Genomic DNA, 41093 nt, shown 5'->3' with positions numbered 1-41093 from the left:
TACAGCGGCATAAATCCCGCTGAACGCGCATAAATTCCGCTGAACGCGCATAAATTCCGCTGAACGCGCATAAACGCATACAAAAAAACCGTCAGGCCGGAACAATTCCGGCCTGGCGGTTTTTCACTAGCGGAGATGAGAGGATTTGAACCCCCGCGGCGCTTGCACGCCCTAGCTGATTTCGAGTCAGCCCCCTTCAGCCTCTTGGGTACATCTCCACGATGACGATGTAAAGAATAGCATACACAGCTGAAAATTTCAATCGTTTATTGCTGGAAAGCGGTGTTCCGGAGGTGTCATCGGTCCCTCTGAGAAAGAAAACCTGTATAATTAGTCGAATGCGAATGAAGGAGGGATTCCCATGGCTGAAAATGGCTCTTCAGTCTATGATGAGCAGGCGTTTTTCGAGAATTTTCTGGAACGGCGGAATCGGGATGGAAGTCCGAATAATGCGATGGAAGAGCCGGTGCTCCGCGAACTGATCGGGCAAGTCCGCAATAAGCGGGTACTCGACCTCGGCTGCGGGGATGCCCGATTCGGAAAGTCGCTGCTCGATGAAGGATGCGCGCATTTCGATGGCATCGACGGTTCCGCGAATATGGTGGAGGCGGCCGTCCGGACCCTGTACGGCACGAGAAGTTCGGTGCAGCATCTCGGCCTTGAGGAGTGGCGGGCATCGGATGAGCCGTACGATGTGATTTTATCGCGCATGGTGTTCCATTACTTGCCGGATATCCGCGGATTGTTCCAGGAAGTCTACACGTCTTTGGCTGCAGCCGGCCAGTTCGTGTTCAGTGTCCAGCACCCGGTGCTAACGTCTTCTCCTGAGAGCGCGAAAGAAGCCGGCGGCCGGACTTCCTGGCTCGTCGATGATTACTTCCGGACGGGCAGTCGGGAGGAACCTTGGATCGGCGAGCGGGTCACCAAGTACCACCGCACGGTCGAAGACTACTTTACCGCGGCGGCAGAAGCTGGTTTCACTGTCGAAGCACTCAAAGAATGTGCGCCGCGGCCGGAACATTTCGCCACAAAAGAAGAATTCCGGCGCCGGCAGCGCATTCCGCTGTTCCTCGTCCTATCCTGCCGAAAATAACGAAAGAGCGCCGTCCCCTAAAGGACCGGCGCTCTTTCGTTTTATTCTGCTGCCGCCTGACCTGCTTCCAAGCCGCAGAATGCGTGGATCTGCTCCAGCATCGATTTCCGCAGCCGGCCCGGTGAAGGCGAAACGAGCGCGGCCCGTGCTGTAAGTCCGTCGATGACAAGCTGCTCTTCAGCATCCTCGTGCCACCCGTGCTCCTCCAGCAAAAACGCCATCAGGCTGATCGCTTCAAGGGATTCCGCTTCATTTTCCGGTTCACGGCCGGCGAGGCCCATGATGAGCCGGCAGGAAAGGTCGTCTTCTTCCATCTCTTCCGGTGACGGTACATAGCGCCGTACGGCTTCCTTCAGTTCGCTGTACAATTTCCATACATCTTCGGGCCTTCCGGTTTGCTCTGTCTGTCCAGTAAGAAGCATATTGTTTCCTCCAGTTATGCAGTACGGAAGACCCGCCTGCACTTTTTTCTATTGTACCATGTTTCCGGCTAATTTTACAGAAAATTTATGAAATTGGTGCCAGGCACTAGTTGATCGAAAATTGCAACAACCGGTGCCTGGCACTCCTTTAACACTCCCTGATAAAGCATGCTTCTGTATACCCGAATGCCGCCCCAGTCAATCCCCTTTAATTTCGACGGCGCCGCTGATGTCGATGCCGTTGAGTGCCTGAGTGGCCAGCTGGTCGGCTTCGAGGTTCTTCTTGCGGGAAACTTGGGCGTATTCCGGTTCGATGCCGAGGGATTCCATCTTCTGCTCGATGCGGTCCGCCCAGCGGTTCAGCTCTGGTTCCAGTACCGGCCAGTCGCCCGCCAGCTGGCTGATGACGACTTGGGAGTCACCGATGAATTCGACCGGCAAATGATGGACACCGAGCAGATCCAGCTCCTGCAGCGCGAAAAAGAACGCCGCGTATTCCGCTTCGTTGTTCGAATCGATGCCGTCCGCCGGCGCATTGCGCCGCAATCGGTATTTTTTGCCGTTCTGCTCATAGTAGATCGCACAGCCTAGCCCCGCCCGCTTCGTCTCCCGGTTGAAGCCGCCGTCGAAAAAGACGCGGACGTTATGCGGGTCGGTCTCCACGCCCTTCACATAGCCTTTCAGTTCTTTCATCGTCCACGAGCTGTCGTGCCGGTCGATGAATTCCACATCCTTCGCCCGGCCGGTCTTATCCAGATCCCCGGCGAACAGAATCGCGTCTTCCGCGCTCAGTTCCGCCGATGTGAACACGAGGCGCCGCTTCTTCGGCGTTTCGTATGTAAATGAAAGCTTCCCCTTCATTCCGCCACCGCCCTTCACTTTTCCTGTACCCAAAAAAGCCTCCTGTATCACAGGAGGCCCGAAATTATTTTTTCCACAGCCGGCCCGGCCAAAACGCATAGCGGCCGAGGACCGTCGTGATCGCCGGCACGAGAAGCGGCCGGACGATGAACGTATCGAGCAGAATGCCGACCGCAGTGACGATTCCGAACTGGACGAGCACCTGCAGCGGCAGGACGGCGAGCACCGCGAACGTGCCGGCGAGGATGAGGCCGGCGGATGTGATGACGCTGCTCGTCTCGCTCACCCCTTCCGCGATGGCCTGCTTCAGCGGCATCTTCTCCCGGTTTTTCCAGATGCTCGAAATCATGAAGATGTTGTAATCCCCGCCGAGGGCGACGAGGAAGACGAACGCGTACAAAGGGATGAGCCCCTGCATCGCCGGTTCGCCCAAACCGTAATGGATGATGAGCCAGCCGAGGCCGAGCGCCGAGAAGTACGACAGCACCACCGTCGCCAGTAAATACGTCATCGCCACGGCGGAGCGCAAGTACACGAGCAGCAGCACCGCAATGATGGCGAGTACGACCGGGATGATGACGGCCTGGTCGCGGCTCGTGATTTCCTGGGTATCGTACAGCACCGCTGTTTCCCCGCCGATCCACACTTTTTCCGAAGCGTCCACGACGCCCGCTTCTTCCAAGGCTTCCGCGGCGGCCGCTTTCAGTTCAGGGATGCGCGCCACCGTTTCATCGGCATACGGATCTTCTTCGAACGTGACCTGCACGCGCTGGATGTCCGGATTTCCCTCTCCCGGCACCGGTTCGCTGACACTGGCGATGTACCCCGCTTCCGCGAGCGTTTCAGCCAATAAAACCGGTTCCCCCTCCGTGTCTGCAATCACGTCGGCCGGCGCAATTTCTCCGGCGGGGTAGTGCTCGGCGATAATGGCGAATCCTTCGCGTGACGGCATCTCTTCCGGGAACGAGTCCAGCAGGCCATATGTCGTTTCGATCCGCGGCGCAATCAAGGCGAGACCCCCGAGCAGGATGAGGCACGCAATGATGATCGGCCACGGCTTCTCCGTCACCGCCTTGCCGGCCGCAAGACTGAAGCGGCTCCGGGTTTTCAGGCGGCGGATCTTCTTCCCTTTCTTTTCCTCTTTTTCGCGGATCATTTCTTCCGTCCTCGGAACGAACGGGAAGAATGCGGCGCGCCCGAAAATGGCGAGCAGGGCCGGCAGCAGCGTCAGCACGGCGATACCCATGATGATGATCGCGGTCGAGAATGGCACCGCAAACCGGTCATAGGACGCATAATACGCAAGTCCGAGCGTAAGAAGCCCCGCGGCCGTCGTCAGCGCGCTGACCGCGATGGCGCCGCCCGAATTGGCGATGGCCAGTTTCAGCGCGCTGAACTTATCGCGTTCCGTCTGAAGCTCGTCCCGGTAGCGCGACACGAGGAACAGGCAGTAATCCGTCCCGGCCCCGAACAAGAGCACCGTCATGATCGAAACGGCCTGTGCATCGACCGTAATCCAGCCATTGTCGGCGAGGAATCCGAGAAACGGCGAAATGACGCCGTACGCGAACCCGACACCGATCAGCGGCACAAGCGCCAAAATCGGCGAGCGGTACAGCAGGACGAGCAGGACGAGGACGAGCGCGACCGTCGCGAGCAAGAGCGTCACATCCGCCTGGCTGAACAGTTCCGTCGCGTCCGTCTGGATGCCGACCGGTCCGGTGAACCGGACGCGGAGCCCTTCTTCCCCAACAGCCTCCGAAAAGGCCGCTTCCCCGGTGAGTGCCGAAATCCGGGACTCCAGCTCCTCCAGTGCCGGCTGAAATTCTTCCGTCAGCGCTTCCTCATTGAAAAACACCGGCGTCGTCAGCGCTTCCGCATCTTCTGATGCCTGCTGAAGCAATGCGGGCGGCGGAAGCTCCGCAAGCGGCGGCACGAGCGACTGCTCGGCCACTGGGTCCTCGGACAGACCGGCATACAGTTCCTGGACGGCGGTGAAATCCGCCTGTTCCAGTCCGCCTTCGCGGTTCCAGACGATCAGCAGCGGCACACCGGCCGTGTTCGGGAACTGCTCTTCCAGGATCGCGGCCGCTTCCGACGACATGGCGCTTGCCGGAAGCAGATCGCTTCCCCCCGCCTCTTCTTCATTCACCTGCGGCCACACCGCCGACAGAATGCCGACGATGAGCACCCAGACGATTACCGTCAGCCAGCGCGTTTTCGGGCCGGCGACCGCGCCGCCCCATTTTGTCAAAAAATCCCCCATCATTCATTCTCCTTTACCGTTCAGCAATAAATTAATTATATATACTCTACAGTTAATATTCAATAAAACGATGATGGTATGCTATAATTTATTTACCTTACCCCTGACAATCCAGCGGCAGGAACTTTATGGAATAAAACAATCGATCGACCGATAAGGAGCGAATGAATGTGAGCGCCAGAAAAAAACGGGCGCCGGGCCGGCCCCGCGCTGATGAACAGAAAGAACCGACACAGGGACAGATCCTCCGCGCGGCAGCGGATCTTTTCTTCGCTCATGGCTATAAGAACGTCTCAGTCGATGACGTGGCGGCGAAATGCCATGTCACGAAAGCGACGGTTTACTACTATTACGGCAGTAAAGCCGAACTTTTCACGGAGACGATGCTGCAGCTGATGGTCCGCATCCGGGAATACATGGAAGCCATGCTGCAGGAAGACACGCCGCTCCGGGAGCGGCTGGAAAATGTCGCTGTCGCCCATTTGCGGGCAACGGTCGATATCGATATGGACGCCTACATGCGGGAAACGCGGAACATTTTGACGGCCGAGCAGATGAAGGAGATGCAGGAGGCGGAGAACCAGCTGTTCAGCGTGCTGGAACGGGCCTTCGAAGAGGCTGCGGCAAGCGGCGAAATCGCGGAAGGAAATACGAAATTCTACGCGCACGCCTACAACTCGCTGCTCCGCATCGGCAATTACCGGAATTCAGCGAATGAAGGCATCTTCCCTTCCGTCGAAGCCGCGGCCGGAGAGATGATCGACTTCTTCTGGCGGGGAATTGCGAAATAAGGAAAAGCCGGCTCTTGGGGGAGCCGGCTTTTTCGTCGTGTCCGTATGGAGTTGTGCGAATTTCACTAGTTGGCCAGGAATCCTTGCAGCTCCGCTTCGTTTATTCCTCGAACGGGCCTTCGACGACGAGTTTTCCAATGGTGCGGCCGGTCAGCAGGTTAGCGTAAGCTTCTTTCAGCGTGACCGGGCTGATCGGTGTGAAATGCTCGGTCTTCGTCGTTTCGATTTTGCCTTCATCCGCCCAGTCCGCCAGCTTATCGAGAAACTTGTGCTGCTCGATCATATCCTTCGTCTGGTAGACCGAGCGGGTATACATGAGCTCGTAAGCGAACGTCACGCTTTTCATGAACAGCTGGCGGTCGAGCGCCTGGAACACCGGAAGGATGGAACAGATCCTGCCCTGCGGTGCAATCACTTCCGCCATGTTCGCCATATGTTCATCCGGCGCGGAGAGGCAGAAGATGAAATCGACGGAATCGAATCCGATTTCCTTGAGCTGCGGCGCGAACCGGACTTTGTGGTTGATGACGTGGTCGGCGCCATGCTCATTCGCCCATTCCGTCGTCTGCAGGCGGGAAGCTGTGCCGATGACTGTGAGACCCGCCAGTTTCGCGATTTGCGTGGCAATCGAACCGACACCGCCCGCCGCACCGATGATCAGCACGGTTTTTCCTTTATTCGCTTCCGGATCTTCCGGCAGGCCGAGCCGTTCAAAGAACGCTTCGTACGCGGTCAGACTCGTCAGCGGCAAGGCGGCCGCCTGAGCGAAATCCAGGTTTTTCGGCTTCCTGCCGACAATGCGCTCGTCGACCAGGTGGTATTCGCTCTGCGAACCCGGCCGGTTGCTCGTGCCCGCATACCATACTTCATCGCCCGGTCTGAACAGCGTGCAGTCTCCGCCGGTCTCCACCACGATTCCGGCCGCATCCCGTCCGACAATCGTGAACGAATCATCCTCTTTCTTCTTCGCATCGCGCGTGCGCAGATCCGTCGGGTTGACGGACACCGCCTTCACCTGGACGAGCAAATCGCGGCCTTCCGGTTTCGGCCGTTCCACTTCGATCATTTCAAGGTCCATCGGTTCCTCGATGCTGCCCGGTTTCCGGAATCCGATGGCTTTCATCATTTCGCTGCTCATGGTATCACCCTCCTGGTGTTTATTATAAAATTCTCGGAGGCCGGATTCCAAAAGAAGGGATTCCGTATTTGCCGAATTCCACTAAACTGACCTCGAGTTCCACTAATCTCCCTCTGAATTCCACTAACCTTCCACCAACGGCATGAATCGTGCATCGAATTACGCGAATCACCACCTGAGTTACACGAATGATCCCCTGAATTACGCGAATCCCCTCTTGAATTACGCAAATCACCACCTGAATTACGCGAATCCTCTGCCGATATCCGGTAAAATAAAAAAAACACCCGAAAGGGAGCGTTTCCCATGAACCCACCCGAATCCATCCTCCACACTTGGCGAAAATTCGACCGATTCCCGATGGAAACACTGACGAAAGCGTGGCATTTCAATAAAACAAGCGGCCCGAAGCAGCGTTCCGTCTCCCTAATGCGGGAACACCATGAACAATTCGGCGTCACCGGCAACTGTTTCGACCTCGCCCTCTGGCTGCTGGACGAGTTCCGGCAGGACGGAATCGAAGCGTACCCCATCGGCGATGACCCCGATCCCGATCACATGCACGCAGCTGTCATTGCGCTTGACGACAAAGGAAACCGTTACTTGTGCGATCTCGGGGATCAGTGGCTGAAGCCGGTTCTGCTTAAAACATCCGGTGAGCTCCTTGACGGATTCTTTCCGGCTGCACGAGTGGGGGTCACGTCGAATAAAACACATGCCACCGTCCGCTACCACCGTCCGAACGGCAAAACTTCTTCCCAGACATACAGCCTGCAGCCGGTGGACATGGCCGATTTCCTGGCAGCGGCCGAATATTCCCAGAACCACATCCGCCCCCAGCCGCTCGTCGAGTGCCGGGTGCCGCATGAAGGCGGCATCGCCCATTGGGAATTCGATGACTGGATAAGCTTTCTGAGTACGGATGAAGGGCTGCAGCCCGAACCTGACGCCGGTTCGCTCGAAGAATGGACAGAGCGGATCTGCATGCGGACAGGGTTCAGTAAAGAAATTGTATTCACGGCGCTCCAGCACTTTGATTCCATCCATAAAAAAGAGTCCCGCTGATGCCTGCGGGACTCTTGTTACTTCGGCTGTTTATGAATCACGTATGTACCGGCAATTTTATCGTGGAGCCCTTGTTTCCTTTCATCGAGCGCTATCATCAAGTAGCCGAACCCAAGAAGCAGCCCGGCCGGTATATAGCCGAAATAGCGTAAGACTGAACGGAAAAACCCGATTCTCCCGCCATCTTTTCCGACGACCTTGATGCCGACCGCCAGTTTACCGAAGGTCCCCTGCCAGCGGGATGCCGTCAGTAAGCCGAAGTAGAGGATCCCGATAACTGCCGTGCCGATGTAACTGTAAATGACTACTTCGTCGGGAACGGTGATATCTTCCGGGAATACTCCCGCGTTCAGCTGCGCCGCCCGATATTCCCCTTCCCTCATTCCAGTGATTTGGTAAAACAGGACGGCGTCCAATATGTAGAAAGGCGCGTATAGGATAATGCTGTCGATGATTGCTGCCAATACGCGGATCCAGAAACCGGCGTACCGGTCGTATTCAAAAAGCATGCAGCCTCCCCCTTTTTTCTCAATTTTACAGGGATATGCCAATTCATACCAGTAAATGCGCAATAAAAAACCCTTCCGGCCACGGAAAACCGGAAGGCTCTTACGGAAAACTGATCGGTTTCAGTTCCTTCTTCAAATAAAGCGGGTGTCTCGGATGGCCGTGTTTCGTCTTCCCGATGCAGCGGAGGGGAAACGCCTCCAGCATATCCGCTACTTTTCGGTCACGCCCCAGCAGATCGCCGTACTTCGCACCCCAGGCGAAGACGACGGCATCCGAGGCAGCTGCCGCCCGCCGGATATGCGCATCATTTTCCGGACCGACGGGGTCTTCCGTTTCAAGGAGCCCCGGCGGCTTCACCGAAATATAAGAAAACAAATTCACGACATGCATGCTCCGGTAGCCCCAGCTTCTCGCGAAATCGGCGCACCGCTTCATCGTCGGGTTACAGGACCGCTCATCCCCGATGCTCGGATTGAGCATGACGAACGTCACGACCCCTTCACCCTGCTCCCAGCTGCATGTCAATAAATACCGGTACTTTCCGGATCCATCGAATACCGCTTCAACTGTTTCATCCTCCCGCCAGCCGACTTTCGCCAATGTCCGTGTCCCCCTTCCGCCAAACAGGATACGTCATTTATTCGGATAAATGAATTCTTCCGCCTCACACAGGCCGCTGTTTTTTCAGGACCTGCATATTGAGCAGCACGAACGCGCCGACGAATCCGGCGAGCACCGCAGCATCGAGCCAAATATCCGTGAACGCTGCGCCGCGAATCATGATGTTCTGCAGCGCATGCGCCGCATAAGTGAGCGGCATAATTCCGCTGATGAATTCCACCCACACCGGCGCGTCCGACAAGTCGAAGATGCCGCTGAAAAACACTTGCGGCACGATGACGATCGGGATGAACTGGAACAGCTGGAACTCAGTCCGCGCAAAGCTCGACAGGAGCAGACCGAGCGCGAGCGCGACACTGGCCGTCACCAGATTCACCACAAGCAGGAGGAAGTAATTCCCCGACTGCGGCACATCGAGCACATTGACGATGAACAGCTGGATGAGCACGGTCTGGATCGTGACGAATAGGAAAAAGCCGATAAAGTAACCGAACACGATGCTTGAGCGTTTCAACGGCGTGGCAAGCGTCCGTTCAAGCGTGCCGGTCGACCGTTCCCGGAGGAAACTGACGCCCGCGATGATGAACACGAAAAAGAAAATGAAAAAGCCCATCAGCGCCGGCGCAAGCTGGTCGAACTGTTCCGCGTCCTCCCCGCCGTACAGAAAACTGATTTCCGGTTCACCGATGACGGCCGGTTCCGGAAGTTCCATTTCCGCTTCTTCCCATGTCAGCTGTGCAGCCCGCTCCTGCAGCCGGCTGACGGCCGCCATGAGCTCCTCATTCACCGCGGTGCTCCGCAGCACCGCAAACTCCGTAAACGCACCGCGAATCACCCGCAGCGCCTGACCGCTCTTCGACACATCCCCGCCTTCGATCAGGATTTCCGGCGAATCCCCAGTGAAATCGACAATTGCGTGGACTTCCAAGTCCTTCAGCGCTTCTTCCGCTTCCGCCGATGAACCGAACTCCACGGTTTCCGCCGAGCGCGCCAGTACCTCTCCGAAGTTTTCGGGCGGTTCCACGAGCCCGACTGCCGCCTCATCAGATGCCGACCCGAGGATGACATACATGAGGAACAGGACGAACAGCGGCGCGACCAGCATGAGCCCGATCGTCCGCTTGTCTTTCACCACCTGCGCAATGACCCGCTCCGCCACGATGAACGCCTGCATCACACGCCCTCCTTCCGCATGAACGCGCCTTCGATCGATCCGAATTCATCCTTCAGTTCCTGTGGCGTCCCGCCATCCAGCAGCCTGCCGTCCTGGATGAGGAGCAGGCGGTCGCAGCGTTCCGCTTCGTCCATAATATGGGTCGTCACAACGATCGTGACGCCTTTCGCACGCAGTTCCTCGAATTCCTGCCAGAACACCCGCTTCAGTTTCGGGTCGATCCCGACCGTCGGTTCATCCAATAAAAGAAGCGGCGGCTCATGGATCAGCGCAATGGCCAGGCTCAGGCGGCGTTTCATGCCGCCCGAAAAGAGATGCACCGGCCGGCTGGCATCCGCAGTCAGATCCGTAAATCGGAGCACTTCCTCCACGCGTTCGGCCAGTTCCTTTTTCTTCAGCCCGTACAGCTTGCCGAAATAGCGCAGATTGCCTCTGGCGCTGAGGTCGCCGTAAAGCGCGTCCGCCTGCGCCATATAGCCGATGCTTTTGGATACGGCGAGCGTCGGCTGCGTTTCGCCCATCACGCTGATCGTCCCGCCCGTCGGCCGCTGCATGCCGATGATTGATTTGATGAGCGTGGTCTTGCCGGAACCGCTCGGGCCGAGCAGTCCGACGATTTCGCCTTTGTGGATCGTGAACGACACGTCCCGGAGCACTTCCTTTTTGCCGAACGACTGCGAGTAATCCGCCACTTCAATCATTTCCGAGACTCCTTTCCAACCCTTCCCGCCTTAATAGAAGCGGACCGGCTTATCGAACACTGTGTTCCAGGTGCTCCGTGCAGCTGAACAGCTCGCACTTCCATTCATTGCCGTGCCTTTTCAGCACGGTCAGCGACGTATTCCCGATCTCCCCTTCCGGAAGTTCCGGCAGCATGGCGCGCAGTAAGTGACGGATCAGTCCGCCGTGGCTGACGAGGAGCACATTCCCGCCGCTGTGCGTTTCCATGAGTTCATGGATGAATTCCATTCCGCGCGCCGTCGCGCTTTCCCGGGTTTCGATGCCCCGGTCTTCATCGCGCCAGTCAGGTCCCCATTTGGCGATCCGTTCCTCTTCGGTCGTGCCTTCAATCTGCCCGCCGCTCACTTCACGGATGCGCGGATCGATGCGCACTTCAAGCCCGGAAGCCGCCGCAACGGCTTCCGCCGTCTGATTGGCGCGGCTCAGATCACTAGAATAAATGATGTCCCAATCTCCGTCCTTCAGCCGCTCCGCCAGCAGTGCGGCGCCTGCCTGCCCTTCCGCATCGAGCGGGATATCCGAGCTTCCCTGCGCCCGCCGCTCCAGGTTCCATGCCGTCCGCCCGTGACGGACGATGCCGATTCTATCCATCCTTCCATCTCTCCCTTGTCCGGTTTCTCTGTCGCTCTCCACTTAATTTACCACTAATTCCTGCCGCGTTGGAAAGAAATATCGGGTTCAAAATGGACATGATTTACTGAATATTCTATATTAATATCAACCAAAAGAAAGGATGTGTACATACGTGGACAAAACGCTCAAGCTGCTTGCCGTCCTGCTCATCGCCGGTTCCATGCTGTCTCCCGCCGCCTTCGCCAAAAACGAGAATGCCCGGGATTCCCTCGTCGCCCTCGGCGATTCCATTCCGTTCGGCTACAATTTAGGCATGAATAATCAGCATCCATCGAAGGAAGCCTATCCGTTCGAAATCGGTGAGGAAGCCGACGTGCGTGTACGGAATCTGGCGGTGCCCGGCGCTCAGACGGAAGGATTGCTCGATGCGCTGCAGCATAGCCAAAAATACCGCCAGGCTATCCAGCATGCGGATTATGTGACGGTATCGATCATCAGCAATGACCTGCTGACGATATTAAGAGCCGCTGTCGCCGAGAGTGAGGGTGATTCCGTCCGGTTCCAGGAGCTGCTTGCTGCGAAATTGGCCGAAGACGATGCGTTTGCGAGTCTGGCTGCCATCCTCCAGGAAATCCGGACACTGACTGACGCGCCGATCGTGCTGTTTAACGTCTATAACCCGTTCCAGGTAAATGATTCGTTCCATCAGGTCGCTGACAGCGTGCTTCCGCTCATCAACGGCCGGATTGCCCAGCTGTCGACAGCTTTCTCGGATGTTTACATTGCGGATGCCTACTCTGAATTCGGCAACAACCAGGCTGAATATGTCATCATGGGGGACATCCATCCGACCGAAGAAGGCCAGGAAGTTTTGGCGGAACTCGCCCTGGAAGCGCTCGGTTTCGAGTAACCCGCTTCATTTTGATTGTCCGGACAGACAGCCGCAAAAAAGCGGCTGTCTTTTTACTTGATCTTCCGCATTTTCACGACGCCGATCACGATCGGCAGAAAGGTGCCGGTGAGCAGAGCCGGCAGCAGCCAGACCCCAAAACCCTCACTCCAGCCGAATGCGATGGAAACCGATTCAAGCAAGATGACAGCGAAAATGACGAGCGAAACATTCTTCACCTGATTCATCAGTTTCCGGCTGATCAAATAAAATTCGCCGGCATTCGACCCGTCCAGTCTCGCCGGATAATTGTGAAGCTCGGGATGGCGCTCGAAAAACCCCATCAGTACGATGAAAGACGCACCGATAGCCGGAAAAATGAGCAAATGATACTTCGCCCCCCATTCGTCCACTTCCCCCAGCGAGTTGAAATGCACCGGCACTTCATCCGGCAGCTGATTCCACACAGTAGCCAGCAGGACGAGCGAGCCGAAATACAGCGAAAACCCGACTGCGTCCCACAGCCATTCGCTTTTAGTTTTCGGGATAGTCAGTTTCGGTCGTTCCGGGGCGTCGAACATTCGAATTCCCTCCAATGTGTCCGCATGTTGTGGAAATGTATGCGGTTCTCCTGCTATTTTTTACGGATTTAAGCCCGGACGGTTTCTTTTTCCAGGGGGCTGGCTCCGGTTTTTTAGGAACAGGATATTTAGTGGAACTTCCTTTATTTGTATTGTACACTTTAGCCAGGAAGGTTTACCCGCACGGAAAAGAAGCGGAGGTGAAGCAAGCAATGCCTGCATGCCAGCACTGTCATTACAAGTGGACATGGCGGGAAACCGCAGGAATCGGATTCAAGGGACACCGCAACTGCCCGAACTGTGGGAACCGGCAATATCTTGTCCCACAATTCGGTAAAGGGACGGCGGCACTCTATCTCATTCCCTTGTTCCTCATCCTGTTCTCCCGGCCGCTGTTCGGAGCCAGCGACTTTGTGTTCTTTGCACTCGTCGCCCTCTTGCTTACTGCACAGATCATCTTGTTCCCTTTCACAGTCCGGCTTTCCAACAAACAGGAGCCGCTCTGGTAGCCGAAATAAATTATAGATCCATAAAACAGCGCCTGTCCGAGTAGACAGGCGCTGTTTTTATGGATGCGCATCCTTATTTGCCGCGCCGCTTTTTAAAAGTTCCGTCATTGCGCCGACAGCGCGTTCCGGGTCATTCTGGCCCTGATCCCCCATGAACGCGAGCTGCACCCAATTTCGTCCGAGCAAGTACCCGCTCTCATAGCTGATGAGAATGCCGCGCGCTTTCAGGCGGTCGCCAAACGCTTTGGAACTGACCGCTTCCGGCAAGGCGCACGTCACGACACCCGGAGAAAATGAAGCGCCGCCGATGACATCGAATCCGGCTGCCGCGAGCTGTTCCCGGACTTCCGCTGTTTTTCGGAAATCGGGAAACGTGTGGATATCCAGCGCAGCATGCAGCGCGCGGATGCCGTTGGCGGAATGGGTGAATGGCACGCTGTGCGCTTCCGCATACGTTCCGAGGTCGAGGTAGGCGGGCAGCCGGCTGTCCGGCTGCACCGGTTCCTCGTGCAGCACAATCGCGAGTCCTGGATAGGAACCGAACCCCTTCCCGCTCCCCGTGCTCACAAAATGAACGCCGGAATAATCCGCAGGGACGACACCTGCGCTGCTGCAGGCATCCACGCACAGCAAGGCGTCATGCCGGCGGCAAACAGCTTTCAGTTCATCAAGCAGATACAAATACCCCGAAGACGTTTCACAGTGGACTGTCCAGAGCCAGCGGATATCGGGTTCCCGGGACAATGCCGCTTCGACCTCAGACAGGGCCACGTCAGCAGCCCATGGTTTCCGGATTACTGAAAACGGCAGCTGCCAGCGCTCCGCCTGGCGGATGAGCCGTTCACCGAACTCGCCGTTCGCGAGAATCAGCCCTTTTCCTCCTATCCGGGAGAGCTGGCCGGCCACCAGATCGTTTGCCAGCGTGCCGGTTCCGACCGCCACTTGGACGTGGTTCACTTTTGTCAGCGAAGCGATTTTTTGCTGCACGCTTTTTAATTCGTCCATAAATGCAGCCGACCTGTGGGAAATGGCAGGGCTCGCCCATGCCTTCCGCACCGATTCGTGGATCGGCACCGGTCCCGGCAGAAACTGGCCGTTGACCGCCGGCTTTCTTTTTTCAACGAGCTGGCGGAACAGACCGCCGGCGGATGTGAAATCGGATTCCGTCAGCAGCATCGGCTGGAACCGGGCACGGTCGGTTCCGACAGCCGGACCGAACGGCCGGAATCCCATATGCCGGTAGAGCCGCGTCTGCCGGTCCGTCCCGGAGATCAGTACGGTGTCGAACCCTTCATGCAGACAGTGTGACACGAGCTGATCGCACAGCATGAAAAACGTCCGGCTGCCCCGGTATTCGGATTTCAGCGACAGCAGCCGGATTTCACAAGGCTTCGCTTCCGGCGGCAAGTACGTATCCACGGTGCCGAGCTTCTGATCGAGCGAAAACGGGCGGCTGCCGCGGATCGCCGCCATTCCAATCACTTCATCGTCCCGTTTAACGATCATATACGTGTTTTCCGCATGGAACCGGTCGACGAGCCGCCGCTCTCCGTTTTGCGCGTGCTGTGGAATTTCCTCTGCGAACGTTTCATAATTCAGCCGGTGGATCTGCTCCATTTCATCCGGTGTATCGGCGATTTTGACCGTCAGCGAATCGGTCTGAATCATCTTCCGTCTCCTCCCCGGTGTTTCAGAATAACAATGCCAAGCATGACAGCGGTAATCCCGGCAAGCTTCAGTTCCCCTTGTAAAAGCAGAAGGATCGGCAGCGCGCCGAGGGCCGGGAGACCGCCTTTCGTGAAACTTTTTGTTACGGACAGGCCTGCTGCCGCACCCACAGCAATGACCGGAAGCGCGGCCGGCGCCAGCATCAAGGTCGCGGCCAAATAGACAACGACCCCCTTGCCGCCCCGGCCCCTCAGCTGCAGCGGCCAAATATGTCCCGCCAGCACAGCGAACGCCATGAGTCCAAGCAGGACATCCGGCTGTCCGAACGTCATGGCAGCCCACAGCGGCAGGATGGTTTTTCCCGCGTCGAGCAGCACGGTGAAGAAAAATGCGGACTTACCGAAAATCCGCCCGGCATTCCTCGCGCCGGCGTTTGTGCTCCCGAGCGTACGGATATCCTGTCCGGTCTTCACTTTCGTTACGTAATACGCCCCGTTGAAACTGCCGCATAAATACGCCGCAGCGATAAGCAGGATCTCCAAGTGAACCGCCACCTTCAATTTCCTGTCTCTTACTTATACAATACGACAAAGCCGCTGTGAGGTTCCTGTCCGTGGCTGGACGAAGCGGCTGCCGGCCATGTTTATCTTTTCCTTTCCGATCAATCAGTCTTTTTTGTGTCCGTTGTTTCAGCCGGCACCTCTGACGGGAATCATATAGTTATTCAAATAATCAAAAAGGCGGTAGAATAAGATGAACTTACTGCGTATTAGTCCGTTCCTTCTTTTATTGGCAGTGAGCGGTTGTGCTGAAGAGGAAGCGGCACCTGATGTTCCGGAGGATTCCCCGCCCGCTGTGACGGTGGCGGCCGGACCTGATGAACCGGCTCCGGCAGCGGAATCCGTTCCGGCGACGCTGCCGGCAAAACCGGCGGTACCGGAACAGGACGCCGCTTCATCAGCCATCGAAATCGATCCGGCCCTCTATCCCCGGCCGGTGATGCGGAAATTAAAGAAATGCTGACGGAACGGCAGTATTACGTCACGATGCTGGACGGCACGGAGCCTCCGTTCGAAAATGAATACTGGGACAATAAAGCCGCCGGCATCTATGTGGATATCGTGACCGGCGAACCGCTGTTTTCTTCCGCGGACAAGTTCCACTCCGGCACCGGCTGGCCGAGTTTTACGAAGCCGATTGCGCCGGACGTCGTGACAGAGCAGCCGGATCCCGGCCTGTTCGGCGTCCAGACGGAAATTCGGAGCCGGGCCGGTGATCTCCATCTCGGCCATGTGTTCGAGGACGGCCCCGAAGACCGCGGCGGCCTGCGTTACTGCATCAACAGCGCGGCTCTGAAATTCGTTCCGGAAGCGGAAATGGAGGCGGAAGGCTACGGGCACTTGCTGGAGGCCCTCTGAACCCGAACACGGCGGCCGCTTGCGCCGGACATTCAAAACTAATGAAGGATGATGCCTATGAAACTCTTTGCGAAACTCGGCGCCCTGCTTGCAGGGCTCCTGCTCCTCGCCGCCTGTTCGAACGCGCCGGAGACGGCGGCGGACGGCAACCTGAATGCCGGCGCCCCTGCCCCGACTTTTGAGCTGGCCGACTTGGACGGGGACGTACACAGCCTCGCTGACTATGAAGGTGAAAAAGTCTATATCAAGTACTGGGCGTCCTGGTGCACCATCTGCCTGTCCGGTATGGACGAACTGAATCGGCTGGCCGGCCAGGATACCGACTTCAAGGTGCTGACCATCGTCTCCCCCGGTGCCAAGGGGGAAAAAGGGACGGAAGCGTTCAAGAAATGGTACAGCGGACTTGAAAATACGGAAAATATCGAAGTCCTGCTCGACGAGGGCGGTGAAATCGCCGAAGCTTATGGAATCATCGGGTTTCCGACTTCGGCATTCATCGGATCGGACGGCGTGCTCGTCAAGACCGCGGCCGGCCATAAGAGCAACGACCTGATCAAGGAGGAATTCGATGCCATTTACTGATGAAGGGGCGGAAGATGGAATGATGAAACGACTGATCCTCCTTGTGCTTTTCCTGTTGCCTGTTCTCGCGGGATGCGGCATGGCTGCGGACGGCAGCGCCGCACCGACTGTGTCTTCGGAGAACGAAACCGCCGGAGAGACGACGTCCCGGTTCCCGGAGAATCCGAATAAGGACCTTGAGTTCGATACGGAAAACCTTGAAGAGATCTATTTGGCGGGCGGCTGTTTCTGGGGTGTGGAAGCGTTCATGTCCCGCGTCTATGGCGTCTATGACGTTACGTCGGGCTATGCGAACGGCAATACGGAAAATCCCACGTATCAAGACGTACTCGGCGGCAGCGGTCATGCGGAAACGGTCCATGTGCGGTATGATCCGGAGCGGGTCAGCCTTGAAAAATTGCTGTCCCAATTCTTTTCGGTCATCGACCCGACGAGTGTGAATCAGCAGGGCAACGACCGCGGCATCCAATACCGTACCGGCGTCTATTATGTAAATGAAGCGGATCTTCCCGTCATCGAATCCGTCATCGCGGAAGAAGCGGAGCGTTATGATGCGCCGATCGCAACGGAAGTGGAACCGCTTGAAAGCTATACGCTTGCGGAGGAGTATCACCAGGATTACCTGGAAAAGAATCCGGACGGCTACTGCCATATCGAGTTCGACTCGCTGGAAGACCAGAAAATCCCGGCAGAAGCGCAATAATGACCAAAAAAGACAGACACCCGCGGGTATCTGTCTTTTTCGCATGCTGTCATTACAGGACCGCCTGGTTGTGGCCGGGCCCCTCTTCCTTGTACTCGTCCACACTGATCATTTTCACGTCCGTGAGGCTGAACTTGTAGAAGACGCCGTTCTCTCCGGTGAACGCTATCGTGTCATCGCTCTCCAGGTCGGCTGCAGCCTCTTTCGTACTGTGCGCTTCTGTGATTTCCACTGCTTCCATTCCGTCGCCTAAATGATAGATCACCTTGTATTTTTTCGGTTCTTCCATTGGTGCCACTTCCTTTCTTCCCCGCATTTTAACAGACACCCGCTTCCGTGCACAAATCATCCGCGAATAATCCGCAGTCGCCCGGAACATAAAAAAAGAACAAAAGGAGAAAACTCCTTTTGCTCGCTGATTTCATTTCAAGGATTTACAGATCATTCAGCTTTTCATGAGTCCTTTGGATGGCTTTTCGATTTCGAATACATCCTGGACATTCAGTTTTTTGCCTTCTCTCAAACCGTTCTTGTAATCGGCAGTCGCGGTGAACAGGACATCCGTCGACGAGTTAAGGGCAGTTTCGAATGAATCCTGCAAGACGCCGATGATGAAACCGACGCCGACGATCTGCATGGCGATGTCAGCCGGAATACCGAACAGGCTGCTTGCCAGCGGGATCAGCAGAAGCGATCCGCCGGCGACACCGGATGCGCCGCATGCGCTCACAGCGGCCAGGACACTGAGGATGACGGCCGTCGCCAAGTCCACTTCAATGCCGAGCGTGTGCACTGCGGCCAGCGTCAGGACGGAAATCGTAATAGCCGCGCCGGTCATGTTGATCGTGGCGCCAAGCGGAATGGAAACAGAATACGTATCCTTATCCAGTCCCAGTTTTTCGCACAGCGTCATATTCACCGGGATGTTGGCGGCTGAGCTCCGTGTGAAGAAGGCAGTCAGGCCGCTTTCTTTCAGGCATCTGAGCACCAGCGGATACGGGTTCTGCCGGATATTGACGAACACGATGAGCGGATTCACGACGAACGCGACGAAAAGCATGCAGCCGATCAGCAGCGCCAGCAGTTTGCCGTAGCCGAGGAGCGCCGCCAATCCATTCGACGCGATGGCATCGATGACCAGTCCCATAATCCCGAGCGGCGCCAGCCGGATGACCCAGCCGACGATCCGAGCGACCGCATCGGAAAAGTTGGCCAGCAGCGTCTTGGTCGTGCCGGAAGCACTTCTCAGCGCAATCCCCAGCACGATCGCCCATGCCAGAATCCCGATGTAGTTTGCATTGTACAGCGCGCTGAACGGATTATCGACGACATTGAGCACTAACGTCGTCAGCACTTCTGCCACACCGCCAGGAGCAGTAAGGTCTTCAGCCCCTTCCGTCAGGACAATATCAACAGGAAAAATAAAGCTGGCGATGACAGCGACCAATGCAGCCAAAAAGGTTCCTAAGAGATACAGCGAAATGACCGTCTTCATATTCGTCTGCTGGCCGCTCTTATGGCTTGCGATCGAAGACATGACCAGGAGCAGAACCAGGACAGGCGCGATCGCTTTAAGCGCCCCTACAAACAGCTCGCCGAATATAGCAAGCGGTTCCGCGGCATCCGGAAACAGGAGCGCCAATGCGACGCCGACAGCCAAGCCGAGCGCGATTTGTTTCACCAGGCTGATCCGGTTCCACGTGTTCAATAACTTCACAACTACTCCCCCTTGTTCGTTTCAGCTAATAGTGTATCACAGGAGCGGTCCGGAGTTCTCTCCTTTTTTATTGCTTATCAGCCTGCCGAATCATAGGAAGTGCTGAGGGATCGTCTGCGCGCCATCGACACTAGATAGCCGAAGGCACCGCCGATGATGGCCGGCACAATCCAACCTAATCCGACTGCATACAGCGGCAGGAATGAAGTGAACAGGTCGTTGACCGGTCCGACTGCAATACCTGCGGCATTCAGTCCGTCGAACACAGCGACGACGGCAGTCAGCGCCATGCTTCCCTGGTAGACTTCCGTCTTGCCTTTGAACAGCGGATGCAGGAACGTCAGCGCGATCAACAGGATCGCCAGCGGATAAATGGCCACCAGAACCGGAACCGAGATGGCGATCAATTCGTTCAGGCCGAAATTGGCCAGTCCCGCACTGAAGACAGAGAAAATGACGACGAATTTATTGTACGAAATAGTGGGAGCCAGCTTGGAAAAATAGGAAGCGCAGGCAGTGATCAGCCCGATGCTCGTCGTCAGGCAGGCTCCGGTCACGATCAGGCTCAATAAAATCTGGCCATACGTTCCGTAATAGTAGTCGGAAACGCTCGAAAGGACAGCTCCCCCGTTATCCAACAGGCCGAGGTTCCCGACGCTCGACGCACCGATGAATGAAAGCGATGTATAAATGGCACCCAGCAGGACAGCTGCAATCAGGCCCGCTTTCGCCACGGCGGACACGATTTCCTTTTTGTCCGTAGCGCCTCTGTTTTTCACCGCGTTGATCACAATGATTCCGAAAACGAACGCGGCCAGCGCATCCATCGTCAAGTATCCTTCCTGGAACCCTTTGAAAAACGCATGCTGCATGTATGACTCAACCGGCGGCTGGAATGCGCCAATCGGCCGAAGGATAGCGGTTGCGATCAGAATGGCGATGAACAGCAGCAGCAGCGGGGAAAGGAATTTCCCGACGATATCCACGATTTTCGAAGACTTCAATGAAAAATAGATGGTGATTCCGAAAAACACTGCGGAAAACAGCAGCAGGCCGACAACGGCAATCTCTTCAGTCAAAAACGGTTTAAAGCCGATTTCGAAAGCGACCGTACCCGTTCTCGGGATGGCGAACAGCGGTCCGATCGACAAGTACAGGGCGACCGTGAACAAGAGACCGAAAACAGGATGTACACGGCTTGCCAGCGACTGAAGGTCGCTTTTTCCGGATATACCCAGCGCAATGATCCCGAGCAGCGGAAGACCGACGCCCGTCACGACGAATCCGGCATTCGCCGACCAGACGTTCATTCCTGCCGACTGGCCGAGCATGGCGGGAAAGATCAAATTCCCCGCTCCGAAAAACAAGGCGAAAAGCATGAAACCGAGCATGGCAATAAAAGAAAAAGAAATTCTGTCCGACATGGTTGTCCCTCCAAGCTGTTTTTGTCGCGGGAATTCCCCCGCACTCCATCAGAATTTTTACTTAATTCCGTCATGGCTTCAACATATCGTACCAGCCGGAGTTGTATTAGTAAAACGAATGTTTATAATAGTTTTATAAGTTACTCTTATACGAGGGAGCTGCCGGAATGAACCCTTACTACGCATTGATCAAAGTGATCGAAACCGGGAGTTTTACGAGAGCCGCCGAGGCGCTCGGCTATACGCAATCCGCCGTGAGTCAGATGGTGCATTCGCTGGAGACGGAGCTCGCCACGAAACTCATTTTGCGTTCCCGGACAGGAATAAAACTGACACCGGACGGAGAGGAATTTTTGCCCTTTATCCGCAAACTGTGCAATTCCCATCAGGAACTTTTGGAAAAGCAAAAAGAAATGGAAGGCCTGCAAAGCGGCTTGATCCGGATCGGAACCCTTTCAAGTGTTTCCTGCAACTGGCTGCCGGGCCTGATGAAAGAGTTCAAAGAGCAATACCCGGATGTCCGGTTCGGCCTGTTCCAAGGGGAATATACGAGTATCGCGGACTGGATAAAAGAAGGGACAGTGAACTTCGGTTTCGTGAATCCCGACGCAGTCACCGGCCTGACGACCGTGTCGCTGCAGGAAGACGAAATGCTCGCCGTCTTGCCGAAAGAGCACCCATTAACCGGGAACGATACAGTCTTACTGAAGGACTTGACGGCAGAGCCTTACATTCTCCTGGATGTTGGGAAACTCAGTGAACCGCTTAGTATGTTCAGGCAAAACGGACTTGAACCGAACATCCAGTTCCGGGTCTATGATGACTACGCCATTATGTCGATGGTCGAACAAGGCCTGGGGGTTTCAATTTTACCGAAATTGGTTTTAAAGAGAAGCGCTTATCATATTGAAACGAGGCCGACTTCCCCGCCTGTGACCCGGACGATCAGCATCGCTTATCGGGACAAAGAAGTGCTGCCGATTGCAAGCAGGTATTTCATTGATTTCGCCATCAGGCGGCTGAGCAGGCGGGCTGCCGAATAACCTCCGGATGCAGCAAAGCCGGACACGCCTCCTGACAATAAAAAAGCGCTGCACACTTGATATTACCAAGTGTGCAGCGTCCTCGATCCATCTTATGTCAGCCTAGGATATCCACCCAGATTTTCATTGCTGTCGCTAAAATAAGGAGCGCCAGCAGCCATTGCAGGAATTTCGTATTCGCTTTCTGGCCGGCTTTTGCGCCAAGCGGAGCTGCGAGCAGACTGGCGATGACCATGACAGCCGCCGGTCCGTACAGCACTTGATCGGTCAGCACTTTCCCGACTGTCGACCCGATGGATGAGATGAAGGTGATGGCAAGTGATGTGGCGATCGTCATCCGGGTCGGAATTTTGAGTACCGTCAGCATGATCGGCACCAGGATGAACGCCCCGGCCGCCCCGACGATGCCGGCGGCGATGCCGACTGCGAATGCGAGACCGGCTGCGAGCCAGCGGTTGAACGATACTTGATCAGCAGGGATATCATCCAATCCCTTACGCGGCATGAACATCATGACCACCGCAATCGTCGCCAGCACCGCGTAGACGGTATTGATTGCTGAAGCCGACAGAAGCGTCGAGCCATAACCGCCGATGAAGCTGCCGATCAGGATGGCGGTCCCCATGAACGCGATGAGGGTTTTATTCAGCAAGCCGGTATTCCGGTACGCCCAAACGCCGGCGATGGTGGCGAAAAAGACCTGGACGGCGCTGATGCCGGACACTTCATGTGCTCCGAACGCCGCAAACCCGAGCAGCGGCGGGATGTATAACAGCATGGGATATTTGATGATCGAGCCGCCGATCCCGACCATTCCTGACAGGAAAGAACCTACGAAACCGATCAGGAAAAGTACGACAATAAAATCTATGGACATAACAAACCCCTTCTTTCAAATTAAAACGGCAGGGCATCCGTGCGATGCCCTGCCGTCTCTGTTATCAGCCTTTGCAGATCCAGAACTTCAGGACGTCCCCTTCTTCACGCGTCTCAAGCAACGCGTGGCCGCCGGATTTCGACCAGGCGGCGAGGTCCGCTTTCGCTCCTTTGTCGGTTGCGTGGATTTCCAGCACCTGGCCTGATTCCATGTCTTTCATCTCTTTCCGTGTCTTGACGATCGGCATTGGGCAAGCGAGCCCTTTGGCGTCGAGTATTTTATCTGCATTCATTAATGAATCGCTCCTTTTATTGTTTTATACGTTGAGATAAAGAATTTACAATATCCAAACCCGCCATGCGGACCGTAAAAGCCCGCTGGCTTGCCGCAGACAGCAGCGGCAACTGCCTTACCGTTGCTGTTCGCAGGCGTCTCGCATTTACTCTTTCCGGGGCCGTCCGCTATGTGGAATATTTATCTCAACATAACGCAGTCTATTGATTGTTTGTTCTTTATTAATTACCTGACCGCACAGCGGTTCGGGCCGATTTCCATTTCCCGCTGACTTTCTTCGTCCGGTGTGATTTTCCCCATGTTCGTCTGGCGGATTTCACCATAGGCGTTCGGCTGCGGCGGCAGGTTCTTCGTCACCATGTCCCGGAACGTCTGCTCGTCTTCTACATTCAGTCCGTGGTTGTCTTCAAACAGTTCACCCAGTTTTTTCGCGACTGAACCATCTTCATTCAGTTCATCCATAATCATGAAATGGGCCGGCAGCACGATCAGTTCATCCGACAGTTCACGGTAGCGGCTGTACAGCGTTTCCCGCAGATCACCCACCCAGTCTTCCGCCAGGCCGGCGAGGTCGGGACGCCCGATCGAATCGATGAACAGAATATCACCTGTCATCAAATACGTGTTGTCGACGATGAACGACGTCGAGCCGATCGTGTGGCCCGGTGAATAGAGTGCCTGTACAGCAATCGGTGTATCACCGATTTTCACTTCCAGTCCGTTTTCCAGCGGTGCGTATTCGAATACGACTTCTTCTGCATCCTCCGGCGGTAAATAGTACGTCGCCCCTGTGGCTTCCGCGATTTCCCGCCCGCCGGAAATGTGGTCGGCATGGAGGTGTGTGTCGAACACGTGCTTGATCTGCGCATTTTTTTCTTCCGCGAAGTCCAAGAATGTATCGGTCATGCGGGTGGCATCAATGATCGCCGCTTCCCCGCCGGAAATCGCCATGTACGACAGGCAGCCTTTTCCGAGACGGACAAACTGATACAGTTCGCCGCCGTCTTTCAAGTCGCCGATTTTCACGGGCTCCAAGTATTCACTCCACGCTTTCATGCCGCCTTCCAAGTACGCCACATCCAGTCCTTCATCCGACAGCATTTCCGCCACCATCTGTGATGAGCCGACTTTCGCACAGACCACAAGAATTTCGCGGTCTTTCGGCAGTTTATCCATGATTTCTTCCACACCGTCGAGCAAGTCGAAGTACGGAACGTTCAAGTAATCGATTGTATAGCCTTCGATTTTCCAATCTGCATAAGCGTCTTCATTCCGGACATCCAAAATGAATAACGGAGACCGATCCAGCACCTTCCGTGCCACTTCTTTTGCCGTCCAAGCTGTTACTGTCATATCTCAATTACCTCCCCGGGTATATTATCCGTTAAAAAATTTTATCCTGCTTAAAACGTCAGCGTGACATCCGCATCTTTTGCGAATTCCAGGAACGTCACTGCACCGCCGACTTCAATGCCGTCAACAAACGCTTCCTGCTCCAGTCCCAATACATCCATCGTCATCTGACAGCCGATGAACCGCACACCCAGCTCCTGTGCCATTTCCACCAGTTCCGGAATTGCGGGCACATTCGCTTTCTTGAACCCCTCCGCGATCCCTTCTTTGCCTTCAGGCATCGCCAATTGGCTGTATGCTTCCTTATTAATGAGGTTCAGTCCTTCGAATGTGAAGAAAATGGCGACCTCGTGATCGCTCGCCGCTGCCGCCGTCGCGATATTGTATACCTTGTACGCATCGAATAACGTCCCGTTTGATGCAATGATTGCTGTTTTTCCTGCCATGCTGAATTCCTCCCGCTATTGTTTAGTTTCTTGATTTTACGCTTCGTTTTGTTCCGTCGGGCCATTCCATTGGGTCATGCCGTCTGCGGCATTTTTGACGCGGCTGAATCCGCTGTCTGCGAGCTGCTTTGCGGCAAAATCGCTTCGGTTGCCGGTCCGGCAGATAACAATGATCTCTTTATCCTTTTCCAGTTCGCCTGCACGGCTGTCCAGTTCGCCGAGCGGAATGGAAACGGCGCCCGGAATATGGCCGAATGCGTATTCCGCCGGCTCCCGTACGTCCACTACAAGGACATCTTTCCGGGACAGCTGATCCTGCAGGTCGTCATTCGTCACCGTATGCGGGAACTGTTTTTCTTCTTGTTCTTCCGTTTCGCTCGCTTTGCGGAGGTAATGCTTCAGCACATCCCCTTCTTCTGTCGTGCCAAGGTATTGGTGACCGCTTGATTTCGCCCACGCCTTAATATCCGCAAGCGATCCTTTATCCGTCGCCTGTACTTCAATCACTTGACCTGGCGCGAGTTCCTTCATCGCCTTTTTTGTCCGCACAATCGGCATCGGGCAGGCAAGCCCTTTCGCATCAAGCACTTTATCTGTCTGAATCATCGTAAACCCTCCATTTACCTCTACGGGTATATTTTGATTTAAAAAAATATCATCATATCTTATTCAGTTGGGCCGTCCCATTCGAGCATACCGCCCGTCATGTTAATAACCTCAAAGCCATAGCCCTCCAAGTACAGTCCTGCCATTCCGCTCCGGTTGCCGGAACGGCAAACGAGGATATGTTCCTTCGATTGATCGAGCTCCTGTTTCCGGAACTCAATCAGACCGAGCGGGATGTTCACCGCCTGCGGGATCTTGCCGGCCCGGACTTCCGCCGCTTCCCGGACATCGATCACTGATGCTTCCGGATTTTTCTCCAGATACGCCTGTACTTCCTGCGGTGTCATTTCTTTCATGTCCGTTCTCCTCCTGTTGCTGATCAGCGCCATGTACCCATGCCGCCTCTGATATTCGTCACTTGGCTGAATCCATTCTTTTTTAAGATAGCGCATGCCCGGCTGCTCCGCGCGCCGCTCTGGCAGATGATATAAGTTTCTTTATCGCGATCGAGCTCATCGAGCCGCCTCGGAAGTTCGTTCAGCGGGATGTTTTTGAATGCCTTCAGCCCATTCGCCCGGTATTCGCCCGGCGTCCGTACGTCGATGAACTGTATGCCTTTCGTCTTCAGCATCGGTTTCACTTCATCTGTCGTTACAGAAGGCATTCCTTTTGCCGGCCCGATCATTTTATAGATCAGCCAGACAGCGAGTGCACCGATCATTACCCAGCTTAGGATCTCCATTCAATCCCTCTTTTCTTTTATTAAATAAACAGGTTGACGTTTCCGTCTTCCGCATCCGCAAGGTATGCCGCGACACCTGCATAAGTGATGTCATCCAGCAATTCCTCCTGCTGGAGACCGAGTAGATCCATCGTCATCGTGCACGCCACCAGGTTGATGTCCTGCTCCCGCGCCATTTCAACCAGTTGCGGCAAGGTCATGGCATTGTGCTTCCTGATGACTTGTTTGATCATCTTCGGGCCCATGCCGTTCATGTTCAGTTTCGATAACGGCAATTTATCCGCGCCTCGCGGCATCATCCTGGCGAATTGCCGTTCCAGGAACCCTTTTTTCAGTTCCGGCGGATGGTCCTTCCGCAGCGCATTCAGTCCCCAGAATGTATGGAAGATGGTGACTTCATGATCATAAGCCGCCGCTCCATTCGCGATGATGTACGCAGCCATCGCTTTATCGTAATCCCCACTGAAGAGGATGATATTGGTCGTCTTTTTTTGTTCCATTTCGATTCTCCTTCTACTTATACCACCAGGGGTATATTATGAGTCAAAAAAAATAATCCGCCTTACCGCAGCAAACTCATACCTACTGGGGTATACTATCAGGCAAAACCAAATCCGTCAACGATGATGGCTGACGGATTCGATCATCTGCTTCGGACGAGCAGTTCCACAGCTTCCTTCACAACTTTATCGGTGTCTTTCCCGCTTTCCACACTTTCACGCACACACTGTTCCAAGTTCTCACTGACGATGACGCCGATCGTACGGTCCACCGCACTTCGGATAGCTGACAGCTGCATGACCACATCACGGCAATCGCCTTCTTTCTCCATCATCTGGAGCACGCCGCGAATTTGGCCTTCAATCCGTTTCAGCCGGTTTTCGACCTTTTTATCGTACTGCATTTATAATCGTTCTCCTTTTTAAAGTAGAATCTCTTGCTTACATCCTCCATATTATACCCCTTTGGGTATGCAAGCAAGTATTTTGCTCCGCTAAAGAGAACCTCCATTTTTTCACTTCGTTTGCCAGGCGTCTTCGTCAGAATAAAACCCAAGCATTTCTATCAGCCTTGTTACCTATAGGGGTATTTCAGTTTCAAAAAAATTATACCGACTTGTCAATACACTCTTTTAATCGCTGTTCGATGTCTTGCGCAATCACCTTCAGTTTATCATTCTCCACCATGTCGATGAGCGCAGTCGGCTTGGGCATTCCGATTTTCGTTGTATCGCCATCTTCATACACGACGATTTTGCACGGCAGGAAGTAACCGACCAGCAGTTCTTCAGACAGCACTTTATTCGCTTCCTGAGGATTACACACTTCAAGCACTGTGAATGGTGTATTGAAATCTTCTCCTTTTTCCTGCAGCTTCGCCGTCAGGTCAAAATTCCAGAGGACGCCGAACTTTTCTTCCTTTAAATTCTCTTCAAGCGTACGGACAGCTACATCCTTACTTTTCGTTGTTTCTACTGTGTAATGAAACATTTGTCACCCTTCTTTCTTGTTTTGAATAAATTCACCACTATTTCTTTCCCCAGTCAGCGGACTAAAAAAACATCCGTTGCAGCTGCAGAATCGATTCCCGCTAGGCTAACTAAGCTTTCTAAAGCAGTCCGCTTCCTTCGACCGGAACGAATCCCTGCACAGTTTCTGCCGGAGAATCCCTTCTTCAGCAGGCACTGCATGAATCGCATAATGAATGGGATTCAAGTGCTTCACCGTCACATCGAATCCGTTCAGCTGCAGAACCGGAACAATTTCCTCAATCGGGATTTTCCCCAAAAATGGCGGCCCGTTTTCTGTCATCGCAGCTTCCCATTCGATGATCATCAGTTGACCCGCAGGTTTCAAGATCCGTTTCGCTTCCTGAATTGCACGATTCAGATCATCCGCCTCATGGATGGAAAAAGCGGCGAAAATCTTATCAGCCGTGCCGTTCCCGAGCGGGAGTTCTTCCAAGTTGCCCTCTACATACTGAATGTTCTTCAGCCCTTCTTTTTCCGCCTGCCGCTTCAGCAGCTCAATCATCTCAGGCTGGATGTCGGCGGCAATCACTGTTTCCGGATTCCGCCTGGCCAAAGGAAGGGTAAAATAGCCGTTTCCCGCTCCCAATTCGAGCACCCGGTCCGTCGGAAGAAGCGCCAGCTGGTCAATAATCGAATCGGGCGGGAGCAACATTTTCCGTTCTTCGCTCAATAAAACATGGGCTCGGGCTGGATCTGTCCGTTTTTGAATCAACGTACGCACACCCTTTCAGATTTTCTTTTCCTTCTTCATCAGTCACTGCTGGAATATCCCCGCGTTTTCTGCCGAATTCCACTTTAACTTAAGCAGTATGGCGGAGATTGGCTCAATCATATACCCCATACCGTATACAGTCAACTGATTGACCTCCCCTTTTCTTAAAGCAACTAAAGCCCCTGCCGCATAGGCAGAGGGCTTTAGTCATTTCCGTTTCTTCAGTTTCTCCATTATGCCGCGCATCTGTTTTTTCCGCTGCTCCGTCTCCTGATACAGAGGCTGGATAATGTACCGGTCATTCTTTGTTTTAACCTCCACAATCAATCCCTCCTCGATATCAATCGGGAATTCGGAAACATTCAGATACTCCTCGTCGTACTCGTCCTCCCGGTAAAGGAGACGTACAATGCCATCCTCGATGGAATCGATGGTGTACTTCCCGTCCTTCATTCAAAAGCCTCCCTTATGGGCGTTCAGAAATAAGGACGCCCGCCGGATCATACAGTTCCGCTTCATCGCCATCGTTGTTCCAGATGTAGGCATCAGACCACTCCAGATCGCTCGGCGGATTGTGGACAGAGTTCCGGCCGGCATTGATATTCACGCTGTAACCGGCTCTCAGGATATAGCCTGCCGGGAATGTATAGAGCTGATTGCCCTCGACACTCAGCAGCGTCCACCCAGTCATATCGACATCGACAGAACCTGTATTCTGAATGGTTACAGTTTCCGTCTCTAAGTTCTTTCCGACGATTTGCGGTGCGTGCGTCGTCTCGTCAACTGGCGGCTTCGGCGGTGGCGGCGTAATGCCTCCGTCGGTCGGTGAGTCAAGCTGAGCGACATAAAGCGAATTGCCGTCGCTCTCCACGACCACCGTACCATCCATTGTGCTGATGACTTCAGCGCCGGCGTTCAGCAGCCGGTTCACGACTTCCTGGGTCGGATGTCCGTATGAATTTTCACCGACAGAAATCACGGCGAGTTCCGGATCCACTTCATTAACGAAAGCTTGCGTTGTGCTGGAATCTGATCCGTGATGGCCTACTTTCAGCACTTCAGCATCCAGATCATAATTCGCCACAAGCTCCGCTTCCGTTGTCGCTTCAGCATCCCCTGTCAGCAAGAAATCATTGTTGCCATGCGAAAGCATGATTACGATCGATCCCTCGTTAAAATCAGATGCAGCATCATCCACAGCCAGAACTTCCGCTTCAACAGACGAATCACCCGATACATCGTCTCCGATTTCCGCAGTCTCGAATGTGGCGCCGGATGAATCCACAGCTGCCAGGTAATCCGCAAATACTTCAGTCGTATGGACCTGTCCGCTATCCACGACGTGCGTTACGCCGTAATTCTCGATAACGTGTGCTGCTCCGCCGATATGGTCGGCGTCAGGGTGTGTCGCGATAAACGTATCAATCTGTGTCACCCCTGCTGCTTGAAGCGCTGCATCAATGACTGTGCCGTAACGTCCGGCATCCACCAATGCAACTTCTCCGTTCGGATACTCGATCAGGATCGCATCGCCCTGACCGACTTCCAGGAACGTCACATCCAGTTCGCCTGTGACGTCTGCCAGAGCAAATACATCAGGATTCACCGCACGTGCCATAAATGCGGCAAACTGCTCGCGGTTAAGTTCCACATCCGGTCGGAATGTCCCGTCCGGGTATCCGCCGGCTATGCCAAGTGACTGAAGATCCGCAATTGCTTCGAATGAGCGCATTCCAGGTGCGACATCGCTGAAATCCTCGGTCCCTTCGTATTCTTCAGAGACAAATGCACGGTGCAGGAAAATTGCCATTTCAGCGCGGGTCACCACATCACCGGGGCGATATGTACCGTCCGGATACCCATTGATGATGCCTGCTTCTGTCAGCGCTGCAATATAACCACTGGCTCTCACATCCGCATCAACGTCCGGGAACGCTGTATCCTGCTGAGTTCCGTCATAACCTAAGGCCCGGCCGATCATAATGGCTGCCTGGGCGCGGGTTACATCCCCTTTCGGCTGGAAAGTCCCATCCGGGAATCCGTTGATGATGGATTCGCCCGTCAAATACATGATTTCATCGTAGAACCGGTCGTCTTCATTTACATCCGGGAATCCGGCAGCTGAAGACGTTGATGCAAGAGTTCCGCTGAACACCAGCAATACGACAAGTACAGCTAAAAACTTCTTCAAGGCTGTCATCCTCCTTCTTTTTTGTATTACTCCCTAAACGTATCATAGTAATTTCCAAGAAGGAAATTATAATTGATATTTCTGGTAAATACACAAAATCTCTAAATTTTCGACACACTAAAAGCCTCCTGCTGTTATGGCAGAAGGCTCTGTTGAAGTTTTCCTCACATCGGTAATTTCTCCGACTCCTGCTGTGTTTTTTCCATAAAAAAACGCTGAAACCTTGGTGTATCAAGGTTTCAGCATTTCACCTTACATCATGCCGCCCATTCCGCCCATGTCAGGCATACCGCCGCCTGCATTTTCTTCCGGAATGTCAGCCACGACCGCTTCAGTGGTGAGGAACATCGCCGCAACGGAAGCTGCATTCTGCAGTGCGGAACGCGTCACTTTCGTCGGATCGACGATTCCTGCGTCGATCATGTTCACCCATTCACCATTCGCCGCGTTGAAGCCCATGCCGACGTCTTCACGCTTTAAGCGATCGACGATGATGGAGCCTTCGAGACCTGCGTTGTCCGCAATCTGGCGTACCGGCTCTTCGAGTGCGCGCAGGACGATTTTCACGCCTGTCGCCACGTCGCCTTCCTGACCTTCCGCCAGTTCGTTCACGCTGTTGTAGATGTTGATGAGAGCTGTACCCCCACCGGAGACGATACCTTCCTCAACCGCTGCACGCGTTGAGTTCAGGGCGTCTTCGATGCGCAGTTTGCGCTCTTTCAATTCGGTTTCTGTCGCTGCACCGACTTTGATAACGGCGACACCGCCAGCAAGTTTCGCCAGACGTTCCTGCAGTTTCTCTTTGTCGAACTCGGACGTCGTGTCTTCCAGCTGGCCGCGGATTTGGTTGACGCGCGCTGCAATCTTATCGGAATCGCCGGCGCCTTCAACGATTGTCGTGTTCTCCTTCGTGACAACCACTTTCGCCGCACGGCCGAGCTGCGAGATATCAGCGGACTTCAGGTCGAGCCCGAGATCTTCTGTGATCACTTCGCCGCCTGTCAGTGCGGCGATATCTTCGAGCATCGCTTTCCGGCGGTCACCGAAGCCTGGCGCTTTGACAGCGACAGCGTTGAATGTGCCGCGGAGTTTATTGACTACGAGGGTTGCGAGTGCTTCGCCTTCCACGTCTTCCGCGATGAGAAGAAGCGGTCTGCTCTGCTGGACAACTTGTTCGAGTACCGGCAGCACTTCCTGAATGTTGCCGATTTTCTTATCGGTAATGAGGATATACGGGTTTTCAAGGACTGCTTCCATTTTGTCGGAATCTGTCACCATGTAAGGAGACGCGTAACCGCGGTCGAATTGCATCCCTTCGACGACATCGAGTTCTGTAGTGAAGCCGCGTGATTCTTCAATCGTGATGACGCCGTCGTTGCCGACGCGCTCCATCGCTTCCGCGATCAGCTGGCCGACTTCATCGTCCCCGGAAGAAATGGCGGCTACCTGGGAGATCTCTTCTTTGCCCTGGATCGGCTTCGAAATGTCTTTCAGTTCGCCAAGCGCACGTTCTACTGCCAGTTCGATTCCGCGGCGGATGCCGACAGGGTTCGCACCTGCTGTGACATTCTTCAGCCCTTCGCGGATCATCGCCTGGGCAAGGACAGTCGCAGTCGTCGTTCCGTCACCTGCGATGTCGTTCGTTTTGGAAGCAACTTCCGCCACGAGTTTCGCACCCATGTTTTCGAATGCGTCTTCGAGTTCGATTTCCTTCGCGATCGTCACCCCGTCATTCGTGATGAGCGGCGAGCCGAATTTCTTTTCCAGCACGACGTTGCGCCCTTTCGGTCCAAGTGTCACTTTCACCGCGTTTGCAAGCTGATCCACACCACGCGCCATCAGGCTGCGTGCATCTTCTGAGAATTTAATGTCTTTTGCCATCGTTCAATTCCTCCTGTCTCGATAAAATGGATTATCCGATTACTGCCAGAATGTCGCTTTCGCGCAAGACGAGATATTCTTTGCCTTCCGATTTCACTTCAGTCCCAGCATACTTCGAGAAAATGATGCGGTCGCCTTCTTTGACTTCCATTTCACCGCGCTGACCGTTGTCCAGCAGCGCACCTGCGCCGACGGCGATCACTTTGCCCTCCTGCGGCTTTTCCTGAGCCGAACCCGGCAGGACGATTCCGCTGGAAGTTTTCTCTTCCGCTTCGACGAGCTCGATAACAACACGATCTCCCAATGGTCTTAACAATTGAAACACCCTCCTCAAAATATGTGATCCATCTGTTGTTAGCACTCTTTGTAGCTGAGTGCTAATCCAATTATCAGTTTACTTACTGCACCGCATTTTTGCAAGTAGGAAGGTGAAAAATTTTAATCTTTGCGGCGATGTTTTTAAAGCTCTACAATAGGGGAAAAGGATTCCCCATCAGGAAAGGACTGGCTCATGGCTACGAAACGTTCTTCTGCAAATAAAACCCGGCGCACCGCGCTGTTCATTCTGCTCATTTATATCATCGCCCAAGTTTCCGGCATCTTTCTCATCATCCCGCTGTTCAATTATTTCGAGAATCAGGGACTTGCCGAACAGGCCGCCCGGTTCTCTGCGGCCGGCTGGGTGACGTTCATCACATTCGGCCTCGGACTGCTCGCCATCCTGATCTTCATCGCGCGTGACAAGCGCTTTTTCGATATTTGGAAAGGCAAGAGTTCCAGCATGTGGGCTGCCATCGGCTGGGGCGTGCTCGGTTTCTTCCTGCTCCTCATCGGCCAGACGGCTGCAGCCCTCATCGAAGTCGCCATCGGGATTGAACCCGGTTCCGCCAACACAGCGAGCATCGCCACCGTGGCTGCTGCCGCGCCGATCATGGTCATTGCCGTCGTCGTCTTCGGCCCGATCCTGGAGGAACTCGTGTTCCGCCGCGTCGTCTTCGGTTCACTGAACCAGACGATGAATTTCTGGCTGGCGACAGCCATCAGCGCACTCGCATTCGCTGCCGTCCATATGGAATTCATCCACCTGCTCCTGTACTTCACCACAGGGCTTATCCTGGCGTTCCTGTACCAGCGGACGAAGCGCATCATCACACCGATCATCGCCCATATGCTGCTGAATGGCTACGTCATGCTGATCCAGCTGAACATGGATAAAATCGAGAACTTCATGCGCCAGCTGGAAGAACTCCAGCGGCTGCAGGGGTGACAATCGATTTGAATTTGAAAAGAAAAACCCATGCCCTTTCCGCGGATTGACTGCCGGGCCTCCGCACCCGTTGCCGCGGGCTTACGGGGTCTCGGACAATCAGTTTTCCCGCAGGAGCAGCATGGATTTTTTCTTTTCTTTTAATCTGATAGTCTCCAATTCTGAAATATACTTGCAAGTATCCCCAGTACCATTCCTTTTGGCTGCCCACAGAAAGCGAGCAGGTTTTGCAGAGCCGGTACAGACTGAACCGGCTCCGGTTTTATTCCTATTTAAAAAGAGGCTGTCCTCTGCGCTCTATGGGCGCTTCGGGACAGCCTCTTGCTGTTCTTCGATGATCTGCTGCTGTTCAGCCTTCAAGTGTTTCCGGTAACCGACCTTTGCGATTACGATGCTCGCCTCGTATAACAGAAGAAGCGGCACAGTGACCATCAGGTGTGAAATGATATCAGGCGGCGTAACAAAGGCCGCAATGACGATCAGAATGAAATACGCGTATTTCCGCAGCTGGATCATCTGCATCGGCGTCAGAACGCCAAGTCGTGTCAGGAACAGCATCAGCACGGGAAGCTGGAACACAGCGCCGAATGGCAGTGTCATCTGGAAGAGGAACGTAAAGTATTCGGTGATACCGATTGTCTCTACGATTTCCAGACTCTCTGAAATCCGGAGCATGAATCCGATGGCGTACGGAAACAAGATGAAGTATCCAAATGCGACGCCTCCGAGGAACAACAGCATGGAAAACGGGATATAGCTGAGCGTCACTTTCCGTTCGTTCTCGTGGAGTCCCGGACTGACGAACGCCCAAACTTGATACAGGATGACCGGTGAAATGATGACCGCGGCCAAAATCAGCATGACTTCCAAGTAAATCTTCAGCGGGTCTGTAATCTTGAACGCGTTAAGCTCCAGATCCTCTGCATGGTCGTTGAACTGCAGGTATTCAATCAGCGGACCGGACAGAAAAAAGCTTACGACAAGCGCCAACAGAAAGAAAACGACTATGATCGCTAGCCGTTTTCGCAATTCCTCTATATGTTCGACCAGCGTCATATCGTTCTGTTTCATTAAAATGACATCCTTACTTTACTTCTTTTTGGTCGTCTTTCTTTGTTGCGGTTTCATCTTCATCATCGATGAGCCCTTTTGTCGCATTCTTGAATTCACGGAGCGAAGAGCCGAATGCTCTTCCAAACTCAGGCAGTTTCTTCGGACCGAAAATGATCAGGGCAACGATTGCAATGACAATCAGACTAAGCGGACCTGGCATCGTATCGGACACCTCCTAACAGTATGACTCTATTTTAGCGCATCGCCTGTACTTTGGCTATTTGCAGCGGTTTTCCAAATGTGACGGTTTTACGTCTCTTGCTGACGGATAAAATATATAAGCGTCTGCAGTTCGACTGACAGATCAATAGTATGGATGCGGATCCGCTCCGGCACATCGATGCGGACGGGCGTGAAATTCAAAATCCCTTTAATGTTTGTGGCTGCAAGCCGGTCGGCCATCTCCTGGGCCGCGCTTGACGGCACGGTCAGAATGACGAGTTCGATGCCGAATTCCAGCAGTTTCTCTTCCAGAAGGTCGGGGTGATAGGTCATAATGCCGCTCTGCTCTTCCCCTTCCGCCGGACTGCCGGTGTCGAACGCCAGCACGATCTTCGTATTGTGGTTCCGCTGAAAGTTATATTTCAAGAAGGCATTCCCGAGACTGCCGACACCGATCAGCGCGACATTCGTTGCTTCATCCCGGTCGAGGATTCCGCGAAAAAACTCGAGCAGCTCCTGGACATGATAACCGTAGCCTTTCTTCCCGAATGCACCGAAATGTGAAAAATCCCGGCGGATCGTCGCAGAATCAATCTTCATGGCTTCACTCAACTCGCGGGAGGACACGCGGACTTTGCCGGCATTCGCAAAGTTCTGCAAAAACCGGTAATACAGCGGCAGCCGTTTCGCCGTCGCCTGCGGGATCTTTGAAGCTTCAATCAAGGAAAACACCCTCCTGCAGTCTTGTCAAATCGTTACTATCTTACCCGAGGACAAAGGTTCTGTAAAGCCGGTCCGTTGCACAGCGGCAGTACTTCGGCTAAACTTGAAACAGAATTGAGGTGAACCGGATGATCGTATTACAAGTGAACAACATCCAGAAGTCATTCGGAGCGGAAGAAGTACTCTCCGGGGTGAAATTGGAAGTGCAGCACCGTGACCGTGTCGCACTCGTCGGACGCAACGGAGCCGGCAAATCGACACTTTTGAAAATCATAGCGGGCGAGATGTCTTATGACGGCGGCGAAATCATCATGCCGAAGGACCTGACAACCGGCTACCTTGAGCAGCACTCGGGAATTGATTCCCCCCGGACAGTCTGGGATGAAATGATGACCGTATTCGAACGGTTCCGCAAACAGGAACGGAACTTGCGGCAGCTGGAACAGAAGATGGCCGATCCTGACGTCTACAATGATCCCCAGCTGACCCGTAAAGTGATGGCCGAATATGATACACTGCAGCATACGTTCAAGGACGGGGGCGGTTACCAGTATGAATCCGATACCCGCGCTGTGCTCCACGGAATGAAGTTCTATCCTGAAGATTATGATAAACCGGTCGCCACGCTTTCCGGCGGCCAGAAAACCCGGCTTATGCTGGCCAAACTCCTGCTGGAGAAACCACAGCTGCTTATCCTCGATGAGCCGACCAACCACCTGGACATCGAAACGCTCCGCTGGCTCGAATCCTATTTGAAAGGTTATCCCGGCGCTCTGCTGATCGTTTCACACGACCGCTACTTCCTTGACCAAGTCGTGACGACGGTCTACGAAGTTTCCCGGCGCAGAATGAAGCGATTCACCGGGAATTACACCCGTTATTTAGAAGAAAAGGCAAAGCAATACGAACTCGACCGGAAGCAATATGATAAACAGCAGGAAGAAAAAGCGAAACTTGAAGAGTTCGTCCAGAAGAATATCGTCCGCGCGTCAACAACGAAAATGGCGCAAAGCAGACGCAAGGTCCTTGAAAAGACGGATTGGATGGACGCGCCTGAAGGCGATGAAAAGTCGGCGCGCTTCGGCTTCTCCATCCGTCGGCAGAGCGGCAATGACGTACTTATGGCGGATGACGTTTCCATCGGTTACGGAGAAGAGCCGGTCGCCCATAACATCTCCTTTAAGCTTTTCCGGGGGGACAGCCTGGCGCTTGTCGGACCGAACGGCGTCGGCAAATCGACATTGCTGGAAGCGATCGTCAAGAATGATACCCTTCTGTCCGGAACCATCCAGCGCGGCACCGGCGTCCACATCGGTTACTATGACCAAGAACAGGCAGAACTGACGGGAAATAAGACCGTCCTCAATGAATTGTGGGATGAATATCCTCAAGTTCCAGAAAAAGACATACGGGGTATCTTGGGCAATTTCCTTTTCACTGGAGACGATGTCCTGAAACCGGTCTCTTCCCTGTCAGGCGGCGAAAAAGCCCGAGTGGCGCTGTCAAAGCTCATGATGCAAAAAGCTAATGTCCTTATTCTCGATGAACCGACGAACCATCTGGATCTCGATAGCAAAGAAGTGCTTGAAGCAGCACTCATCGATTATCCCGGCACCATCCTCTTTGTGTCGCACGACCGCTACTTCATGAACCGGATTGCCACAAAAGTGATTGAACTGACGCCGGAAGGAACCGAGGAATTCCTTGGCGACTATGATTACTATCTGGAAAAGAAACAGGAAGCTGAAGAGCTGCAAGCACTCGCCGAAGAAGCCGCGAAACCCCTAGCCCAGACTTCCCGTCAGACCACCGGACGGTTTGATAAGGATATCCAAAAGCGGGAGCGCCAGCTGACCCGCCAGCTTGCATCCTTGGAAGCAGACATCGGAGAACTTGATGAGCAGATTGCAGCCATTGAAGAACAATTGTGTAATCCTGAAGTGTTTCAGGACCATGAGCGTGTCCTGCCCTTGCAGCGGGAGCTGGAACAATTGAAGGAAACCCACGACCGGGAAACGGAACGCTGGGTAGAACTTCAGGAAGAACTGGAGACGTTCATGACATGACCGCATGCAGCCGCATGCGGTTTTTTGTTTAATATCCTTCTTAACGGGAAAACATAAAGGCTTATTCTTATTCCTATATGTTGGTCAAGGGCTTTGATCAACTTTTTCATTTCCACAAAGTTATTCACAAATACCTCGTGACAACAACGGCTATCAACAGACTTTTACACATTATCCACAGAAAAAGAAAAAGTTATACACAAACTTGGTTGAATAACCACACACAATATATAGGAACCGGGCCTATTTACCCTCTACTTATACACAGGTTATTCACAAAATGTGCATAAGTACAAATGTTCTCTATTGACAGAAACAATTGCCTGCGATAATGAAAAAAGCGGTTTTCCGTCCCGGTTCAGACAGAAAATCCGCTTTTTTCTTTCCAGGACTGAAGAATCAATCCCGGACGGCCATTCATTGCCATTGTACTTCGAATTCCTTGCTCATACATCACTGTTCCCGCCGCTGCGATCATCGCTGCATTATCTGTACAAAGCGGAAGCGGCGGAATATAAAATGGAATTCCCTTTTCCGCGAAAGCGGCTTGGAGGGAAGTCCTTAGCCCCTTATTGGCGGCCACTCCGCCTGCCGCAATAACTTGGCGGACGCCATATGCTTCGGCCGCACGCACCGTCTTGCCGGTCACCACTTCCACCACACTCTCCTGGAAGCCCCTTGCTATCGCCGCAGGGTCCGCCTCCTCTCCCCGCTGAGCCGCATTATGCAAGTGGTTCAGCACAGCGGATTTCAGCCCGCTAAAGCTGAAGTCATAGGATTCTGTCTCAAGCCAGACGCGCGGGAACTGGACCGTTTCTCTGCTTTCCTGGGCAAGCCGGTCGACATGCGGCCCTCCGGGGTATGGCAGTTTCAGCGAGCGTGCGACTTTATCAAATGCTTCACCCGCTGCATCATCCCGTGTTTCGCCAATTACATCAAAACTCCCATGACTTTCCATGTAAATCAATTCTGTGTGCCCGCCTGAAATAACCAGTGCAAGCAATGGAAAATCCATTTCCTGGACGAGCCGATTAGCGTAGATATGCCCTGCTATGTGATGGACCCCTATAAGGGGAAGACCGTTCGCAAAAGCAAAGGCCTTTGCAGCATTGACGCCGATCAAAAGCGCTCCTACGAGTCCGGGACCTTCTGTCACGGCAACTGCCGTCAGCTCTTCAGGTTCCATATCGGCTTGGCTGAGCGCTTCTTCAATCACCATGGTAATCCGTTCGACATGATGACGCGAAGCCACTTCCGGTACGACCCCACCGAATCGTTTATGGCTGTCGATTTGCGAAGCGACCACATTCGAAATAATCTCTGTGCCATTCTTTACGACAGAAGCGGCCGTCTCATCGCAGCTTGTTTCAATCCCGAGTATATATTTATCCATTGTCATGAAAACTCACCCACATTACGAGCGCATCCTCGTAGTTATCTGTATAGTATCTTTTCCGTATTCCGCCTTCAATAAAACCAAGCTTCCGATATAAGTTCTGGGCGACTTTATTGCTTACCCGGACTTCGAGAGTCATGTGACGGGCTCCCTGTGCACGGGCAGCCGCAATTGCCGAACGCATAAGTCCTTCCCCGATTTTCCTTCCACGGGCTTCAGGCAGGACGGCAACATTCGTGATGTGCGCTTCATCGATGATGAGCCACATTCCGCAATAGCCCACAATCCGGCTTCCCAATTCCGCAACAAGATAAAGCGCATTTTCATTGTGCTGCATCTCGTGATAAAAGGCTTCTTTCGTCCAGGGAATCGTGAAAGACTTCAGTTCAATGGCAAAAACTTGATCGATATCACGATCCGTCATCCGCCGGAATACCGGTTCGTTATTCATGTTGCCGGTCCTTTCCGGGCCTTCAGGTAGTTTGCTTCCGCTTCTGCCAGTCGCCGATACTCCGGCACCGCCGCATGGGCATTAACTGGCGTTTCTTCCATCGCCAATCGAATCAGTTCAGATGCCCGCGGCAGCCGGTTATGTGATCCAAGAAATAACGCCCGATCACCTAATGCATTCCGGATCGTCTCCTCATGCTGTGATGCGTCTGATCCCGCGAACAAGATGGTTCCTTCTGCTGTCTCCAGACGCCCCAGTAAATCAGAAAGCTCCTGATGGGCTTCAGGTTCCGCCGAAAGAAGAGATGGTCCTTTGAATGTACCAGCATAGACGGTGCCGCGACGGGCGTCAATGATCGGACAGATCATGCCATTGAAATAGCGACCGTTCGCCGCTAGAATCTTAAGACTGGAGACTGGAACAAGCGGAAGTCCGAGTGACCATGCGAGTGTCTTTGCAATCGTCATGCCGATCCGGACACCGGTATAAGAACCTGGTCCTTGGGCAACCGCGATATGTGTCAGATCCCCTGGTTTAAGCGAGGCCCGATGCAGCAGCGATTCCACAGCCGGCATTGCTGTCAGGGAATGATTGATCTTCAAGTTGGAAGTCTCTTCAATGAGTGTTACGCCATCTTTAACGAGACCTACTGCAAGAGGAGAGTTTGAAGTATCGATTCCTAGCCACGTCATTCCATCAGCTCCTTGCAGATAAGTTCATACCGGTCTCCATATGGGTGGAAAGAGACGTGGCGGATGTTCTCCGATTCCCGCCTGATACGGATTTCCAGCCGTTTCGCTGGTAAGTATTCTTCAATGAATTGCGCCCACTCTACGACCGTCACTGCGTCGCTTCCGAGAAGTTCTTCGAATCCGATATCCTCATCGCTGTCTTCCAGACGGTAAGCATCAATATGGTTCAATCCCAAACGGCCTTCGTACTGTTTAACGATAGTGAAGGTAGGAGAATTCACGGTCCGTTCTATGCCCAGCCCTTTGGCCAAGCCTTTTGTGAAGGTTGTCTTGCCTGCCCCCAAATCCCCTTCTAATGTCACTAAATCACGCGGCTTCAGTAAAAGCGCCAACTTACCAGCAAGTGCTTCCGTTTCGTCGGGCGAATATACCGTTGCTTCATAGGTCATTTCCCAAAACCCCTTTTGCGATTCTGTTCATAGTGTAGCGGACTTTCCCGCCATATACAAAAAAATAAACACAGCATAGGTGCTGTGTTTATGAGCATATCAAAATGGCGGTCCCGACGGGAATCGAACCCGCGATCTCCTGCGTGACAGGCAGGCATGTTAACCGCTACACCACGGGACCATAACTATAGCTGAGTACTTCTCACCTAAGCGACAAGTTCTATTATACCAGCTTCGGCTCATATGGCAAGCCGTATCGATGGGAAAAGCTTTTAGCTGTCACTTCAATTCAATATAAAAAAGCAGCTGCCGAAGCAATTTTGCTTCGGCGGCTGCCTGGTGTGCCCAGCGA

The 41093-nt window shown here is 53.9% G+C and carries 49 protein-coding genes and 2 tRNA genes; 12 read left to right on the top strand and 39 right to left on the bottom strand.

From position 1 onward, the window contains the following. Positions 1–130 precede the first annotated feature (130 nt). Positions 131–218, bottom strand: a tRNA-Ser gene (locus CCE92_RS14025). A 143-nt stretch (positions 219–361) separates the two neighbouring features. On the opposite strand from CCE92_RS14025, the gene CCE92_RS14020 reads away from it, so the two are divergent. Further along, a complete protein-coding gene (locus tag CCE92_RS14020; protein WP_088008997.1) occupies positions 362–1093 on the top strand; it encodes a class I SAM-dependent DNA methyltransferase in 732 nt (243 codons plus the stop codon). Between the two features lie 41 nt (positions 1094–1134). On the opposite strand, the gene CCE92_RS14015 is transcribed toward CCE92_RS14020, so the two are convergent. The 3 genes from CCE92_RS14015 to CCE92_RS14005 form a co-directional block, all read right to left on the bottom strand. After that, positions 1135–1515, bottom strand: a complete 381-nt coding sequence (locus CCE92_RS14015) for a hypothetical protein (RefSeq protein ID WP_088008994.1) — start codon at positions 1513–1515, stop codon at positions 1135–1137. Positions 1516–1713: 198 nt separating this feature from the next. Continuing rightward, complete coding sequence (locus CCE92_RS14010) at positions 1714–2376, bottom strand: ribonuclease H family protein (RefSeq protein WP_088009007.1); 663 nt, start codon at positions 2374–2376, stop codon at positions 1714–1716. A 64-nt stretch (positions 2377–2440) separates the two neighbouring features. Continuing rightward, positions 2441–4642 (bottom strand): MMPL family transporter, encoded by a 2202-nt coding sequence (locus CCE92_RS14005; RefSeq protein WP_088008990.1) that lies wholly within the window; start codon positions 4640–4642, stop codon positions 2441–2443. A 170-nt stretch (positions 4643–4812) separates the two neighbouring features. Here CCE92_RS14005 and CCE92_RS14000 point away from each other — a divergent pair, with 170 nt between their 5' ends. After that, complete coding sequence (locus tag CCE92_RS14000) at positions 4813–5433, top strand: TetR/AcrR family transcriptional regulator (protein ID WP_162287887.1); 621 nt, start codon at positions 4813–4815, stop codon at positions 5431–5433. Between the two features lie 100 nt (positions 5434–5533). Here CCE92_RS14000 and CCE92_RS13995 read toward each other — a convergent pair whose 3' ends face one another. After that, complete coding sequence (locus tag CCE92_RS13995; RefSeq protein WP_088008984.1) at positions 5534–6571, bottom strand: zinc-binding alcohol dehydrogenase family protein; 1038 nt, start codon at positions 6569–6571, stop codon at positions 5534–5536. Between the two features lie 306 nt (positions 6572–6877). Here CCE92_RS13995 and CCE92_RS13990 point away from each other — a divergent pair, with 306 nt between their 5' ends. Continuing rightward, on the top strand, positions 6878–7636 hold the full coding sequence (locus CCE92_RS13990) for a hypothetical protein (protein ID WP_088008981.1): 759 nt from the start codon (positions 6878–6880) through the stop codon (positions 7634–7636). Positions 7637–7653: 17 nt separating this feature from the next. On the opposite strand, the gene CCE92_RS13985 is transcribed toward CCE92_RS13990, so the two are convergent. The 5 genes from CCE92_RS13985 to CCE92_RS13965 all read right to left on the bottom strand — a co-directional run bounded on the left by CCE92_RS13985 (position 7654) and on the right by CCE92_RS13965 (position 11273). Next, positions 7654–8145: an RDD family protein gene (locus CCE92_RS13985; RefSeq protein ID WP_088008978.1), complete on the bottom strand. Its 492-nt coding sequence runs from the start codon at positions 8143–8145 to the stop codon at positions 7654–7656. Positions 8146–8245: 100 nt separating this feature from the next. After that, positions 8246–8746 (bottom strand): DUF1643 domain-containing protein, encoded by a 501-nt coding sequence (locus CCE92_RS13980; protein WP_162287886.1) that lies wholly within the window; start codon positions 8744–8746, stop codon positions 8246–8248. 64 nt (positions 8747–8810) lie between these two features. Further along, a complete protein-coding gene (locus tag CCE92_RS13975; RefSeq protein ID WP_088008971.1) occupies positions 8811–9941 on the bottom strand; it encodes an ABC transporter permease in 1131 nt (376 codons plus the stop codon). Next, entirely contained in the window at positions 9941–10642 is a 702-nt protein-coding gene (locus CCE92_RS13970; RefSeq protein WP_088008968.1) for an ABC transporter ATP-binding protein, read from the bottom strand. The genes CCE92_RS13975 and CCE92_RS13970 overlap by 1 nt, the downstream gene beginning before the upstream one ends. A 49-nt stretch (positions 10643–10691) precedes the next feature. After that, on the bottom strand, positions 10692–11273 hold the full coding sequence (locus tag CCE92_RS13965; protein ID WP_088008965.1) for a histidine phosphatase family protein: 582 nt from the start codon (positions 11271–11273) through the stop codon (positions 10692–10694). A gap of 154 nt (positions 11274–11427) precedes the next feature. Here CCE92_RS13965 and CCE92_RS13960 point away from each other — a divergent pair, with 154 nt between their 5' ends. Then, the gene (locus CCE92_RS13960; RefSeq protein WP_241536065.1) at positions 11428–12165 is read left to right on the top strand and encodes a GDSL-type esterase/lipase family protein; all 738 of its coding nucleotides are present in this window, start codon (positions 11428–11430) and stop codon (positions 12163–12165) included. A gap of 53 nt (positions 12166–12218) precedes the next feature. Here the strand turns inward: CCE92_RS13960 and CCE92_RS13955 are convergent, their stop codons facing one another. Beyond that, entirely contained in the window at positions 12219–12725 is a 507-nt protein-coding gene (locus CCE92_RS13955; protein ID WP_088008962.1) for a DUF1648 domain-containing protein, read from the bottom strand. Between the two features lie 212 nt (positions 12726–12937). Between CCE92_RS13955 and CCE92_RS16000 the strand changes: the two genes are divergently transcribed. Then, a complete protein-coding gene (locus CCE92_RS16000) occupies positions 12938–13234 on the top strand; it encodes a TIGR04104 family putative zinc finger protein (protein WP_162287885.1) in 297 nt (98 codons plus the stop codon). Positions 13235–13291: 57 nt separating this feature from the next. On the opposite strand, the gene CCE92_RS13945 is transcribed toward CCE92_RS16000, so the two are convergent. Both CCE92_RS13945 and CCE92_RS13940 read right to left on the bottom strand, forming a co-directional pair. After that, a complete protein-coding gene (locus tag CCE92_RS13945; RefSeq protein ID WP_241536064.1) occupies positions 13292–14902 on the bottom strand; it encodes an aminotransferase class V-fold PLP-dependent enzyme in 1611 nt (536 codons plus the stop codon). Continuing rightward, a complete protein-coding gene (locus CCE92_RS13940; protein WP_088008956.1) occupies positions 14899–15444 on the bottom strand; it encodes a glycerol-3-phosphate acyltransferase in 546 nt (181 codons plus the stop codon). Before CCE92_RS13940 ends, CCE92_RS13945 begins: the two co-directional genes overlap by 4 nt. Before the next feature lie 211 nt (positions 15445–15655). Between CCE92_RS13940 and CCE92_RS15755 the strand changes: the two genes are divergently transcribed. The 4 genes from CCE92_RS15755 to msrA are packed head-to-tail and all read left to right on the top strand — an operon-like array spanning position 15656 to position 17605. Beyond that, positions 15656–15925 (top strand): hypothetical protein, encoded by a 270-nt coding sequence (locus CCE92_RS15755; protein ID WP_144391029.1) that lies wholly within the window; start codon positions 15656–15658, stop codon positions 15923–15925. Beyond that, entirely contained in the window at positions 15919–16320 is a 402-nt protein-coding gene (gene msrB, locus CCE92_RS15750; protein ID WP_144391028.1) for a peptide-methionine (R)-S-oxide reductase MsrB, read from the top strand. The genes CCE92_RS15755 and msrB overlap by 7 nt, the downstream gene beginning before the upstream one ends. Positions 16321–16377: 57 nt before the next feature. Beyond that, positions 16378–16902 (top strand): TlpA family protein disulfide reductase, encoded by a 525-nt coding sequence (locus CCE92_RS13930; RefSeq protein WP_088008953.1) that lies wholly within the window; start codon positions 16378–16380, stop codon positions 16900–16902. Next, complete coding sequence (gene msrA / locus CCE92_RS13925; RefSeq protein ID WP_241536063.1) at positions 16889–17605, top strand: peptide-methionine (S)-S-oxide reductase MsrA; 717 nt, start codon at positions 16889–16891, stop codon at positions 17603–17605. Before CCE92_RS13930 ends, msrA begins: the two co-directional genes overlap by 14 nt. A gap of 52 nt (positions 17606–17657) precedes the next feature. On the opposite strand, the gene CCE92_RS13920 is transcribed toward msrA, so the two are convergent. The 3 genes from CCE92_RS13920 to brnQ form a co-directional block, all read right to left on the bottom strand. Further along, complete coding sequence (locus CCE92_RS13920) at positions 17658–17894, bottom strand: hypothetical protein (protein WP_088008950.1); 237 nt, start codon at positions 17892–17894, stop codon at positions 17658–17660. A 156-nt stretch (positions 17895–18050) separates the two neighbouring features. Continuing rightward, entirely contained in the window at positions 18051–19322 is a 1272-nt protein-coding gene (sstT, locus tag CCE92_RS13915) for a serine/threonine transporter SstT (protein ID WP_088008947.1), read from the bottom strand. Between the two features lie 77 nt (positions 19323–19399). Continuing rightward, entirely contained in the window at positions 19400–20746 is a 1347-nt protein-coding gene (brnQ, locus tag CCE92_RS13910; RefSeq protein ID WP_088008944.1) for a branched-chain amino acid transport system II carrier protein, read from the bottom strand. A 167-nt stretch (positions 20747–20913) separates the two neighbouring features. Between brnQ and CCE92_RS13905 the strand changes: the two genes are divergently transcribed. Beyond that, positions 20914–21789, top strand: a complete 876-nt coding sequence (locus tag CCE92_RS13905) for a LysR family transcriptional regulator (RefSeq protein ID WP_088008941.1) — start codon at positions 20914–20916, stop codon at positions 21787–21789. A 97-nt stretch (positions 21790–21886) separates the two neighbouring features. On the opposite strand, the gene CCE92_RS13900 is transcribed toward CCE92_RS13905, so the two are convergent. The 15 genes from CCE92_RS13900 to groES all read right to left on the bottom strand — a co-directional run bounded on the left by CCE92_RS13900 (position 21887) and on the right by groES (position 32738). Further along, complete coding sequence (locus CCE92_RS13900; protein ID WP_088008938.1) at positions 21887–22666, bottom strand: sulfite exporter TauE/SafE family protein; 780 nt, start codon at positions 22664–22666, stop codon at positions 21887–21889. Positions 22667–22730: 64 nt separating this feature from the next. After that, positions 22731–22958 carry a sulfurtransferase TusA family protein gene (locus CCE92_RS13895; protein ID WP_088008935.1) on the bottom strand — a complete coding sequence of 76 codons (228 nt, stop codon included), beginning with the start codon at positions 22956–22958 and terminating at the stop codon, positions 22731–22733. A 227-nt stretch (positions 22959–23185) separates the two neighbouring features. Further along, positions 23186–24313 (bottom strand): MBL fold metallo-hydrolase, encoded by a 1128-nt coding sequence (locus CCE92_RS13890; RefSeq protein ID WP_088008929.1) that lies wholly within the window; start codon positions 24311–24313, stop codon positions 23186–23188. Positions 24314–24363: 50 nt separating this feature from the next. Continuing rightward, positions 24364–24759 carry a DsrE/DsrF/DrsH-like family protein gene (locus CCE92_RS13885; RefSeq protein WP_088008926.1) on the bottom strand — a complete coding sequence of 132 codons (396 nt, stop codon included), beginning with the start codon at positions 24757–24759 and terminating at the stop codon, positions 24364–24366. A gap of 36 nt (positions 24760–24795) precedes the next feature. Continuing rightward, positions 24796–25365, bottom strand: coding sequence for a sulfurtransferase TusA family protein (locus tag CCE92_RS13880; protein ID WP_088008923.1), 570 nt, complete (start codon positions 25363–25365; stop codon positions 24796–24798). A gap of 59 nt (positions 25366–25424) precedes the next feature. Then, positions 25425–25721 carry a rhodanese-like domain-containing protein gene (locus tag CCE92_RS13875; RefSeq protein WP_088008920.1) on the bottom strand — a complete coding sequence of 99 codons (297 nt, stop codon included), beginning with the start codon at positions 25719–25721 and terminating at the stop codon, positions 25425–25427. A gap of 23 nt (positions 25722–25744) precedes the next feature. Continuing rightward, positions 25745–26107, bottom strand: coding sequence for a rhodanese-like domain-containing protein (locus CCE92_RS13870; protein ID WP_088008917.1), 363 nt, complete (start codon positions 26105–26107; stop codon positions 25745–25747). A 20-nt stretch (positions 26108–26127) separates the two neighbouring features. Further along, positions 26128–26607 carry a DsrE/DsrF/DrsH-like family protein gene (locus tag CCE92_RS13865; RefSeq protein WP_088008914.1) on the bottom strand — a complete coding sequence of 160 codons (480 nt, stop codon included), beginning with the start codon at positions 26605–26607 and terminating at the stop codon, positions 26128–26130. A gap of 143 nt (positions 26608–26750) precedes the next feature. Next, entirely contained in the window at positions 26751–27011 is a 261-nt protein-coding gene (locus tag CCE92_RS13860) for a metal-sensitive transcriptional regulator (protein WP_088008912.1), read from the bottom strand. 202 nt (positions 27012–27213) lie between these two features. Then, complete coding sequence (locus CCE92_RS13855) at positions 27214–27597, bottom strand: DUF302 domain-containing protein (RefSeq protein ID WP_088008910.1); 384 nt, start codon at positions 27595–27597, stop codon at positions 27214–27216. A 105-nt stretch (positions 27598–27702) separates the two neighbouring features. After that, positions 27703–28350 carry a class I SAM-dependent methyltransferase gene (locus CCE92_RS13850; protein ID WP_088008907.1) on the bottom strand — a complete coding sequence of 216 codons (648 nt, stop codon included), beginning with the start codon at positions 28348–28350 and terminating at the stop codon, positions 27703–27705. 207 nt (positions 28351–28557) lie between these two features. Then, on the bottom strand, positions 28558–28803 hold the full coding sequence (locus tag CCE92_RS13845) for a DUF3006 family protein (RefSeq protein ID WP_088008904.1): 246 nt from the start codon (positions 28801–28803) through the stop codon (positions 28558–28560). Between the two features lie 13 nt (positions 28804–28816). Beyond that, a complete protein-coding gene (locus tag CCE92_RS13840; protein ID WP_162287884.1) occupies positions 28817–30541 on the bottom strand; it encodes an S-layer homology domain-containing protein in 1725 nt (574 codons plus the stop codon). Between the two features lie 252 nt (positions 30542–30793). Continuing rightward, entirely contained in the window at positions 30794–32422 is a 1629-nt protein-coding gene (gene groL / locus CCE92_RS13835; RefSeq protein WP_088008898.1) for a chaperonin GroEL, read from the bottom strand. A 31-nt stretch (positions 32423–32453) separates the two neighbouring features. After that, complete coding sequence (gene groES, locus CCE92_RS13830) at positions 32454–32738, bottom strand: co-chaperone GroES (RefSeq protein ID WP_088008895.1); 285 nt, start codon at positions 32736–32738, stop codon at positions 32454–32456. A 195-nt stretch (positions 32739–32933) separates the two neighbouring features. On the opposite strand from groES, the gene CCE92_RS13825 reads away from it, so the two are divergent. Next, the gene (locus CCE92_RS13825) at positions 32934–33689 is read left to right on the top strand and encodes a CPBP family intramembrane glutamic endopeptidase (RefSeq protein WP_088008892.1); all 756 of its coding nucleotides are present in this window, start codon (positions 32934–32936) and stop codon (positions 33687–33689) included. 297 nt (positions 33690–33986) lie between these two features. On the opposite strand, the gene tatC is transcribed toward CCE92_RS13825, so the two are convergent. The 3 genes from tatC to CCE92_RS13810 all read right to left on the bottom strand — a co-directional run bounded on the left by tatC (position 33987) and on the right by CCE92_RS13810 (position 35687). Further along, complete coding sequence (gene tatC / locus CCE92_RS13820; protein WP_088008889.1) at positions 33987–34760, bottom strand: twin-arginine translocase subunit TatC; 774 nt, start codon at positions 34758–34760, stop codon at positions 33987–33989. 13 nt (positions 34761–34773) lie between these two features. Further along, positions 34774–34962: a twin-arginine translocase TatA/TatE family subunit gene (gene tatA / locus CCE92_RS13815; RefSeq protein WP_088008885.1), complete on the bottom strand. Its 189-nt coding sequence runs from the start codon at positions 34960–34962 to the stop codon at positions 34774–34776. 89 nt (positions 34963–35051) lie between these two features. Next, positions 35052–35687, bottom strand: a complete 636-nt coding sequence (locus CCE92_RS13810; protein ID WP_088008882.1) for a redox-sensing transcriptional repressor Rex — start codon at positions 35685–35687, stop codon at positions 35052–35054. 128 nt (positions 35688–35815) lie between these two features. Between CCE92_RS13810 and CCE92_RS13805 the strand changes: the two genes are divergently transcribed. Continuing rightward, the gene (locus CCE92_RS13805) at positions 35816–37753 is read left to right on the top strand and encodes an ABC-F family ATP-binding cassette domain-containing protein (protein ID WP_088008880.1); all 1938 of its coding nucleotides are present in this window, start codon (positions 35816–35818) and stop codon (positions 37751–37753) included. 358 nt (positions 37754–38111) lie between these two features. Here the strand turns inward: CCE92_RS13805 and tsaD are convergent, their stop codons facing one another. The 5 genes from tsaD to CCE92_RS13780 form a co-directional block, all read right to left on the bottom strand. Further along, positions 38112–39152: a tRNA (adenosine(37)-N6)-threonylcarbamoyltransferase complex transferase subunit TsaD gene (gene tsaD, locus CCE92_RS13800; protein WP_088008876.1), complete on the bottom strand. Its 1041-nt coding sequence runs from the start codon at positions 39150–39152 to the stop codon at positions 38112–38114. Then, the gene (rimI, locus tag CCE92_RS13795; protein ID WP_088008873.1) at positions 39139–39600 is read right to left on the bottom strand and encodes a ribosomal protein S18-alanine N-acetyltransferase; all 462 of its coding nucleotides are present in this window, start codon (positions 39598–39600) and stop codon (positions 39139–39141) included. The genes tsaD and rimI overlap by 14 nt, the downstream gene beginning before the upstream one ends. Continuing rightward, positions 39597–40292: a tRNA (adenosine(37)-N6)-threonylcarbamoyltransferase complex dimerization subunit type 1 TsaB gene (gene tsaB, locus CCE92_RS13790; protein ID WP_088008870.1), complete on the bottom strand. Its 696-nt coding sequence runs from the start codon at positions 40290–40292 to the stop codon at positions 39597–39599. The genes rimI and tsaB overlap by 4 nt, the downstream gene beginning before the upstream one ends. Next, positions 40289–40741 carry a tRNA (adenosine(37)-N6)-threonylcarbamoyltransferase complex ATPase subunit type 1 TsaE gene (tsaE, locus tag CCE92_RS13785; protein WP_088008867.1) on the bottom strand — a complete coding sequence of 151 codons (453 nt, stop codon included), beginning with the start codon at positions 40739–40741 and terminating at the stop codon, positions 40289–40291. The genes tsaB and tsaE overlap by 4 nt, the downstream gene beginning before the upstream one ends. A 105-nt stretch (positions 40742–40846) precedes the next feature. After that, positions 40847–40922 (bottom strand) — tRNA-Asp (locus CCE92_RS13780). Positions 40923–41093: the final 171 nt, after the last annotated feature.

Origin of the sequence: Indiicoccus explosivorum (assembly GCF_002167005.1) — a bacterium.
In the GTDB taxonomy this organism is placed as follows: Bacteria; Bacillota; Bacilli; order Bacillales_A; family Planococcaceae; genus Indiicoccus; species Indiicoccus explosivorum.
This window is presented reverse-complemented; position numbering and strand designations above follow the sequence as displayed.

Coding starts and splice junctions, on each gene's coding strand:
- CCE92_RS15755 (WP_144391029.1), top strand. CDS start 15,656: ATGAACTTACTGCGTATTAGTCCGTTCCTTCTTTTATTGGCAGTGAGC.
- CCE92_RS14015 (WP_088008994.1), bottom strand. CDS start 1,515: ATGCTTCTTACTGGACAGACAGAGCAAACCGGAAGGCCCGAAGATGTA.
- msrA (WP_241536063.1), top strand. CDS start 16,889: ATGCCATTTACTGATGAAGGGGCGGAAGATGGAATGATGAAACGACTG.
- CCE92_RS13900 (WP_088008938.1), bottom strand. CDS start 22,666: ATGTCCATAGATTTTATTGTCGTACTTTTCCTGATCGGTTTCGTAGGT.
- CCE92_RS13805 (WP_088008880.1), top strand. CDS start 35,816: ATGATCGTATTACAAGTGAACAACATCCAGAAGTCATTCGGAGCGGAA.
- CCE92_RS13975 (WP_088008971.1), bottom strand. CDS start 9,941: ATGCAGGCGTTCATCGTGGCGGAGCGGGTCATTGCGCAGGTGGTGAAA.
- CCE92_RS13990 (WP_088008981.1), top strand. CDS start 6,878: ATGAACCCACCCGAATCCATCCTCCACACTTGGCGAAAATTCGACCGA.
- CCE92_RS13970 (WP_088008968.1), bottom strand. CDS start 10,642: ATGATTGAAGTGGCGGATTACTCGCAGTCGTTCGGCAAAAAGGAAGTG.
- tsaB (WP_088008870.1), bottom strand. CDS start 40,292: ATGACGTGGCTAGGAATCGATACTTCAAACTCTCCTCTTGCAGTAGGT.
- CCE92_RS13930 (WP_088008953.1), top strand. CDS start 16,378: ATGAAACTCTTTGCGAAACTCGGCGCCCTGCTTGCAGGGCTCCTGCTC.
- msrB (WP_144391028.1), top strand. CDS start 15,919: ATGCTGACGGAACGGCAGTATTACGTCACGATGCTGGACGGCACGGAG.
- CCE92_RS13985 (WP_088008978.1), bottom strand. CDS start 8,145: ATGCTTTTTGAATACGACCGGTACGCCGGTTTCTGGATCCGCGTATTG.
- CCE92_RS13875 (WP_088008920.1), bottom strand. CDS start 25,721: ATGAAAGAAATGACACCGCAGGAAGTACAGGCGTATCTGGAGAAAAAT.
- CCE92_RS13855 (WP_088008910.1), bottom strand. CDS start 27,597: ATGTTTCATTACACAGTAGAAACAACGAAAAGTAAGGATGTAGCTGTC.
- CCE92_RS13880 (WP_088008923.1), bottom strand. CDS start 25,365: ATGATTCAGACAGATAAAGTGCTTGATGCGAAAGGGCTTGCCTGCCCG.
- brnQ (WP_088008944.1), bottom strand. CDS start 20,746: ATGTCGGACAGAATTTCTTTTTCTTTTATTGCCATGCTCGGTTTCATG.
- rimI (WP_088008873.1), bottom strand. CDS start 39,600: ATGAATAACGAACCGGTATTCCGGCGGATGACGGATCGTGATATCGAT.
- CCE92_RS13895 (WP_088008935.1), bottom strand. CDS start 22,958: ATGAATGCAGATAAAATACTCGACGCCAAAGGGCTCGCTTGCCCAATG.
- CCE92_RS13995 (WP_088008984.1), bottom strand. CDS start 6,571: ATGAGCAGCGAAATGATGAAAGCCATCGGATTCCGGAAACCGGGCAGC.
- CCE92_RS13965 (WP_088008965.1), bottom strand. CDS start 11,273: ATGGATAGAATCGGCATCGTCCGTCACGGGCGGACGGCATGGAACCTG.
- CCE92_RS13860 (WP_088008912.1), bottom strand. CDS start 27,011: ATGCAGTACGATAAAAAGGTCGAAAACCGGCTGAAACGGATTGAAGGC.
- CCE92_RS16000 (WP_162287885.1), top strand. CDS start 12,938: ATGCCTGCATGCCAGCACTGTCATTACAAGTGGACATGGCGGGAAACC.
- CCE92_RS13870 (WP_088008917.1), bottom strand. CDS start 26,107: ATGGAGATCCTAAGCTGGGTAATGATCGGTGCACTCGCTGTCTGGCTG.
- tatA (WP_088008885.1), bottom strand. CDS start 34,962: ATGCCAGGTCCGCTTAGTCTGATTGTCATTGCAATCGTTGCCCTGATC.
- tsaD (WP_088008876.1), bottom strand. CDS start 39,152: ATGACAATGGATAAATATATACTCGGGATTGAAACAAGCTGCGATGAG.
- CCE92_RS14010 (WP_088009007.1), bottom strand. CDS start 2,376: ATGAAGGGGAAGCTTTCATTTACATACGAAACGCCGAAGAAGCGGCGC.
- CCE92_RS13905 (WP_088008941.1), top strand. CDS start 20,914: ATGAACCCTTACTACGCATTGATCAAAGTGATCGAAACCGGGAGTTTT.
- CCE92_RS13955 (WP_088008962.1), bottom strand. CDS start 12,725: ATGTTCGACGCCCCGGAACGACCGAAACTGACTATCCCGAAAACTAAA.
- CCE92_RS13890 (WP_088008929.1), bottom strand. CDS start 24,313: ATGACAGTAACAGCTTGGACGGCAAAAGAAGTGGCACGGAAGGTGCTG.
- tsaE (WP_088008867.1), bottom strand. CDS start 40,741: ATGACCTATGAAGCAACGGTATATTCGCCCGACGAAACGGAAGCACTT.
- CCE92_RS13885 (WP_088008926.1), bottom strand. CDS start 24,759: ATGGCAGGAAAAACAGCAATCATTGCATCAAACGGGACGTTATTCGAT.
- CCE92_RS13825 (WP_088008892.1), top strand. CDS start 32,934: ATGGCTACGAAACGTTCTTCTGCAAATAAAACCCGGCGCACCGCGCTG.
- CCE92_RS14005 (WP_088008990.1), bottom strand. CDS start 4,642: ATGGGGGATTTTTTGACAAAATGGGGCGGCGCGGTCGCCGGCCCGAAA.
- CCE92_RS13945 (WP_241536064.1), bottom strand. CDS start 14,902: ATGATTCAGACCGATTCGCTGACGGTCAAAATCGCCGATACACCGGAT.
- CCE92_RS13865 (WP_088008914.1), bottom strand. CDS start 26,607: ATGGAACAAAAAAAGACGACCAATATCATCCTCTTCAGTGGGGATTAC.
- tatC (WP_088008889.1), bottom strand. CDS start 34,760: ATGAAACAGAACGATATGACGCTGGTCGAACATATAGAGGAATTGCGA.
- CCE92_RS13920 (WP_088008950.1), bottom strand. CDS start 17,894: ATGGAAGAACCGAAAAAATACAAGGTGATCTATCATTTAGGCGACGGA.
- CCE92_RS13845 (WP_088008904.1), bottom strand. CDS start 28,803: ATGAAGGACGGGAAGTACACCATCGATTCCATCGAGGATGGCATTGTA.
- groL (WP_088008898.1), bottom strand. CDS start 32,422: ATGGCAAAAGACATTAAATTCTCAGAAGATGCACGCAGCCTGATGGCG.
- CCE92_RS14020 (WP_088008997.1), top strand. CDS start 362: ATGGCTGAAAATGGCTCTTCAGTCTATGATGAGCAGGCGTTTTTCGAG.